Origin of the sequence: Mucilaginibacter sp. (genome assembly GCF_028288225.1) — a bacterium.
Taxonomy (GTDB): Bacteria; Bacteroidota; Bacteroidia; order Sphingobacteriales; family Sphingobacteriaceae; genus Mucilaginibacter.
This window is the reverse complement of the sequence record NZ_JAQBOC010000062.1, coordinates 115,343-171,425: the sequence shown is the minus strand read 5'-3', so window position 1 is coordinate 171,425 and position 56,083 is coordinate 115,343. Positions and strand designations below refer to the sequence as shown.

Below are 56,083 nucleotides of genomic sequence, written 5' to 3'. Positions count from 1 at the left end.
CGCTTACCTTGTTAACGCAGCGGCTTGTGTAGATTGTCATAGTAAAAGATATCATGGGGATATAATCCCTGGGACAGAGTTTGGCGGTGGAATGGAATTTAAACAGCAGGGAGGTGTTGTACATTCCGCAAATATCACACCAGATAAGCTAACCGGTATTGGATCATGGAGTAAAGATATATTCATTCAACGATTTAAAAGCTTTGAAGGTAAAGAAAAGCAAGCGGCTAAACTTAACCCCGGCGATCCACAAATACCAATGCCATGGTATTTGTATGCTGGAATGAAGGCTAACGATCTTGCAGCAATCTATGCTTATTTAAGAGCTGTTAAACCGATCAAAAATCAGGTTATTGCGTTTCAAAAATTGTGATTTGTTAACGCGCCTTGGCATGTGATTTTTCATACAATGAGGGGCTAATATCACTTAACTAGTTTGAAATACTTCCCGTTGCCATTTAAAAAATCTGCATTATTACGTTGTCAAATCAATTAAAAGTTGTAAATCTTCGATAAAATTATTGGAAATCGGAGCCCTTGAGACCACTAACCGGGTAAAAACTAAAAATACCCAAATATATAAATACCCTCTTTATAGCACATTAAGAGGGTTTTTTAATTAAAGCCACAAAGCAAAACAAAGGATAACAACCACAAGTTAACTTTACTTTATGAAACCGGGGTTCTTGAATTACTTGCCTCGAAGTTGCTAAATAATCCTTTTTTAGATATTACAGGATTGCATAAAGGTAGTAGAGAAGTTGTTTCAGTGTTGGATAAACTAACAAATCCCCGGTTAATTACCGATACGCTGAATACAAAACTTTAAGGTTTATTTGGCCAGGGCATAGTTATATTTCTTTAATGATGGAGTTGGGTGGAAATATTAATTTATTCGATGTAATGAGCTCATTTGGACACAACCATAGCTGAAAATTGGATATTTACCATTACTCAAAATGCCATAAAATGAACTTTGGAAAGAAATTGTTCCAAACAATTAGCTGTTTCTGAAGCCGCATTGCCCCTATTTAATTTTGACAGCATAAACACTTGGGAAGGGGCATATCAGGGGTATGGCTGGATAAACGAGCTGATCCTGTTTGTGAGTTGGCAAATTTGACTTAATTTTAATTATAGATCGGCATTGGTCTGACTAATTCCCGCATATCGTCAACATCTATTATAGTAACATCATTTTTTGACTTGTAATCATTAAATTCATACATTGCTGTTGCCACAGCTGTTGCAAATAGCCTCTTGTATACTGCATTTTTTGCTGCAGGCGTTTTGGCGCTGCTGAGAGAAATTGTTTTCTTTTTATCATCAACATAACTTGAATTGGAAAGCATAGTGGTTTCCAGAAATCTCACTTTCTTTTTGTCCTGATCTAAGAAGTAGCCCAAAAAGCAATGATCATGTGTTAACACAAGAATTGTATGAATCCCTATTTTTCTTAAAATGGATGCGAAAACAACAGTACCATCAACACAATTTGCCTGGCTTGTTTTTATCGAATTAGCAAATGTTCTGACCTCCTGACTGTTGATGTTGCCATTATTGCCTGTGGTTTTAGTAATGCTGCTGTACTGAAATCCCCTGTTATGCAATACCCTCCATATAGCTTCGACCTGCTTGTCAACATAGTCTTCGCCTCCCTGGTATCCGTCAATAGCATCTATTATTTTGGTATTTAAGGCTTCTTTCAATATTTTATCAATTTCGGGATGCTGCTCCTGGATATACCCGGTAAACAAAAACGTTAATGATTGGTCTTTATACTGTGTAATACAATCATCGATGCTTCTGACATAAATTGGTATTGTTTTTTCCTCTTTGTTTCCGTCGTCATCAAAAATTCTGAAATATACATTTATTGGGGCACTGCTAAACTGATTACCCAATGTTTCAAAATTCCAGGGTAAGTCAGGTTGTAAATCAACTTCGCGGTCAGCCTGCTGAAAAACAACAGTCCCGCTAACTTTGTCAAAATATTTTTTTTCAACACATTCTATTTCCCAATGAAGCGGAATATTAGACGATTTACTCATCAATCTAAATCCCAAAGGTCGGCTTATTGCCTCTAACATTGGTGTTAATTGCCCCTTATAGGTTGACATACATATAATACTTGACGGAAACAGTTGACCATCAAAATAAGAAACAGGTTCCCATAGGAAATTTGTAAATTTTCCGTTCTTAAATTTAGGCTCTGTAGCCTTACCTACCACGGGTACCGGGGCAACAGGAGGATTAGTTGTACCTGCATTACCTCTGGTTGCAGGATTACCTTTAACAACCGTAACATTCTTATTAAAATCTGCGGTGGTTCTTTTAGCGGCATTTACTAAATTGCCCACACCCCTGATTATATTGGCTCCCTCGTTAATAGTTTTGTTTAGTTTAGGTAAAAGTTGAGCTTTAACGCCTGCACATGTAAAAAACATACCTAATAAGGGCAAGAAACATATTTTGATCTCGTTAAAATACTTACTGCTCATATCCGTGATTACTTAATGGTCAGCTATATTAACACTATACTAAATTACGTAATAAAAAAATGAAAAAACCTATAAAAGCGTAAAGAAAATTTAATAAATAAAAAGGCTTTGATAATAAAGATTGCATCTTTTTGAAATGTAATTAATCAACATAATAATCGCTATCGCTCCTGTCATTTTTTGTTTTATCACTCCTTTAAATAAATCCGGATCGAATTGAACAAAAAATGTCACCCGCTTATCAGTTGGCAGCATTTTTGTTTTGCGGAGAGAGGGGGAATTCGAACCTCGATACACTTTTTGAGTAAAATTAGGACGAGACAGGATATACCGCAGATATTGACCACCTGATTAAACTACTGGCTTTTTGGTGGTCCCGACGAGAGTCGTTCTTTAGCTATAAAATTGACAGGTTTTACCTTTTTTGTGTCGGATTTGCGGTCGGATTTATCTGAAGTACTTTAAAAAGACTAATAATATGGCCTTTAAATAACTTTATGGTAACGATTAATAATTACTGGCTTTTCTGCGTTATGGGATCAGATATAATTGAATTTCAATGGTTTTTTCATGTGGTGAATAAACATCGCCCAAGCTAAAAATAGTGCCTACACAGGCCAAATTCCCCGATTTCTTTTAATTTATCAGCGTAGAAATACGCATTTTTTTTAATTTTAAAGTAAAAATACGCGGTATATTGAGAAATATATTTTCTAACTTTACTTAAAGATTAGGCCAATTAATCAAAGGGTAAATAAATACCTGGCAAAACGAATGCTCACTACCCCCTCCTCGTTTCGCTTTTTACAGATAATGAACTATTCACTTATTCATTCATATCCACTAAAAAGTAAAAAAAATGGAAACATTGGAAAAAGAACCCCCCAAAAAAGGAACCGCTGACATCAAAACATGTACTATCAAGGTTCTACCGCCGGAACTATGGGCATCAGCAGCAGATACAGCTATAAAAATTAACCCTGCTAATGCGCCGGCCATCAGTCAGTTGATGGCTGCAATGCCTAATGTGGTCATTCCGCCCGAACATCTGGCGCTACTTACAGCCAAATATTGGGGAGTAGGCGGTGTTAGCCTGACGGTTGGTTTCCTTGATAATCCTCCGGCTGATTTGCGCGCCCGCATCCTTTCACATATGAATGCATGGGGCGCATTTGGAAAGGTTACATTTTCAGAAACTACCGTAAATCCACAGGTAAGAATCAGCCGCACTGCGGGTGATGGCTATTGGTCATACCTCGGAACGGATGTATTAAGTATTACGGCTGATCAGCCAACCATGAACCTGGACAGTTTCAGCATGAACACTGCTGATTCTGAATTTTATCGCGTAATACGCCATGAAACAGGCCACACGCTCGGTTTTCCGCATGAACATTTACGCAGCGAGATAGTCAACGGGATCGATACGGAAAAAGCGATCGCCTATTTTATGAGCACACAAGGTTGGACCAGAGACCAGGTAATTGCCCAGGTATTAACACCTATACCACAATCAGCCCTTATAGCTACCGCGCAGGCCGATCCAAATTCCATTATGTGTTACTGGCTGCCAGCCCAGATCATGAAAAACGGGATAGCCATACCCGGCGGAACGGATATTGACACCCTTGATGGCCAGTTTGCAGGCCAGGTTTATCCCCGGTTAGTAAACCTGCATGCCCGCAGCACCACGCCTATTAGCGTTGTGGCTCGTTACCCGACACACCTTGATGTATTTGCGGTAGCCTCTGATGGCCGTACCATGAGTAATTGGTGGGATAACAATGGCGGCTGGGCGCCCTGGTTCCAGCTTGCAGGAGGTGTTGCGTCAGGCGGTGGTGCTGGTTCGCCTGTAACTTCTGTTGCAAGGGTTCCGGGACACTTGGACCTATTTACTGTTGGAACAGATAATAAAGTTTACAGCATGTATTGGGATCAGTCCAGTGGCTGGTCAAATTGGTTCACTATCGGAAATTTAACTTGCCGTCCGGGCTCAACAGTTAACGTGGTATGCCGTTATTCAGATCATCTTGATCTGTTTACTACGGGGTCCAACGGTGAAACAATGTCCACCTGGTGGGACGCCAACGGTGGATGGGCTAACTGGTTCCAGTTATCCGGAGGCGTAGCTGCCAACGGTGCAACTGTTACAGCGATCAGTCGTTTTACTGAACACCTGGATGTTTTCACCATAGGAACCGATAATAGGGTATACAGTTGCTGGTGGGATGCAAACGGTGGCTGGTCAAGTTGGTTTGCCGTGGGTAACCTGGTATGCCACCCTGATTCTTCAGTTAACGTGGTATCTCGTTTTACAGAGCACCTTGATCTGTTCACCACAGATTCAAATGGCGCTGTTATGTCTACCTGGTGGGATGGCAACGGCGGCTGGGGTAACTGGTTCCAGGTATCAGGGGGCGTAGCTTCGCCGGGATCGCAGGTTACCGCAATTTCCCGCAACCCTAATCACCTTGATGTATTTGTTACCGGAACGGACAACCGGGTATACAGTTGCTGGTGGGATGCCGCCGGCGGATGGTCCAGCTGGTTTAACGTATCCGGAGGTGTCACTATGACCGGGGGGCAAATAACAGCCATATCACGGCTTCCTCAACATATTGATCTCTTTACTGTAGGTACCGATGGTGTTGTTTATTCCACCTGGTGGGATGCAAACGGTGGCTGGGCCGGCTGGTTCCAGTTGTTGTAAACTGCACTACGATCATATTTAGAGCAGGCAAGCGGTTGGCTCACCCGGTCATCGCTACACTCAATCACCCTCTCTTCGCTGTGCGGAAAGAGGGTTTTTTGTCTCTTCGAATCAATATCCAAATTCTGATTTCTCCTGAAACGCCTGTTTCTCCTAAAAATTAACTCTATAACGTCGCTTTAATTTAGCTATTAATAGGCAAAATTCGCCGGATTGTCGATTTTAACATTTGTTAACATAGATCTTTTGAACTTTTGTATCAGAAAACAACGTTTGATATTTCAAAAAAGGACACCTGGGAGGTACAAACGATGACTATTAAATAAATACTTCAATCCGAAAGCAAGAGCTATGAACTCATTTTTTACGCATTAATCAATAAGTTTTTTATTTAAAATCAAACATGAATAATCGTATGAAAAGGATCAGCAATAATATATACCAGATCAGCTTAGGCTGGGTTAACGTTTTTGTGATAGAAGATAATGGCCTCACCCTGATCGATACCGGCCCCAAAGGAAGTGCAGGAAAAATTTTCAGCGCAATCGAGAATGGGGGTAAGAGCCCTTACGATATCAAACGGATCATCCTGACCCATGCGCATCCGGATCATGCCGGAAGTGCCGAAGAGATAAAGCGGATGTTAAGGGTTCCGGTAATGGCACACCGTGAGGATGCGAAGATCATGCGCTATGGCATTGCCTGCCGCAAAGAGATCTGCCTGACGCCCGGGCTAAAAAACTGGCTGATCTACGAGCTGGCCATCAAGCGCTCCGGCATCAATATCGAGCCGGTAAGTATAGACGAACAGTTAAATGACCATGACCTGCTGCCTTTGCTGGGCGGCATTCGCATAATCCACACACCAGGCCACACCAGGGGCCATATCTCCCTGCTGGCGGAAAACGAAGAGGTGCTGATCGCAGGCGACCTGTTGTCGAACACTACCGGGTTGGGACTGTGCATCATCTATGAAAATATGGCGGAGGGCATTAGCAGCATCCTGAAAGTAACGGACCTGGACTTTGATAAGATGGTCTTCGGGCATGGCAGGCCGATTTTGAAGGATGCCGGCAGCATCATGCGGCAGACCTTTGATAACTATGATTATGCACTCGTTTAAGCCGGACACCAAACATGAAAGTCACTCAAATTCTGAAGTACCGGGGCCGGGAACTTTATACCTTAGGTGTTAAACTCATCTTTATCTATGCGGAATACAGCGGGCCGACCTTGTTTACCTCTTTAATGAACCTTTGTATAGCAAAGGTTCTGGAATCGCTAAGAGCGAATCAAAGCACTTTACAATTGGCAGGGAAGAACGGCTTTATTTTATTTAAAATTACCCATGTTAGCGAAATTATTGTCCGGGCTCAAAATAAACCGGGTCAACTTATGGCCCCGGACCATAAAATAAAAAGCCTTACTAAAGGCTTTTACTAGTAAAGACGTTTTTCAAATGAACGTTTAAACAATGTGAATTGAACTTTTCAACAAGGCATTAGATTGTTATTTCTCCTTTCTTTGTACTTTAATTAAAGAAAGAAAACATGAAAACAATATTTATTACCGGAACCTCGAGCGGTTTGGGAAAAGCAGCTGTTCATTTATTTCACAGCAAAGGCTGGAATGTTATCGCCACTATGCGTAATCCTGATAAAGGCAAAGATTTTGACAACCTGAAACGGGTTACTGTTTTGCCGCTCGATATCACTAACCCTGCAGAAATCAAAAGCACAGCCGCTGCAGCAATAGCCCTTGGAGAGATAAATGTGGTGCTTAACAATGCAGCCTATGGCGCTATGGGCCCGCTGGAAAGTGTAACAGATGAGCAATTGCTGAAACAGTTTAATACTAATTTGCTTGGGGCTATACGGGTTACCCAGGCATTTGTACCTCATTTCAGAGAAAAGAAAAATGGTTTGTTTATCAATATTAGCTCAATTGCTGGTTTGGTCACTTTTCCGTTTGATAGCTTATACCACGCGGTAAAATGGGGATTGGAAGGCTGGACTGAGGGAATGAGTTATGAATTGGCAGCGTTTGGCGTCGGCATCAAAACAGTTGCGCCGGGATTTATCAGAACTGAATTTGGATCAAATATGGTGGTCACAACCGCCGAACCCTATAAAGAATTAATGGATCATTACCTGGGGGTTGTAGCAAGTATGATGGATGCTGACACCAGCGGTTCAACCGCCGAAGAAATTGCTGAGGTAATATATGAAGCAGCAACCGATGGCAAGGACCAGGTACATTATACGGCCGGTGCCGACTCGAAAGACATGCATGAACGACGTTTACAGATTGGTGCAGAAGCTTCAAGAAAAGAAATGTCAGCGATATTTTTAGGATAACCAGGAATTAAATTCCGGTTCAAAAAAGGGCTGATGCAATTTGTACATTAGCGCTGTTCCCGTATATTTGATCATATGGCTAATACCACCAATCCGCGTTTACCGCAAATCGTTTATTCCTGCGTTTCAAAAAGAATGGTGGAAGGTGAACTTTTTATCCGGCAGCATGTGGTTGACTATATTATTTCGGGCACCTCCGAAGTGCATTTTGGTGGCAAGTCCCATCGGTTTAAAGCGGGCGACTTTCGTTTTGCTATTAAGAACCGGTTGAGCAAGTTTGTGAAGCAGCCTCCGCAGGGCGGTGAATACCGCTCCATCTCTATCTGTATTGATCACGACACTTTGCTGGAATTAAAAGACCAATTCCGGCGCGGCATAACTGCTGCCGGTCACCATCACGATAATGTTTTTCTATTAAAGCCCAACCACCTTTTTAGGAATTACATCGATTCTCTTTTACCTTATCTTGAACATAGCCAGCACATGGATGGCGAATTAGTCAAGGTAAAAATAAAGGAAGCGGTACTGATTTTCCTGGATGTTAACCCGGAATTAAGGAATTTGCTGTTTGATTTCGGTGAGCCGGGCAAAATAGATCTCCAGGCTTATATGAATGAGCATTATCAATACAACGGCGACCTTCAGCACTTTGCGTATCTTACCGGCAGGAGCCTCTCGACCTTTAAGCGTGATTTTGAAAAAATATACCATACAACACCAAGCCGTTGGTTATTACAAAAAAGGCTTGAAGACGCGCATTATCTCTTAAAAGAAAAAAAGATCAGGGCCTCGGAAGTATACCTGGAGGTTGGGTTCAAGGATTACGCGCATTTCTTTGTAGCTTTTAAAAAGCTATTTGGTTTAGCGCCATCAATGGTGTAAATAAAAAACAAATGAGTCATAAGCGGTCAGATATAATCAAATAGTTTGAAACGCTTCCCGTTGCCCTTTTCAAAACTGGGCTTATCGAGTTAAAAAATCAACCCTCATTTCCTACAATCCTCTTTTTCCCGGTTCACTTAAATACCTCCGAACAGGAATATCATAAATCACCATCACCAAATACGCCACCCCAACCAAAATAATTACGCCTGTTAGTATGATAAAAGCCAGTTGGGCTGTTCCGGGCTTGTGACTGTTGTAATAGTTTCCAAAATAAGGGCTTCATACTTACGCAACCATCCTGATACTTGAAGGAGAACTAAGCCGTTACTCTTGCCAAACAATGAATATAAATTTATAGATTTGGCTATACCGTCCACCAAAAATATCACACATGTTAAAATCAATTTCTTTCTTCGCCATTTTTTTCCTGGCATTATTGCAGACCAGTGCGCAAACGCTAACAATGCCACCCGAAATAAAGCAAGCCTATGAAAAAGGCACCCGGGCGGAAAACGGCAAACCAGGCAAAAAATACTGGGAAAACCACGGGCGTTATAATATTTCGGTAAGCATGGCACCGCCAAATAAAACCATTAGTGGGGTTGAAGACATAACTTATTTTAATAACAGCCCGGATACGCTGCGCAGTTTGAATATGAAGCTGATTGTAAACGTTCACCGTGGAAGGACCCCAACCGCTGCTAATGCTGCTCTGGGGATAATGGTTGATGATATAAAGATAAATGGTGCCAAAGCCGACTGGGACAACGATAAAGGGATAACCACCAATCAAATGGTTGATTTAAAATCGCCATTGATGCCGCACGATTCGTTGAAAATGAACATCAAGTGGCATTATCAATTGTCTGCCGGGCGCGGGCGCGATGGTGCAATTGATTCTACAAGCTATTTCCTGGCTTATTTTTACCCAAGGGTATCGGTTTATGATGATTATAAAGGATGGGATGTGCAGCCGCATACCGGTGGGCTGGAGTTTTATAACGATTTTAATGATTATCAGCTGAGCGTAACCGTTCCCAAAAATTATCTGGTGTGGGCAACCGGAACTTTGCAAAACCCAGGCGAGGTTTTACAACCTGAGTTTGCTAAACGCCTGCAAACATCCATGACCAGCGATTCAACCATACATGTTGCCACCGCACAGGACTTGGCTAATAAAAACATCACCGCGCAAAATGCAACCAACACGTGGGAATGGACCTCAACAAATATTTCTGATGTGACCCTGGGTGTAAGCGACCACTACAACTGGGACGCAGCAAGCGTTATTGTTGACGACAAAGCTCAACGCCGCACCAGCATACAGGCGGCGTTCCCTGACAGCTCAAACGATTTCCACCAATATGTTAAATTTGCGCATAATTCTTTGGACTGGTTTTCGCATAACTTGCCGGGCATTCCTTACCCGTTCCCGAAAACTACGTCATTTCAGGGTTATGCCGACATGGAATACCCGATGATGGTGAATGATAGTCATGAAAAAGACCTGACTTTTGCCCAATTAGTGCAGGATCATGAGATAGCGCATACTTATTTTCCGTTTTATATGGGCACCAACGAAAGCCGCTACGCGTTTATGGATGAAGGCTGGGCAACAACCTTTGAATTATTGATAGGAACTGCTGAAAAAGGCAAAAAAGTAGCCGACGAGTTTTATAAGCAGTTCCGCGTTAACAGGTGGACGCATGGCCCGCACGAAAAGGAAATGCCGATAATTACGCCTTCGCCTGATGTAACTTTTGGTGGAGGGAATAATGCCTATGGCAAACCGTCATTAAGCTACCTAGCTTTGAAGGACATGCTGGGCGATGAGCTGTTTAAAAAGGCCCTGCATACCTATATGAACAACTGGAATGGCAAGCACCCTATCCCATGGGATTATTTTAACTCCATGAAAAGCGGATCGGGCAAAAAATTGGACTGGTTCTTTTATAACTGGTTTTATACGCCCTATTATATCGATCTGAACCTGGAAAAAGCGGAGAAAACCAGCAGCGGTTATACCTTATCGATAAAAAACATTGGCGGTTTTGCTGTTCCGTTTGATGCTATAGTAACCTGTGTCGATGGCACAACCGATAGTTTCCACCAAACCCCGATAGTTTGGGAAAAGGATCAGAAAGCTATTTCGGTAAAGATCAAGACCTCAAAAGATGTAAAATCAATAACGCTGGATGGTGGCATCTTTGTAGATGCGGATATGAAAAATAATACCTGGACGGCGAATTAAATATTGCACCCAATAAATAATGTCAGCAAAGCCTTTAGATGAAAACCTGAAGGCTTTGCTATTTTATAAATAGCCACCTTTATTTTAGATCAAACACCAATCATTTCAATAAGTAAGGCCAACCATATATCATTTTATGAACTTTAATATCAACCATATCCAGCATATAGGAATCCCTGTAACTGATTTAAACAGGTCAGAAATGTTTTATAAGAAACTGGGATTTGAAAATGTAATGGCATCCGGGTATGATTATAACGGCGGCAGGGGTAAAATGGCAATGATGCAAAGGGGAGAAATGATTATTGAAATTTACCAGCTCCCGGACACCGCCCTCGATGAAATAAAAAACCGGGCAAACGGCCATGTAGATCATGTGGCTTTTGATGTGGATGATATTGATTTAGCGTTCACCGAATTGAATAACGCCTCATTTCGCATCATTGAAGATGCGCCGGTTTTTCTCCCGTTTTGGAAAAACGGATGTAAATACTTTAATATTTTAGGTCCTGACGGCGAGCGGCTGGAGTTTAACCAGATCTTATAAAGAGCGCGTTCCTGATATCCTTTTTATTTCATCAACCTTCTTATCGATGTTAGATGCGCAAACAACACTGTGGGTACAATAAAACAAGGCAGCCATATAAACGGAAAATAAAACAGCGCAATATTGGGCTGATCGGACCCGAACTTTTGAAAAGGAAATGGTGCCGATAACACTGCCGTGATAACAACATTTGTCAGGAGTAGCAGACATGCGATATTCCAGGCTATTATTATCTTTCTGCTCAGCGCATTTTTAATGTACCCAAAATAGTAAATAAGAGGTGCGGTTAGTCCGCAAAGGATATCAAAGTTCCGGCCTTCAAAAGTAATTATTCCGGGCACAGCTTTATGCAGGTATAACCAATATAAAGTAAGCTCAACCGGGATCCTAACGATGTGAAGCAGGGTTAATGTTTTTACATCGAAGCCATCGGTAGTTAGCTTTCCTTTTTTTGTAAAAAATAATACAGTTATGAAGATAACCGGCGGCATCAGCAATAATGTAAACCTTGGCGGGGTTACATTAGTAACGGTATAAAATCCGGACAGGCTTACAACAGCCTGGAGCGCCAGCCACAGCATTGCGGCTATGATCACTGGTTTTGAATAGTTGGTGGCCTTGTACAACAGTGCGACAGTAAGAACCGTGGTGAGTACAAATACGATGCTGATATAAATTGGTACGTGTTCCATTTGTTTACTTTATAAAACAAAGGAACTGCAATAAACACAACGGCTTCTTGCCAAATGACAAGAAATAAGCGCTTTGATAATCGTTTTCTTTAACAACTCGCATGCTTCTGTCGCAGGCCTTCGATCGGCGCTATTGTATGTCACCCTTCGGGGCTGGGTGCTTGTGGTTCTAATATAATGCCAAAAGGCCTGAAAGGTCGTAATACGCCAGCGCAGGTCGAAGGCCTGCGGAATTAAACGGATGCCCGGGGTTACTATTTTCGCGCCAAATCCTTCCTGATCCTGCTTAACGATGTATCCGTAATACCAAGGTAAGAAGCAATATTTTTTAATGGGGCATGCTGAAAAATTTCAGGGCTGGTTTTTAACAGGTGTTGGTAGCGCTCTTCCGCAGTTTCAGTGATCAAGCTCAGCATCCGTGCTTTGAGTTCTGTAAAACCATTAACCAGCATCGCCCTGCCAAACTCACGGAATTCGGGCAGCGCGTGGAAAAGACTGTTCAACTGCTCATAAGTAATATACCAGCCTTCACAATCAGTAAGCGCCTGGATGTTTTCTTTTGAGCGGGTGCGATTGAAAAAGGAAGACACTTCAAATATAACCCTGCCAGGACAGTAAAAATTTGTGGTCACCTCGTTGCCCTCGGTATCATGCGCAAATGCCCGCAGGTAACCCTTTTCCATGAACAGGTACTCATTGCTGATCTTGCCTTCTGTAAGCAGGAACTGGTTTTTTGAAATGATCCTGCTGTTAAAATTATCAGCAATCGCTGTTCTTACCACAGTTGGGATATGATTTTCGTTCCGCAAAAATTCAATAAGTCTTTCTTTACTCATAATACAGCCTCAACAGGTACGAATATAAAGATATAAAAGAGTCTGGGTTTGTAGTTTGACCACTTGTGTTAAGTCAACAGTCTTTAGTCGTAAGTCTTAAAGACATTGCTATGTTTTCAAGATTACAGCAGGATTTTGATTTAACAAAATCAAGAGAGGAGTTGGGCTTTAATCCTAAAAAAACGGATCGGGCTGTAAAAGAGGCAATGCAATATTGATTTTTAAGTTGTTTTTTATACTATAAGGTTAATTATTAAGGTAAAAGCAATTGAGTGTCACTTTAAGCAGTTTACACATCAATTGGTTTGAAAATCTCCTGTCTTTAATGTAAATATAACGTAGATTGCTGGTAATTTAATTTTTCACAGCACGGGTAATTCCGCCGTAACTGTATTAATATGAGTAAAATCGCAATAATTATTGGTGCTGGTCCCGCCGGGTTAACTGCTGCATATGAGCTTGTTACTAAAACAGATATTAAGCCAATAATTATTGAAAAAACAAATGATATAGGGGGGCTTTCTAAAACCGTTGTTCACAATGGGAACAGGATGGATATTGGCGGGCATCGTTTTTTTTCAAAATCAGACCTGATAATGAAATGGTGGCAAAACATTTTGCCTTTACAGGGGTCTGAATCGAAGGATGATACTGTGGAAGATATTAATTATCACAACAGAAAGACAACAGTAAAACTTTCGGCAACCGGGCCAGATCCTGAAAAATCAGACGAGGTAATGCTGATCAGAAAAAGGCTGTCAAGGATCTTTTTTCTAAAAAAATTCTTTGATTACCCGATTACGCTGAACAGTAAAACAGTACAAAACCTTGGGGTGATCAGGATCATTAAAATTGCATTTACCTATTTATGGGTTAAAATATTCCGTGTAAAGAACATCAAAACGCTTGAAGACTTTTTTATAAGCAGGTTTGGTACAGAGCTTTATAAAACCTTTTTCAAAGATTATACTAAAAAAGTTTGGGGGATTCCCTGTAATGAAATTGCAGCTGGCTGGGGAGCCCAGCGGGTTAAAGAATTATCTGTTTCAAGAGCAATGCTCCATGCACTAAAATCAGTTTTCCTGAAGGATAAAACAATTGAGCAGAAACACACCGATACCAGCTTAATTGAACAGTTTTTGTATCCAAAGCTAGGGCCCGGCCAAATGTGGGAAACAGTGGCCCGGCTTGTTGAGGAAAAAGGAGCTGTAATTATTAAAAACAGTGATGTTATAGGTCTTGATATTTCTGAAAATAAGGTTTGTGAACTAAGCTATTTCGATCATACAGCCAATGCGAAAAATGTAATAAAAGGTGATTATTATTTTTCAACAATGCCTGTTAAAGACTTGGTTGCAGCAATGGGAGATAAGGTGCCTGAAACAGTTAAAAATGTTGCGCTGAACTTGCAATACCGGGATTTTATAACTGTTGGATTGCTGCTTAATAAACTTAAAATAAAAAACGAAACCAATATTGCTACTGCAGATGGGCTGGTACCTGACAACTGGATCTATATCCAGGAAAAAGATGTAAAGATCGGGCGACTGCAGATCTATAATAATTGGTCTCCTTATATGGTTGCAAGCCCTGGAAAAATTTGGATCGGCCTTGAGTACTTTTGTAATGAAGGCGATGAGCTATGGGAGATGAATGACCCTGATTTTATTCAATTTGCGATTGATGAGCTTCATCAAATTGATATTATTGACCGGGATGAAGTTATTGATAAAACGATAATCCGGATTCCCAAAACCTACCCGGCTTACTTTGGCTCTTATTCTGAATTTGGCGTAGTAAGTGATTTTACAAACCAATTGGAGAATTTGTTTTTAATTGGCCGCAACGGGATGCATAAATACAACAACCAGGATCATTCAATGCTTACCGCTATTACTGCTGTAAATAATATAATTACAGGCGAAAAATCAAAAAAGAATATCTGGGAAATAAATACCGAAGAGGATTTTCATGAGATAAAGAAAAACTGAACCGGTGTAAATTTTAAGCTCAGCCATTATTTTTTTGTCACCCGGTATACATAATAATCTTCACCTTGTATCACAGCCCCTTCAAAGCTTGCTAATTTATTGAAATGGTAGGCTGCGTTGTTGTTTACCTCATTATTACGGTTGGTGACAAGAATAAATTCTTTAAAGCTATTGATATACCGGGATGAAGAAATTTCGTCCATTAAAGATCTGCGCGGATAAGGAAGATATGCGCGTTTCCAAATACAAAAGCTGCCGTACTGATCAAAATCCAGGTATAAGATCTTTCTGCCTAAATAGGCACTGAGCGGCGGCCCCGCATTGTACCCGTCAAACGCCAGCGGCTGTGTATCTAAATGATTTTCCTTTAAATAACCGATGGTGTTTTTAGCCTGCGAAAAGGGCTGCTTATAATCCGCAGCGTACATATATACTCCGGTAAAAAGCTGATTAATAAGAATAAGATAGATAAATACCTGCGGACCCCATTTTTTTATAAAGCTCACATTGCGTTTTGGGAAAATGGTAACACCGTCATAGTAAGCCAGCCAAAGGGCTGCTATAAAAAAAATAAAAAACAGCCCAAAGTACCTGCTGCCCGCCAGGCCCGACATGGCAAAGAAAACAGTTAATAGCACTACCGGCGGGATATAAAATAACAGCGCCTTCCTGCTTTTATAAAGGAATAATAAGGTGGCTGTAAACAATAACAAAGCTAAAATTACAGTAACCGCATTGGACAGATGTTGTATGTATTGTTTATCCCAAAAGTATTGCTGGCGAAGCGGCGGAATAGTGATGTATCCCCTGGCGAAATTCATGATCCCGAAAGATAGATCATGAAGATTAAACCACGATAAGCCCGGCTTTACATTAACAATGCTATCAGCAGGAATTCGCCGTGATTGAAAAAAAGCACAGATCGACCCAAAAAGAAAAAAACAGGTAAAAACCGCGAACCGCCAATACAGCGCTTTTTTACCGATGGTGTAATACAGCAGGTAAACAAAAATGCCCACCGCCGCAAACACATAAAACAGGTGTGTGAAGCACATTAAAACAACAACGAAGCTGATGCTTATCATCCTTTTTGCAGGATTGGCCATTAAGATGCAGCAGATAAAAAGCAGGAGGATGCCCAATGCATAATTGCGGCTGATAAGGCTGTACACAAACAGAAAATAGCAGCCAAAAATTATCAGTGTTTTAACAGGAAGATTAAAAGGCGCGTACCTTAAAAAGATAAATACAGCGCTGTTAATAACCAGCAAATGAAACAGCTGCATATATACGGGCCGGGCAGAAATATAGTGCGTAATAAAAAAAAGGAACGTATTCCATAGGGTAACGTGACCCTCGTACAGCATGTTGTTAAAAACATCAATAATGGAATTGCTATCGCGGCCAATGGTTAATTGCTGGGCCTCTTCCAAAAATATTTCGTGATGAAACATCCCAACAAGCGAAATAATACAGTATAAAAGCATTATAGATAAAATATGCTTAAACGGTGTAGCCTGTAATTTTATCATGCTGTATGATCCATAGGTTTTGATAGTTAATCCAAATGTAAATAATTATTGACGAGTGTTTACCCCATTCCGGTTGTTTAAGAATACCTGCTAATCAATATGATGTTTTTTCGGTTTTTTATTATTTTAGACAAGCCAATTTCCTTATATGAACCTTTCTAAACCCTTAAGACACCGGGATCCAATCTATCGATATTTTACGCGGAATTATTATGCTGGTAATGGCGCTTGACCATTGTCGTGATTTTTTTCATTGACTGCCAGGATAAACTGACCGGATCTTTTCAATAACGGCATTTCCTAATTTAATGCTTAAGGAGGCATCGCCTCCTGGGCTTGAAATGATATGAGTAAAGTCAAAAAGGCAGGCAATAGTCCGGGGTTTGCAAGGAGCTTTTTTGAAAAAATATAGTGACGAAAATGCTTATTTTTTCACAGTAAATAACTTTAAAATAGCAAATTTTAGTCTCCGATTTGAACTTAACAAACAAAAAAATGCATATTTTAGTAAACCATGCAATCTCCAATCCCGAGGGGTTTTGGAGTTTAGTTAAAACCAACCCGGACATGCCCGAAGGTTTTAAAGTTGAAAGTTTAATGGCAGGTGCCGATCCGTCAATGGCTGCCTGTATTTGGAGTGCACCCAACGCTGATGCACTAAAAACGCACGTTGACGGAATGCTTAGTGGCCTCTGCAGCAACAGCTACATGCCTATTAATGACGAAAACTCTTTCGGCCTGCAATGATCAGCGTTTAAAAAAATGGCTTATGAAATCTTAGGGATTTCGTAAGCCATTTTTCCCCCTTGCAACCATACCGGTAAGATTAATGTTGAAAGCAACTTTCTTTAACCCCTCCCGGTTTATTTGATTTGGTTTTTTGTGGTGGCAGCCCTCTATTTCCCATGTAAATGGTACGCTAATTATAAAAGATCACATCAGCAATGGTGGCTGGCCTATTTATAGCATGTTTACAAAAAAATCAGGACAAACGGATGAGCGCAAGCGGGAAGATGTAATAGCTTCACATCTTCCCGTTTATATTTAATTGTGTTTTAATTTAAGTGGATGCTGCTGATCCCTTTCTCTAACGCGGTATCCTGTATCACCGGCAATGCTGATCCCTCTACCCTAAATACAGTGATATCGGTCAGTCCAATAAAGTTCAGTATGGTTTTTAAATAAGGCTCAACAAAGTCTAATGACTTCATGGGGCCATCTGAATAAATTCCCCCCGATGATACCGCTATATATACCTTTTTGTCCCTGATCAAACCCTCAGGACCATTTTCATCATACTTAAAAGTAATGCCTGCTCTAACAATGTGATCGATCCATGCTTTTAATGTGGAATGAATGCTAAAATTATAAATGGGTGCTCCAATCACAATAATATCGGCGTCCACTATTTCTTTTATCGCTTCTTCTGAATGTTTAATGGCTGCAATATTTTCAGGTGTTCTATTTTCGCCGGGTGTGAAAAAGGAGGTGAGATGAGCCTCTTCAAGATGTGGAAATTGTTTTTGTACAAGGTTGCTTTCTTTTACGGTACTGCCAGGATAAACTGACCGGATCTTTTCAATAACGGCATTCCCTAATTTAATGCTTAAAGAGGCGTCGCCTCTTGGGCTTGAAATAATATGAAGTATCTTTTTCATGGTTTTACTATTTTATTTGGACAAATTTATTTATATTTGGTTATAAAATATTAGTACTATACAAAAGGATAGTACTAATATTTTTATTAGTTTTCTATAAATCAACAAGTTATGAATATTGAAACCCCGGTTTCTGCACAGGAATGCACTGGTATGCTAACATCCATTGGTGATGCCCTTTATGTTATTGGCGGTAAATGGAAGTTGCGGGTAATTGTAGCATTAGGGCACGGCAATAAACGTTTTAATGAGATCCAGCGGGCGGTGGATGGTGTTTCTGCCCGTGTATTATCCAGCGAGTTAAAAGAGCTTGAGTTGAATGGTTTTGTAACAAGGGTTGTGCATACCCAAACTCCTGTTGTGGTAGAATATCAAATTACTGATTATGCAGCTACCCTGGGTAATGTGTTATCATCTTTAGCCGATTGGGGAACTATGCACCGGGAAAAACTCAGAAAAGAAAGGTAGGCCCGTTTCCTGGTGCTGATAATTATTACTTTCAGTAATTAAACAAAAAAAACAGGCCGAACTACAACGACCTGTTGTCTTTATTGTTATAATTTAAACTTTATACCGCCATTAGCTACAAAGCCATCCAGCGGTGCATAAATATCTTTAAATACCGGGTCGGTGATATTACCGGTATAAATGGAGCCAAACCTGGTTTGCCGGGTATCCGTTAAATTCTCAAAGTTGATAAACAGCGAAAATCGCTCCCATATTTTTTCAGCCATTAAACCTGCGGTCCAATAACCACGGCCGGTAGTGCCGTTATTTAAAGTCTGCGGACTAAAATAATAAGCCTCGGCACCAATTTTAAATTTACCTTCAACCTCATAAACCAGCACATTATTAACCCTGTTTTTTGATACCAAAGGATATGTGCTAATAGTAGTGTTAATGTGTTGCGTAACATCAGCTAAAGTATAACCTATAAACAGTTTAAAATTGCCATAAGTTAACTTCACATTCGTTTCTATGCCCTTGGTATTCAGGTCGCCCTGTGGCTGCAGGTATTGCAGGTCGCCGCTGGCTAATGAGGTAAGAATAATTGGGTTATTTATCCTCGTATAAAAAAATAGCTGGTTAATGCTGAAGATTACCTGATCATTAAACAGGCCGGTCCGGTAGTTGATATCATAACTGGTGCCATAGGAACGTTCCGCCTGGGTATTCGCCACATCTATGGGCAATACATTTCTGAATTCAATGCGTTCGGCATCTTCTGTAAATACATTAGGAGCTTTATATCCCAGGCCACCACCTAAGCGCATAGAGAAATGAGAGTTGGCTTTGTAAAGGCCGGAAATACGTGGCAGCACAAAAAAGCCGTACTCGTTATGATAATCGCCCCTTAATCCTGATTCTAAAATAAATTTATCCGTGGCATTCCAGGTATTTTGTACAAAGGCCCCAATGGTATTATAGTTATAACTGCGCAAGGGAAAACTGCTATTTTTATCTTCATTAAAATTATCTGTAAGATAATTTATGCCGGCCACCCAATCTGTCTTTTCGCTGTTACGGGCGTAGTTAGCTTCGCCGTAGGTAGAGATTTGTACACCTGAAAACCGGTAAGCAGGCAGGTTAATGCTGCGGTTAAAATAGTTGAGACTGTTTTTAAAAGTTAATTTTTCCTTATCATTTAATTTGTGGTCCAGTTCAACTTGTGTGCTATAACGGCTTGTTTTATTTCGCTCAAAATAAGAATGTTGCGCATTGCCATTACCTTCAAGGTATTGCATATCACCGCCAATCCTTTCCTCTGCGGTCAAATTGATACCGGCAATTAAGGTTGTGCGGTCATCCGGATAAAAAAATAGTTTGGGATTTAAAGTATAACGGTTAAATCCGGGAATGGCAGAAAGGCCAATACCTGCCGGATCATAAGGAGTACCGTGGTTATAAGCCGCATAAATAGTGGCGCCTGTCTTTTTAAATTTCTGTGAATAAAAGCCACTGGCATCCACACCTAACGCTGAAGTGCCATTTAAAATAAAATCAAGATGCTGTTCATCGGTTGGTGTTTTGGACACCAGGTTTACAAGCCCTGCAATGGCGCCGCCCCCGTACAGGGTAGAAGATGACCCTTTGATCACTTCCACCTGTTTCAGGTCAAGTGGTGCTATTTGTAATAATCCTAATCCGCCCGAAAAGCCGGAGTATAACGGAAAACCATCGCGAATGATCTGCGTGTATTTACCATCCAGTCCCTGTATGCGGATGCTGGAATTACCACTGGTAGCCGAAGTTTGCTGCGTTTGAATGCCGGTACTTTCCGCCAGCATCATGCGGATATCACCGGGTTTCATATTTCCTTTTTCGTCCAGTTCATCACCGGTAATCACTTCTACTCGGGTAGGGACATTGGCAATGGTGCGGCTGCCCCGGGTAGCGCTGATAACTACATTCTCCAATTCTTCGCCCCCGCCTTTACCGGATGGTTGTAACAGGATAAGCATAGGGCTTATTTGCGGCAAAGGAAAGGTTAGCGTGTCCAGTCGCGTTTCATACCCTATATAGCTGAATTTAACAACCTGATTACCATTAGGTATTTTGGATAGTATTACCAATCCCATCGTATCGGACGATGCACTAATAGTCGTACCTTGTATAAAAGCGGTAGCACCAACTAATGCTTCATTGGTTTTGCCATCCTTAATAATTGCTCTAAATGTATTTTGAGAATAAACTAAAGTAGTATATAAAAGTGCTGTCAAAAGCACAGTAAATTTTTTCATTACATAAATGATTTAAGTTAATACAGGAACATCAGCCATTATGGCCTAAAGCGTATTAACCTATTTGGGGTGGCTGCCAGATGGAAAGGGATACTTGCTGAACATATGGTTGCTGATAAACAACAAACATTTTTTCCGGAGTTTCAGCAATTGGCTTAAGATTAGGAGTAAAGGGCTTCGAGAGTATAAAACCCACGCAGGTGCCGCATGTAAAAAACGGGGAGCAGCCCTGGCACGCCTTTTCTTTTTGGGAAGATTTGCCAGCTAATTCTTTTTTAGCTGTAGCCTTAATCTGGCAGTCAGTATCTGTACAACACGGCATTGCAGAAAGCATGATGACATAAACAGATAGTATAAAGCAGAATAGTTTCACCTGGCAAAGATAATAGGATTCATTTAATAAACGCATTGGTTCCGGGCATCAACAATTTTATCAATATAGTAACAAATAACATTACTCACTTTGTTGCGCTTTGTGGTTATGTGAACTTGCAAATATCTGTGGCAGGATGTTGGTTTTTTTGATAAAGTTTTTTCAACTTTAAGGCTGTTTTTAATCCATACCTTTATCGAAGTTTTCGAGACAACAACGCCTGGCCTGCTGCCTCGTATTTAAAAATTAACCCAACCTTGAACATCGGAATCTTCACATACGGAACCCGTGGCGATGTACAGCCATACATTGCCCTGGCATTAGGCCTTATGGATCACGGGCACCAGGTAACCATAGCCGCTCCCGAAAATTTTAAAGAATTTGTTGAAGATTTTGACATTGCTTTTCATCCGCTTTATGGCAATGCAGAAGAAGGAATGAATTCGCCCGAAGGACAAAGCGTATTGCAAACAGAGAATACCATTAAGCTGATGAAGTATTTTTTTAAGGTGCTTCACGATATAAAAGTTCCGCTACGAAAAAGTTATATAGACGGAATTAGTAAGGTGGATTTTATTATAGCCAACTTAGCAACGCTGCCCATTACAAATGCAATTGCCGAAAAGCAAAACAAAAAAGTTGCGCTTACTTATTTTATGCCGCCGGTTGTTCCTACTGCTGAATTCCCACTGGGCGACTTTGACTTCTTAAATTTTCCATGGTACAATAAGCTCACCTATAAATTGGCACACGCCTTTTACTGGAAATTCGTGAAGGAAGAAACCAATGAGTTCAGGCAGGAATTGGGGCTGCCTGTATTAAAGGAAAACCTAATAGCTCACATAGGCAAACAGAAACCGCTTGACTTGTATTGCATCAGCCCAAGCCTGGTCCCCCAACCAAAAGATTGGGAAGAAAACAGTAAAATAACAGGCTTTTTAACTGTCCCTAATAAAAATAGAGAAGGCAACACGCTTGATAAAGTCCCCGCTGAATTAAATGACTGGTTAGCGCAGGGCGACAAGCCAATATATATGGGTTTTGGCAGTAATGGCGTTGGTAACACAGCAAAATTTATCAGCATATTAAACGACGTGTTAACAAAAACTAATGAACGGATCCTGTTTTGTACAGGTTGGTCCTTGTTTGAGAACCTGCCTGTTCACAAAAATTTATTCATTACCAAATATGTAAACCACGAATCGGTTTTACCTAAATGTAAAGCAGGGATCTTCCATGGCGGAGCCGGTACACTGGCAACTATGCTTCGAAACAATCTGCCGGTAATTATCATTTCATTTTATACCGATCAGCCAACATGGGGTAAAATAGTGGAGCGGATGAAACTGGGTGTTCACATTCCAGTCAAAAAGCTCAATGCAGATAAGCTGATCACGGCTTTAGAAAAAGTTCAAACAGAAGAAGTGAGGAACAATGTTGCTGCAATCGGGCGGCAGATCAGGAATGAGAACGGCCTTGAAAACGCGGTAAATGAAATTGAAAAGTACTTTAATACGCTTAGCTAGCTTATCTTTGCAAGTTCAATCCTCAATTACATGCCCACAAACGCACAACCTGTAGAAAAAGAAAACCTGCACCCGCGCAACCCGCACCGGGAGCGATATAACTTTAAACAGCTTTGCAAAAGCAGCCCGGCGTTGAGGGCATTTGTATCACGGAATCAATACGATGATGAGTCGATAGATTTTACTAATCCCGAAGCTGTTAAGGCTTTAAATAGTGCTTTGCTAAAACACTTTTATGGGGTGGAGGGATGGAATATCCCGGCAGGGTATCTTTGTCCGCCAATACCCGGACGGGCGGACTATATCCATTACATTGCTGATCTGCTGGCCGAAAATAATAATGGCGTTGTTCCCACAGGCAGCCGGGTAAAAATCCTGGATATTGGGACGGGCGCTAATTGCGTTTACCCGTTAATTGGCAGCAGCATATATGGCTGGCAATTTGTCGGCTCCGAAGTCGACCTGATCGCGCTTGCATCCGCAAAAAATATCGTCGCGTTAAATAAGCAGCTTAAGGATAAAATAGAGATTCGCCGTCAAACAAGTAAGACGAATATCTTTGATGGGATAATTAAGCCCGGCGAGCTGTTTGATGTAAGCATCTGCAACCCGCCTTTCCACTCATCCGCACTGGAAGCAAAGTCGGCAACCGACACAAAGTGGAAAAAGCTCGGGATCAACCCCAAACAAAATAATGCCCTCAATTTTGGCGGACAAAAAACCGAGCTGTGGTACCCCGGCGGCGAAGCTGCGTTTATTACCCGGATGATTGAGGAAAGTGCGCTGATACCGGATAGCTGCAAATGGTTTACAACGCTGGTTTCAAAAAAGGAGACACTGCCGGTAGTTTATAAAGCTTTAACCAAGGTTAAAGCGCTTGAAGTTAAAACCATTAATATGTCGCAGGGGCAAAAGATCAGCCGCGTTGTATGCTGGACGTTTTTGGGGTGATGAGAGAAAGGGAAGATAAGCGCTGGGATGGTAGTTAAAAATGGATAAATGATATTGCCTATATAGTATAGATAAAAACTGATTAGCAGTAGCCGGATGCGTCCTTAAAAAATATTTGATTAAAAGCGGTAAGCTTTAGCTGTTATACAATCAGCAAAGTAAAATACAACTTTAGTTCTATTTATCAAGCCTTCAACACCTCTATCCCTTTTTCTTTAAAAAGCGCAATATCAGCCCCATCATAATCAGTAATTATCGTGTTTATCAAATTTAATTCCGCAAATTTCAGATAGGATTCCTTTCCTATTTTACCAGCATCGCACAGGATATAAGTTTGCTTGCTGTTATTGGCCAGTGCTAATGTAATGGATGCTTCATTTTCACTTTGGGCAAACAGGCCGTTTATAGAGATTCCGTCAACTCCCAAAAATGCTTTTGTTGCCCGGTACTTGCTGATATGTCCTTCTGCCATTTTGCCGTGAATAGCTTGCCGGTCGCGGTCTACTTCTCCGCCGATTAAATTTATGGAGACCTGGCTGTTTTGTAATTCATAAACCACCGGTAAGGAATTGGTAATTACTTTGATCTTTTTATTCCGGATGAACTGGCATAACCTGTAAACGGTGCTGCCGCAATCCATAAAAATTATATTGCCATCGTGTATTTCATCCGCTGCCCGGCGACAGATAGCATCTTTGGCTTTTACATTTACTGCCGCTTTATTTTCAAATGCCTTTGCGCCCATTAAAGGGTCTATTATGGTAGCGCCGCCATGGGTACGATAAAGCATACCATCGGCGGCCATGCGGTTAAGGTCGCGCCTAACGGTTATCTCCGAAGTGCCTAACTCAACAGCAAGCTGGTGGATGTCGGCTTCGCCTGTTTGCTCAAGTATTTGAAGGATTTTTTGTTTTCTCTTTTGAAATACCATTAAAATTCCGTTATTTGATCAAAAATAATCAAAAGTTATCAATTATGAGCAACGTTAAAATACTGGATACCGAAATTCTTTCAGATAACTGGTACACTTTAAAAAAAATAACGTTTGAAATAGATCACAACGGTACCACTGTTAAGCATAATCGGGAGGCTTATGACAGGGGTAACGGCGCAACTATTCTGTTATACAATAGGGATACCAAATCTGTTGTTTTAACCCGCCAGTTTCGCATGCCAACCTATATAAATGGTAACGCCAGCGGATACCTTATTGAAGCATGTGCCGGTTTGCTTGATGCAGATAATGCTGAAGATTGTATCAGGCGCGAAACCGAAGAGGAAACAGGTTTTAAGGTAACTCACGTTGAGAAGATCTTTGAAGCCTATATGTCGCCCGGCTCGGTAACGGAGATCTTATATTTTTTTATCGCCGGATACACCAGGGAGATGAAGGTAACGGAAGGCGGAGGACTTAGCGAGGAAGAAGAAAATATTGAAGTACTGGAATTGCCTTTTAGCGTTGCTTTAGCAATGATAAAAAACGGCAAAATTAAGGACGCCAAAACCATTATGCTGCTGCAATATGCGGCATTAAATAAATTAATTGATGTATAAGCTTTCAGCTTACAAAGGTACCGCCCTATTCAAAAATCTTCAAATACCGCTCCACAGAAAATTCCATGGCAATTTTGGCTCCCTTTAAAATATAATGGCCAAAAGCGCCATACATAGCATCATATTGCTTGCCGCTTACAGCTGCACGGATCTGCAAAATCTCCTTTTTAGGCAGCGGGATCAAATTTGGGTAGCTGTACATAAATGAAACCGTTTTTTGACCGGCACTTACCTGGATGGTATCGCCAACCAGTAATACCCCATTATTTTGCGGACTATACAAAACGCATGCACCGGGAAAGTGCCCACCGCAGCAGATCAGTTGAATACCATCCCATAAATCAAACTCCCTGCCATCCCATAGTTGTATGTTGGCATCCTTTCGCGTCAGCCATTTTTCGTTCAATGCATTTACATATATGGGTACGCCGCCAAAGGCATTGCTCCAGTCGGTAATGGCAGAAAAAAAATGCGGGTGCGAAATGGCTATTGCCTTTATGCCGCCCAGGTTATTGATAGCTTCAATAGTTTCCGCATCAATGGCAGTAATGCAATCCCATAAAATATTGCCGTTTGGCGTTATCAATAAATGGGCCCTTTGTCCTATAGCAAAAACAGGTTGCGTATATATAGTATACAAACAGGGAGCAACCTGCTCAATTATATTTTTATGCCGATGGGCTAATTCATCAGCTGTTGTCCAGCTTTGACCGGCGGGGTTAACATATTGCCGGTCATCCTCACAAATAATACAATGAGCCGGCGGTGTTTCAGAAGGTTGGTACTGAACGCCGCATGTAGTGCAGATATAAGGAATTAATGCCATACTGACTTACGATTATTACCCTGGCTGATTTTTCAAAGCTATTATTTTACTTAGATAAAAGAAAACGCTAACTTAACCAGCAGTTACAAACCAACATCTGCCAAAATCAAACCTAATAATATATTCATGAAAACAGTATTGATATACACCATAATAGGCGTATTATTTACCTTAACAGCGTTCTCTCAAAAAAAAGCTGTAATCCACAAATCATTACCCGGAAATTCAATAGCACCGGTTGGTATTGTTAAAAACATTACCGATTCGGCTTTGCTCGATATTGTTCAGCGCCAAACCTTCAGGTATTTCTGGCACTTTGCACACCCGGTTAGCGGGCTTGCAAGGGAACGTGACAACACGGTAAAGGCTCAATATTACTGGGACTATATTAACGAGGCCGATGATGAGCCAAACTTAAGCAAGTCAACCTTTGGCCCTGAAGCCTGCGCTATTGGCGGTACCGGCATGGGGGTCTTATCAACCGTTGTTGCAGTTAACCGTGGATGGATAGGTAAGGATACTGCTTTAAACCGACTGATAAAAATTGTTGATTTTTTAATTAAAGCTGATTGTTATCACGGTATTTATCCGCACTTTATGAATGGCGTAACAGGTAAAACAATCCCATTTGGAAGGATTGATGATGGTGCTGATATTGTTGAAACCTCATACCTGATGATGGGCCTGCTTACTGCAAAAGCATATTTTAAAGGAAATAGCCTGCATGAAAGATATTTTCAGAAACGGGTACAACAAATGTGGGACGCCGCCGACTGGAACTGGCACAGCAATAATGGCAATAAAACCTTATACTGGCACTGGAGCCCCAATAATGATTTTGACATGAATTTTCCTGTCTTTGGCTATGACGAAGCGCTGATCACTTATATTGTTGCTGCCTCATCGCCAACGCATTCTATCTCAAAGGAATTATACGAAAATAGCTGGGTAAAAAGCACAAGCTGGAAAAATGGTAAATCGTATTTCGGGCATGTACTTCCGCTGGGTAATTTTGATATGGGCGGTCCGCTGTTTTTTGAGCAGTATACCTATATGGGGATTGACCCGGCTGGGCTGACAGATGATAATGGCATTGATTATGCCGAACAAACAAAAAATCATACGCTCATTAACCGCGCTTATTGCATTGAAAACCCAAAACATTACAAAGGCTATAGCGAAAAATGCTGGGGACTTACAGCCGGCGATAGCTTTAAGGGCTACGTAGCACATTGCCCGCAGGATGATCGCGGCGTGATCCAGCCTACGGCTGCGTTATCGTCATTCCCATATACACCGCATTACTCCATGCAGGCGCTCAAGCATTTTTATTATGACCTGGGCGATAAAATTTGGGGGCCGTATGGATTTGCCGATGGCTTTAGCGAAACGCATAACTGGTACGCCAAAACACACCTTGCTATTGACCAGGGTCCAATTGTAGTGATGATTGAAAATTACAGAAGCGGGCTGATATGGAAGCTGTTTATGAATAATCCCGATATTCAAAAAGGATTAAAAAAATTAGGGTTTAAAAGTAAGTGGATAAAGGAATAAAATTGGAGATTTAAGCTATTATAATTATTCCGAAATTTACGATATGGATTTGCAAATTATTAAAACCGACAAAGAGTATCAAAATTTATTGGAATGGATTGATAACCAATTTGATTTGGATATAGCTCCCGAAAGTAAAGCGGGCCAGCGTTTGCAAATTGCCTTATTACTTATCAAACAATATGAAGATCTGCATTACCCTATCCCTTCTCCCGATCCTATTGCAGTTGTAAAACTGAAAATGGATGAAAAAGGGCTTATGAATAAAGACTTAGTTAATTGGATAGGAAGTAAAGGATATGTATCTGCACTTCTTAGCGGAAAAAAGCCGCTTACGTTAAAAATCGCTAAAGTGCTCCATCACAAATTAGGTATCCCGGCTGCGGTATTGTTAACTTAAAGACCTTGCAAAGGACCAAAATACTATAAGTTAAGAAAGAACCGGCGCGATTCAAAGTTGGCAGAAGAAAAACAAGAAGGAAGTTTGTGGGCGCCAGGTGCAAATTTACTGCTTTGCATATCTAAGATCAGGCAAAAATGATTAAACAATTATATTTTCTATAGATATTTTGCATCTATGGCGAATTTCTAAAAATCAATAATTGTTTGCTTAATAGCACTTCTGAGCCCATCTGGTATAAAACAATGGTAAGAGACTTTTAAGCCTGGTATCATTTAAGCCAAATCTATAATCTCTTTTGCAAATTGTATCTTTTCCGTTATCTTTAGTGGATAAGCCTGCTAATGCAGATAACTCACGCTGCATCAGGCTTTTAATTTAAACTAAATTATAGCGCTTGCTAACCCTGATAATGTAATGCGTTTAAACCTTGTACTACTTTTTATGTTGATCGGCCTTACAGGATGGTCGCAGCGTATTATTCCCCGGTTTGAAACACTTGGCATAAATGACGGCCTGCCGCATAGTTCAGTTTATGGCGTTTACCAGGATAAAAAAGGCTTCATGTGGTTTGGAACGCCAGATGGTTTATGCCGTTATGACGGCAGCACACTGCAAACCTTCAGGTACCAGGCAAAAAACGATACAGATAATGTGAATAACTTTATCCGTTTCAGTTTTTTTGAAGATAAAAAAGGCAATATCTGGTACAGCAATGAAAGCGGTATTTATAAATGGAACGTACTTACTGAAGGGGTTGAAAGGATAAAAGTATTTGGAAAGGCAGAATTTGGGAATAGCGGTTTTCAATGTCTTTTTATGGACGAAAACGATACCCTGATATTGCTGAATGTAATAAAGGGTGTTTTTGAATTTAATACACTTACTTATAAATTAACGCTCTATCCTGTACCTTTCAAAATAGATTACGCGCGTATAATGTTTACTCAAATCAACGCCGACAAAGAGGGTAACGTGTGGCTAAGATTGCTGAGCAAAGATGACCCGTATATATTTTTTAACCGCAAAACCCACCTTTACTCTTACCAGTTTATAAAAGATCCGCCGCAAAGCATCTTTTTTGAAAAAGACCGCCATATACTGTCTTACGATGAAAGGCTCGTATTCCGTAATCTAAAAACAAAACGCGATACCATCATTAAGAAAACTATTAACGGGAAGCCGGTAAGGTTTTATTCCGTTCAAAATATGAAGGACGGCTATGGCAGGGAGTGGTTTACATCCCGTGGAAATGGCTTGTTTAATTATAATGAAAAAACCCGTCTTTTTGAAAATTATCACCATGATAATTCAAAGTTAAAATCACTTCCGTTTGATATTTCAACCTGTTTATATATTGACAGGGGTAATAATTTATGGATAGGTATTGATGGCGGTGGCGTGGCCCGGCTTGATCTGAAAGAGCCAAAATTTAACTTGTTCCCTTTGTCGGAAGGAGACTACCCTGTTTTAAAGGATTATTTTACCAAATGTTTTTTTGAAGATGATGCCGGCAATATATGGTTTGGCACCCATAACAGCGGTTTAAATATTTACAACCCGGTTACCGGAGCACTGCAAAACTTTCAGCATAAAGAAGGAGACAATACCACCCTGCCGGGTAATATCGTAAGCGCTTTTTTAAAAGACAGGGACGGTAATATGTGGGTGGGTAATAGCGGAGGTATCAGCCTGTTTGATGTAAAAAAACAAACTTTTAAAACCATTCCTATACAAAATCAGCCTAAAATATTTCCTAAACTGAATGTATTTGTTTTTAAGCTGATCCAATTAAAGGATGGAGACATTTTAGCCGCCACATTAATGGGGTTGATGAAAATAAAGAAGGACCCCGCAGGGAATTATACCGGGCACTACCTGGATGCAGATCCATATATGCAAAGCAATGTTGTTGATGTGGTTGAAATGCCCGATCGGTCAATTTATGCTGCTTTATCAGGTAACGGTTTGTATCATGCAAAACCAGTTGGTACAATGTATAAGCATTTTGAAACCTATTTACCTGGTATTGACCTGCGCAGTATCCGAAAGGATGAAAAAGATGCAGGCTGGTTTTGGATAGGCAGCGGCATGGGCCTCATCCATTTTAATACTGCTACTGGTAAATACCGGGTATGGGATGAGAAAAGTAAAATGCCGAATGCTTACGTGTACGGATCATTAGAAGATGAAAAACATAACTTATGGATCAGCACCAATAAAGGACTTTGTTATTTTAACCGTGCTGCTAATACATTCGAGAGCTACTCTTACCTGGATGGTTTGCAGAGTAATGAATTTAATACACAAGCGTTTTATAAAAGTAAAACCGGTAATTTTTATTTCGGAGGGATTAAAGGCTTCAATTGGTTTAAGCCCGTTAGCAGGGCGCAAATAACGTTAAAGCCATCTGCAGCCATTACACGCATTGAAATTAATGGCGAGGTATTTAAAAAAACCATCCCCCATTTTGTTAACCAGCAAATAACCGTTCCGTACAATAAAAACGACTTTAATATTCAATTTGCTGCTTTGGATTATACCCGGCCCGAGGCCAATAAAATTCAATACATTTTACAGGGTTGGGATAATAAGCCGGTAATTACTTATAACAGGTCGGTGCGTTATTCGCATTTGCTGCCGGGCAGTTATACATTTAAAATAAAGGTTGCAAATACATATGGGGTCTGGAGCAACGAAGAGCGGGTTTTTATTCATATAAAGGCGCCTTACTGGCGGCGCGCATGGTTTTATATAGTTGCTGGTCTGTTGCTGCTTGGTATCATTATTTATATTACCTACATGTTGTCGCAGGTGAAAATAAAGCGGCGCTTAAATGAGCTGGAAAAGATACAGGCGATAGATGCCGAGCGCAATCGTATAAGCCGCGATATGCATGATGAGATTGGCAGCGGCCTTACCCATATTGCTTTGCTAAGTGATCTCATCCAAACCCATCATGCGGCTGAATTGTCAATAAAAACGGATGTAAACAGTATTTCCGCAGCTGCAAGAAGACTGCTGGAAAGTATTAATGAAATCATATGGGCGCTTAACCCGCAGAATGATACTTTAGAAAGCTTGTTGGTTTACACCCGCGAGCAAATGCAGCAATATTTTGAGCCGTTTGAACTTCGCCTGCAAATTGATTTCCCCGATCCTGTACCCCTGATAAAGCTTACTAATGAGCAGCGACGCAACCTTTACCTGGTTACTAAAGAGGCATTGAACAATATAATGAAACATGCCAATGCCACCCTTGTTGAGCTTAGCTGTAATGTAAGACACGGACAAATCCATTTTACAGTAAAAGACAACGGCACAGGCTTGCCTGAAAAAACAGTGAAGGCATCATGCAATGGCTTAAAAAACATGCTTAAAAGAATGCAGGATATTGGCGGGGATATAAAATTTATAAATGATAATGAGGGACTTACGGTAAGTTATATCTTTACTGTAACGTAAAGCTGATACTACTTTTTTCACATTCCGGTACTCATAAATAAAAGTTATTTTCACAACTTATGACACCTATTGTAATTATAGAGGATGACGAAAAAATTCGCAATTACCTTTCGGCTTTGCTGGCAGGCTCGGGCGAGTTTAATTTGCGGGCATCCTTTGTAAGCGCTGAGGAAGCCATGAATTATTTTGAGTTCGGCCTGGGGGATGATATTGAGCTGGTACTTACAGATATTCAACTCCCGGCAAAATCAGGTATCGAGCTTATTGCGTGGCTAAAGCCTCGCCGTCCTGATATCCAATTGATGGTATTAAGTGTATATGATGATGCCGACCGTGTGTTTAAAGCCTTACAAGCAGGAGCCACAGGATATGTTTTAAAAAATACCCCTGCTACCAAACTTATAGATTCATTGATAGACTTGCGCAAAGGCGGCAGCCCCATGAGCAGCCAGATAGCCCGCAAGGTGGTAATGGCCTTTCAGCAGCAAACACCCTATGTTGATGCCAAAGAAATGCTTAGTGACCGCGAGAACGAAGTGCTGCTTTGGCTGAGCAAAGGCTTTAGCTACCAGGAAATTGCCGACCGCCTTTTTATATCTATTGACACCGTGCGCACCCATATCCGAAATACTTACGAGAAGCTGCATGTACGAAACAAAAAAGAGGCATTGCGTAAAACAGGCTACAGGTGAGGAAAGGAGAGTAGGATGTATGAGGCAAGAGTTAAGAAAGAGCGATTTATCGAAGGCTCCCATCCACTCGATCTTTTTAATCCTAACACTTGCATCCCTGTTCTTCTCTTGTATCTTGATTCCTGATGTCTTGACTCTTGATTTCTGACATCTTGGCTCTTAATTCAATTACTACTTATCTCATATTTTTTTTCTTCATAGTAAGAGTAGCTTTACTTCCTATAACCCTGATGTACCGCAGTAAGTAATACCGTTAAAGATATAGGACATTTAAAAATAACTTAAATTGTAGTTTCTGTTAGGGAGGAAATACATTAAGTAGCTGGCCTCAGGATGTAAGTCCGGGGCCTTTTTTTGTTTTTAGATGATCCACGGGTAAGAAAAAGTCAGTGCTTTTTGGAGACCCCATCACCTTTACAATAAACCTGGCTATAAGCCGTTCTATATTATATAGTTATCCGCTACATAGCGTACTCATCGCAGAATTCAAAGAATAGTCCATTTTTATCTCTCTGTTTTTTCCCGATCAATAGGCCATGCATTCATCATAAAAATTGATGAACACACGGAGACTATTACATTAATTTATTTTTATGATTATTCTCATCTTCTTTATTGCGCATTGGTTTTTGTCGTTGTTTTTTCAAACCTTTTTCCAGCATCGTTACGCGTCACATCGTATGTTTACCACTAGTAAAGGCTGGGAGCGGGTATTTTACTTAATGGCCTACCTTTTTGAAGGGACATCATTTTTAAACCCGCGTGCCTACGCTATAATGCACCGCGAGCACCATGCCTACAGCGATACCGAAAAGGACCCGCATTCACCGCATTTTTTCACAGATATTTATCAGCTGATGAAATCAACCATTGATACTTTTGGCGATCATGTGAAAAATACAAAAAACCCTGAAGCAAGGTTTGCAGGGCATTATCCTGAATGGCCATTAATAGACAGGATGGGCTCATCTATACTTTCAAGGCTGTTTTTCGCTACAGCCTATACTTGTTTTTACATCGCTTTTGCAACGCACTGGTGGATGTTTCTTTTGCTGCCCGTTCATTTCATGATGGGACCGATCCACGGTGCTATTGTAAATTGGTGCGGACATAAATATGGTTACACAAACTTTGATAACAAGGATAAATCGAAAAACACCACACCCTTCGATTTCCTGATGCTTGGTGAGCTGTTTCAGAACAATCACCATAAGCACCCCAACAGCGCCAACTTTGGCAAGCGATGGTTTGAAATTGATCCGGTTTACCCAGTTATGAAACTATTGCACTGGATACGGATAATTAAACTCCGTAAAGCATATTAATTATTCCAATAACTATATACTGATTCTGCTGTTAATTATGCACGAATCAGTATCAATTAACAAAAACAAAATAAGATGGAAAATCCAACCATAGAAAAACAAACCCGGATGTATTTGTTTGATTTGATGAATACCGCACTGGAAAATGGCTTTAAAGCGGACGATAGCTGGGAACTGATCCTGGGAACGGAAGCTCAAAAAGCAAGGATCCAAAAAGATTATTATCCCGCCGTTGCTACCAAGGTATTTCCTGAGATAGTATTACCGGTATTTTATACTATTAAATCACGGCTGAACCTGGCATTAAATAAGGAAGAACAAAGCCGTGATGTAAAAGCTATTTTAAAGGACAAGCTGAACTACGTAATTGCTTTTAATCCTAAGCGGCAACGCCGTTAATTGTAAAGCCTCCGCAGGGCTTACAGAAGTCCTGCGGAAACAAGGCGTTTTTACTCCACCACTTCATAAATAGTTACAGGCTTAGCTTTATTTTTCAGCGTAACCTCACCAATTTTTTCACATTTGAAGGATTCTTTAGCTTTGTGATACACCTCTTCGGTAATGATGATCTGCCCTGCTTTAGCGGCGGATTGCAGGCGCTGCGATAAATTTACGGCATCACCTATTACCGTATAGTCCAGTCGTTTCAATGATACCGAACCAATATTTCCGGATACCATTTCTCCCGAGTTTATCCCTATGGATACCGCCGGTTTGTATGAAACGTCACCCAGCTTTATTTCTTCCATGTTCTTTAACTGCTCCCTTACAACCAGTGCAACATCAATGGCCTTGTCAAGGTGATAATTGCCCCTGAAAACGGCCATTACCGCATCCCCCATAAACTTATCAACGTGTCCACCCTGGGCAATAATTTCCTTTACAATATTATCAAACAGGCCATTAAGCAAGGTTACTACCGTATTAGCCGGAACCTGCTCTGTAATGGCTGTAAAACCGCACACATCAATAAACATAACGGTAGCATCAACCAGCTCATTCTTCATCAGGCTGCCTTCAAATTCTTTATGATTCATAAAGTTGAGCACGTTCTCGTCAACATACATTTTCAGTATGTTGTTTTCTTTGATGGCCTTCATGGTCTCGTGCAGCTGCCTTACGTGGATAATGGTTTTTTCCATGGTAAGGTCAAGGTCCTCAAAATCAACAGGCTTACATACAAAATCAAATGCGCCGCGGTTCATCGCCGTGCGGATGTTTTGCATATCGCCATAGGCCGATACCACAACGGCCTTAACCATAGGGTTAGCCTCGGGTAACCGGCTGAGCAGGGTAAGCCCATCCATTACCGGCATATTTATATCGCTTAAAACGATATCCAGGTCAGGGTGTTCTTTTACCCTTTCAAGCGCTTCTTCGCCATTTTGAGCAAAAACAAATTCATAAACATTCTCCCGGATCTTACGGCGAAATTTTTGTTTCACCAGTAATTCCAAATCAGCTTCATCATCAACTACCAATATCTTGGCCATTACTCAGCAAATGTTTTAAGTTTTTCTTTTAATAAAATAAAATCAAGCGGCTTGGTTAAAAACTCGTCAGCTCCTTTTTCCATTGCCTGCCTGTGGTTTTCTTCATCGCCATAAGCGGTTATCATCATAACAACCGGCGGCGGTGGATCATTAAAATCTTCGCGGATGTGTGTAAGCAACTCTAAACCGCTCATGCCTGGCATATTAATATCTGATAATATCAGTACGATTTCTGAATGGGCATTATGTAAAACATTCAGAGCCTCCTCGCCCGAAAGCGCAAAAGAAAATTCAATTTCATTATTCTTTATCTCTTTGCGGAAGCGTTGTAAAAAAAGAGGTTGAACATCTGCCTCATCGTCAACTACTAATATTCTCATAGCTGTTAAATATAGGGATTAAAAATTTATACAGGAATTGTAATTGTGAACTCAGTGTAATTTCCTTCTTCGCTGTCAACTTCCAGCTTTCCGCCATGTACTTTTACTATAATATCATAAGTTAATGATAAGCCCAGCCCGGTTCCTTCGCCGGTTGGCTTGGTTGTAAAGAATGGCTGCATGATCTTGTCTTTAATTGTATCGGGTATGCCATTGCCATTGTCCTTCACTATAGCCACCCAGCCCCCTGAAGGGGGAGCGAAAGTAGTTATCGTAACAGTTGGTGTATAATTTTCGGTGGCTGTTTTCTTTTTTTGATTAACCGCATAAAATGCATTATTGAATAGGTTCAGCAACACTCTGCCAATATCCTGCTGTACCACATTGATTTTAGGCAGATCATCTGCAAAATCAGTTATTATTTCCGCGTTGAACGATTTATCTTTTGCTCTTAATCCATGATAGGAAAGTTTTAGAAATTCATCGGCCAATAAATTTATATTAGTTAATTGTCGCTCCCCCGTACTTGTTCTGCTATGCTGCAGCATGCCTTTAACAATAAAATCAGCGCGTTTGCCATGCTGGTTTATTTTCTGCTGATTCTCTTTAATATCATTCGCTATTGCTTTTACTTCTTCAAAATCACCTTTATCAAGCCCTAGCTGCATTTCATCAATCAACTCTATATTTACTTCCGAAAAATTATTAACAAAATTGAGCGGGTTTTGGATCTCGTGGGCTATGCCTGCCGTAAGTTCGCCCAATGAAGCCATTTTTTCGGATTGGATGAGCTGGGCTTGGGTTGATTTGAGATCAGTAAGCGTTCCCTCTAAAACTTTATTGGCTTTATGCTTCTGCCTGTTATTGCGGTAAAGTAGCAGGGCGATAATGAGGAAAACTCCCGAGCCGGCCAGCAGAGAATATGTTTTGACCATGGTTTGAGAGGCAACCCTTTCTTTTTGAAAGTCCTGGAATCGCATTTGTTCCTGGAAGGAAGCGTTTTGAAACTGGGCCAAACTCGCTACCCTGATTTTAAATATGCTGTCCTTGGCAGCTATGGTCATACCGGCGTACTTAAAAGCGCTATCTCGTTGCTGTCTTAACTTGTAGCTGTTATAAAGATTTTGATAAACTATACCAATATTGAGTTGCTGGCTCATGGATGGCCCTAAAGTTTTAAAGGTTTCGAGCGTTTTTTTTGCAAAATGAAGGCTTGAATCGCCCCCATTTTCGGACAGGTAAAGATCAGTGAGTTTTAGATAGTTTCGGGTTAAGGCTGATGTGTTTTTTTGTTCTGCCGACCATCGTACACCTTCATAAAAACACTCCTTTGCTTTGGCTTTGTCTCCTTTCCTAACTTGTATATCGCCTAAAACGCTCATGATGTAGCCGGTGTATCTTTTATACCCGGTTTTTACATCCAGAGCCCGTGCCTCGTTTGCAAAGGTTAACGCGGAGTCAATTTTATTGCGATCTGCATAATAGTTTCCTATGTTCATATCGGCAATCATCACGCGGAGTGGATTGTCTATTGAGTTCGCAATTCTCCTGGCTTCTTTAAAATGGAAGATTACCTGGTCTGTGTTCTGTGTGCGATCCATCAGTATCCCAAACATGTGGTGCACGAGGGATAGCATCAAAAGCCTGTTTTTCTCCGGAGTAGTTTGCCGTATTGTAAACCAACTGTTGCTTGCATTTTTTGGGTCCTGTGCAATGCCAAAGGCTTGTAGCAGGCACTTCAACGCTTCGGCGTAACGCCCCATGCCGGTCAACTGATAGCCTTTCATGGAAAGAGACCTTGCCATCAACAGCGGCTTCTTGTTCTTTTGGGCCAGGGATATGGCCCGGTCGGAATAATAAAGAGCACTGTCCCGGTTTATCTCTTCGAAATACAAATAAGCCTGGACAGTTGTGACATACCGTGCCGAATCGTCGTGCGCATTCCTGAACGCGGTGCGGATATTGCCGGGCAGTTGCTGCTGTGCCCGACTAAAAACAGGTATCAGCAATAGAAGCAATAATATTTTGGTGCAAGTTTTCATGCTATGCTAATTAATTGGCAATTGAATTATAAACTCCGATCCCTCACCCTCAACACTATTAACCTGTATGCTTCCTCCATGCCCCTTTACCACCATATCATAAGTTAATGATAAGCCCAGCCCGGTTCCTTCGCCGGTTGGCTTGGTTGTAAAGAAGGGCTGCATTATTTTGTCTTTAATTGCGTCCGGGATTCCATTGCCTTTGTCTCTCACCTTAATAATTACCTGCTCATTTTCGGCGGACGTACTCACTGAAACTTCCGGCTTATAATCTGCCCCTGCAGTTTTCTGTTTCTGACTAACAGCATAAAACGCATTGTTAAACAGGTTAAGCAATACCCGGCCAATATCCTGTGGTACAATATTTACCATTGGCAGCTTATCTGCAAAGTTCGTGTTTAGGTCTGCGTTAAAGCTTTTGTCTTTTGCCCGCAGGCCATGGTAGGCCAGCCTCAGGTATTCATCAGCCAAAACATTAATATCCGTTGGCTCCTGTGTATTGCTGCTGGCGCGGCTATGTTGCAACATGCCTTTTACGATGCCATCTGCACGTTTGCCATGATGGCGAATCTTTTCCAGGTTTTGTTTGATGTCGCCCGCAATAGACATTGCCTCATCTTTGTCCCCTTTTGAAAGCTCAAGTTCCATTTCATCAATCAACTCAATATTCACTTCCGAAAAATTATTGACAAAGTTCAGCGGGTTTTGGATCTCATGCGCTATACCTGCAGTAAGCTCACCTAACGAGGCCATTTTTTCCGACTGGATCAGTTGTTTTTGGGTGAGCTGCAGATCGGCCAAAGCTTTATTTGTTTGATCCCGTTGTTCTTCTATAATGTGTTTTTGCTTACTTAAAAGATTATTGGCTTTTTGTTTTTGGCGGTTATTTTTCAACAGCACAACAACTGTTAAAGCAATTATCCCCACTAAAATAAGTGCGCCGGTTAAAAAATAGCGCTGCATCTGTTTATCCTGGTTAAGGGTAGCTATCTGTGCCTGCTTTTTAGCAATATCATTATTGTATTGCAGCAAGTTAGTTTGATTGCTAACCTGCGTGTTTATCATACTATCACGATAGGTGATATACAAATTTTGATACTTATAAGCATTGGTAAAATCCTTTTTTAACGCGTAGGCATTGGCCAAAGCGCTAAAGTTATCGCGCATAAACTCAATGGTACCGGTTTGTTTACCTGCTTCTAATCCCTGCGTGGCGTAATATAATGCACTATCAAGGTTCCCTTTTTTAAGGTATGCTCGTGCAATTACCCCGTCTATCCACGAAACACCTTCTTTATCGCCAATTTTCGTTGCTGTTTTTAACGAGCTAAACCCATATTTAAATGCCATTGGCAAATTTGCTACCCTTACATATACATCGGCCAGGTTGCTTTCGTTAAGTTCAATATTGTAGGAGGTGGTAGTGCTGTTCAGTGCTTCCTCATATGCTTTAATTGCTTCCGGATAATTTCCCATCAAACGGTAGCGTTCGCCAATGGCATTTAAAAGATTGTTTTGCGTTACTTTATTGCCTACCTGTTTATTTACTTCCAGCGCTTTTTTATAGTAGTATAATGATTTCACATGTTCGCCCATGCCATTGTAAAGTGTGGCCAAAGCTGTCCAGGCTAAAGCTAAACAATCCAGGCAATTTGCATCTTCGGCAGTCTTGGCTGATTTAAGCGTCCACTCCATTCCTTTGGGGTAATCACTTAATGAATTTTGATACAAGCTTCCGACAGCCCGCTGGCAAGTTGAAAGAAATTTTTTATCAGGTAATGTTTGGGCAATACTTTCTGCTTTTAAAGTATAAGCAAGCGCTTGCTTATTTTCTGTAGTTTGTGCATATGCTTTACCTATTCTTAAATAGTAGAATGCTAAAAGAGTTTTATCTCCCGTTTTTTCTGCAATTGCAAAAGCCTGTTGTAAAAGCGACAATGCTTTTTGTTTTTCGCTTTTCAGGAACATCAAATCAACCAGGTTTATCAGGGCATAACCCTCACCTTTTATATAGCTTATTTTTTTAGAAATATCATATGCCTCGTTAGCGACTGTATCAAGCTTTCCGGCACTTAAACCCGGAATTTGCCCAAGCTCATTTAGCCGGTTAACCCGGAAGGTATCTGCCTGTGTGTGCTCCTTAAGCTGTTGTTGTAATTTTTTGGTTTGCTGATCTTGTCCATAAGCTTGCCGGATGCAGAGTAGTATAAAAAATGCAGGAATTATTTTTTTCATATATATACGACAAATACCATTGATAAGAAAACATATACCTCTTCTAACCCTCTGAATTAAAGGTTTTAATCAAGCATAATAAGCAAATGAAAAGTATGGAAATTTAATAACTATATCAATGGTTATTAAACAGGCAGCTGAATAATAAATTCAGTAAATTCACTATCCTTTGTAGCAATGTCTATTTTTCCCTGGTGCCCCTTTACTATTATATCGTAACTTAAAGATAAGCCCAGGCCTGTACCTTCGCCGGTTGGCTTTGTGGTAAAAAAAGGCTGCATAATTTTTTCCTTTATATCATCAGGTATACCTGTTCCGTTGTCTTTAACTTTTATCTCCAGCGTTTTACCTTTTGCTGTTGTACTAACTTCAACGGTTGGTTTAAAGTCTGCTCCCGCTGTTTTCTGTTTTTGCTGAACGGCATAAAAGGCGTTATTAAATAAATTCAATAAAACCCGGCCCACATCCTGTGGAACCATATTGGCCAAAGGTAAATTATCACCAAGGTTGGTAACCAGGTTGGCATTAAACGATTTATCCTTTGCTCTTAATCCATGATACGAAAGACGCAGGTATTCATCAGCCAGTTTGTTTATATCTGTTGGTTCTTTTGTGGTGCTGCTTGCCCGGCTATGCTGCAGCATCCCCTTAACAATGCCATCAGCCCGCCGGCCATGGTGGCGGATCTTTTCCAGGTTTTGTTTTATGTCGGCCGCAATGGCAATGGCTTCTTCTTTATCACCTTTATTTAACTCTTCCTCCATCTCATCAATAAGCTCCATGCTTACCTCCGAAAAGTTGTTTACAAAGTTCAACGGGTTCTGGATCTCGTGCGCTATCCCCGCAGTAAGCTCGCCCAATGAGGCCATCTTTTCTGACTGGATCAGCTGATCCTGGGTAGCTTTCAATTCCTCAACAATTTCCTGCAGGTTTTCTTTTTGTTTAACCAGCTCGGCGGTGCGCTCATTTACCAATGCTTCAAGCTCCGCTTTTCGTTCGGCGGCAATCCGCAGCTCCTCTTCCTGTTTATTTGAGTTTGCCCATTTGCCGAAGATCCAAACGAAGGCAGCCAGGGTTACCAGCTGAAAATAATTAGAATATTTTTCGTAAAAATCGGGGGCAATAAGCATGGTAAGTCCATTTATAAATCCAACGGCCACCAAAGGAAAATTTGCCTGTACATAAGCTTTTTGCGATTTAAAATCGGGTTCTTTATCTACGTAAAGTAGCAAGCCTAATAATATCGCGGCACCTAAAATATCAACGGCTTCATTTTCAAGGCTAAAAGCTATGGAAAAATAGAGAGCTATTATTACCCAGCTTGCTGTGTTTAGCAGTGTTTTCCACTTTGGGTATATAGGAGAGAATTTATATCGCTTTATTAAGCGTCGGATGAGTAAAAAAGCTGCCAGGAAATAAAAAAGAGTCATGCCTTAAAATTAAATTTTTACGAACTAAAGTTAAATATTAAAACCTATGCTTGCTAATGTTTGAAATTAGTACAAAACATTTAAATATATTAGCCGTCAAATTTTTCACAGAACATGCAATTTGAGCAGGCAGGAAATTATATTTTAAACAGGCTGAATAATGAACTGCCCGATCATCTCACATATCACAATGCCGACCATACAAAGGATGTTTACCAGGCTGCAAAACGTATTGGCGAAACTGAAGGTATTACCGGCGATGAACTTAAATTGCTGCTAACCGCTGCTTATTATCACGATTCAGGTTTTTTAATAATGGCTGAAGGCCATGAGGAAGAATCATGCCACATTGCAAGGGAAGCTTTGCCGGGGTATGGTTACACTATAGATGAGATAGAGAAGATCTGCGGGATGATAATGGCAACACGCTTACCCCAATCGCCCACAAATCACCTGGAACAAATTTTAGCCGATGCCGACCTGGAAAACCTGGGGCGCGATGATTTTTTTACCGTTTCACATAAGCTATTTCTCGAAAATTTGTTTTCTGGCAAGGTTGAAAACGAAAACGAATGGAACCTTCAGCAAATAGAATTTATAGAAAAGCATCAATATTTTACCAAAACCGCCATTAATTTGCGGCAAGCTAAAAAGGATGCTAACTTAGGACGAATTAAAGCACAGGTAAACTCTTAAATGAAAAACTTACAATTGCCTCATTGGCTACAGGATACCATTTATGTGATATGCGGTATTTTATTTTGCGGTTTTGCATTAAGGAGCTTTTTAGTTCCTAATAGTTTTTTTGATGGCGGGGTAACCGGTATCTCGTTACTGGTTCATGAGCTATATCATTTAAACATAGCTTATGTTATCATTATAGCCAATATCCCATTCATTATCATGGGGGCCTTCCAGGTTAATAAAACTTTTGCTATCCGTACTTTTGCTGCCGTTATTGGGTTGGGCTTGTGCCTGTTATATCTGCCTTATCCGCAAATAACATCTGATAAATTGCTGGTATCAATCTTTGGGGGGGTGTTTATGGGTATTGGGGTTGGGCTTGCCATAAGGGGCGGTTGTGCGCTGGATGGTATTGAAGTTTTGGCTTTATACACCGGCAAACGGATAAGCTTTACTATTAGTGAAATTATATTGGGCATTAACATTATCATTTTCCTTATAGCGGCTATTAAGCTGGGTTTACCAACTTCATTGTATTCAATATTAACCTATTACACGGCATCAAAAACCATCAGTTTTGTTATTGAGGGATTGGAGGAATACACCGGGGTAACCATAATTTCTGGTGAGAGCGAGCAAATTAAAAAGCAACTGGTAATGACCCTGGGCAGGGGCATAACTATTTACAAAGGCGAACGCGGGTTTTTAAAGGGCAGCTTTGATGTTAGCCAGCCGGTTGATATAATTTTTACCGTAGTAACCCGCCTTGAAGTAAGGCGCATGCGCAATCTTATCCAGGAAATTGATCCAAAAGCCTTTGTGTTTACCAGCACTATAAAAGAGGCTGCCGGTGGTGTTTTAAAGAAAAGGGCAAGACATTAATAACTTAAACGTCATGCCGAAACAAGTTCGGCATGACAGGTTAATTTATTTTGATTATTTACACAAGCTCTTTCGCAAAAAGCTCGTCCAAACGCGCGTGCGAGTCGTTTACTCCGCGCTCCATGCCTGCCTGCAGCATCCCATCCCTGTCAGTAACCGATTGAAAAACTGATTGCATTGTCAATCTTGTTCTGTTGCCGGGCAATGCTTCAAACCTGGCGGTTTCTAATGTTACATGTCCTGATTCCGGGAGCCCTTCAAATTCAAACGTCTGGATCACACGCTCAGGAGCTAAAACTTCGTGTACTACGCCATGAAAGCCATACTCGTTACCTGCAGGGTCAATATGTACATAGCGGTACGAGCCGCCTGCCTTAGGCTCAAACTTATCAAGTCGCATTTTAAGCTCACGCGGACCAAGCCATTGTACAATTAACTCGGGAGTTGTAAAAGCTTTAAAAACAATTTCACGCGGTGCCTCAAACTCGCGGGTAATAAAAATTTCCTGTTTGCCTGGTTCAGCTTTAATGCTGGTTTCATTTTTAGTTGCCATAATTTTATGTTTTTGGTTTGTTTGTTTTTTATCCGTAAGGTATCGCATATGCCCCCTATGTATCGTATCCATCGCCGCACACACCCTGCCTTACAATTGGGCGTATGCTATACGCCCCTACCTATTGTTTTGCCTCGTCATTTTTCATTTTATCTAACAAATCATCCATTCTGTCAAATTTCTCAGCCCATAACTGCCTGTATTTCTCTATCCAGTTTGATACCTCATTTAACTGCTGAAGGCTGGCTTCGCAATATCTTTCCCGGCCTTGCTTTTTAATATTGATCAACCCGCACTCCATCAAAATTTTAATATGCTGCGATATAGCCGGCCGGCTCACTTCAAACTTGTCGGCAATGGCATTTAAATTTAACGGGTTAAACGCTATTAGGTTTATTATTTCTCTGCGGGTTGGATCGGCTATTGCCTGGAAAACATCTCTTCTCATCGGTCTCAATTAATATGTAAGTAAACGCTTACAAATATATATGTAAGCATTCACTTACGCAATTATTTTTTAATTTATTTTTTGACAGACTGCCGATAGCTTTTAACCCGTCCTTACAAAATAAGCCGGGCCTATGGCTCTTTAAAAAATGGGTGTCGACAAATTATTCTGCTAACTGCAATTCAGAGCCATAGAGCAATGTCATTAAGCTAAGAGAACATTGACTATAACTAGCCGCATAACAATATCCAAATGCCCCACCTAAATCCTCCCGGGTAAGGGAGGACTTTAAAAAAGCGCGAAGCTAAAGTCTCCCTTACCGGGGGAGATTTAGAGGGGGCTATGAGGCTTTTGGAGAGAATCGCGTTTGTGTTTCTTCTTAATTTAATGACATTGTCCATCGCCTCGGCCCATATTGTAACAACGGATTTCGATCCAGTAAAATGAAAATGAGCTTTCTAACAAAATAGATTGAGCCTTTCAACAAAACTATCGCCTGCCTGCGGGGTTACCTTTGTATAAATAAAATTTAAAACGATGACAAAAATTTGGTTTATAACAGGCAGTTCCCGCGGATTAGGGCGCAGCCTTACAGAAGCAGTACTGGCAAGCGGTGACAAAGTTGTTGCCACAGCAAGAAATACTGATGCATTAAACGACCTGGTTGAAAAATACCAGGAACAGATCTATCCTGTAAAATTGGATGTTACCCAACACGATGAAATTTATACTGCAGTTGCAGATGCTGTTGCTCATTTTGGCAGGATTGATGTTTTGGTAAACAATGCAGGTTTTGGCATTATCGGCGCCGCTGAAGCGTTTACCGATGAACAGGTACGCAGCCAGTTGGAAACAAACTTGTATGCGCCAATTGAAGTTACCCGTGCGGTATTGCCTTATATGCGTAAACAGCGTTCGGGCCGGATCCTGCAGATCAGCTCAGTTGGCGGTCGTGTTGGTAATGCTGGATTGAGCATGTACCAGGCCGCCAAGTTTGGATTGGGTGGCTTTAGCGAAGCTCTTGCAAAAGAAGTTGCACCGCTGGGCATATTTGTTACCAGTGTTGAGCCAGGCGGTTTCAGTACCGACTGGGCCGGCGCATCAATGAGCTACGCCCCGAAGCTGGAAGGGTATGAAACTACAGTAAATCAACGTGCCGATTATTTTGCCAGCGGCAAGTTTGTACCAATGGGCGATCCGGACAAAGCTGCAAAAGCAATGGTTGATCTGGCTAACAACCCCGGGCCCCCGGTACATTTGGTATTAGGCAGCGAGGCCATAGGTATATTAAAACTGGCTGATGAAGCCCGCCGGGTCGAGCTTGAAAAATGGCTGCCCGTAAGCCTTTCAACTGATCATGACAAGGCAGACAATTTTTTGGATACAGCCGCAGGAAAAGCGATTTTGAATATAGAAAATGATGTGCGGATAGAAAAATGATATGCGAATGGGCAGATATGCAAATGTGCGGATGAAAAAAGAAAATGCCGCGGTGTTTTTCATTCGCACATCCGCACATCCAAAATCCGCACATTGTCTTCCCATTCGCACATCCGCACATCCAAAATCCGCACATTGTCTTCCCACTCGCACATCCGCACATCAGAAATTCGCACATTGTCTTCCCATCCGCACATTAAATCATAAATTTGACAATCATGCCCCTTTTAAAAGAAAAAACATCACCCAAAATACTATACACCTGCTATTCCCATACCAGCCGGGAGGGTGAGCAGTTTATTGCTGATCATGTGTTCGGCTATATCCTGTCGGGCAGCTCAGATATTTATGTGAACGGCAAAAATTATGTATTTAAGGAAGGCGATTTCAGGTTTATCCGTAAAAATCAGCTGGCAAAATTTGCCAAGCATCCTCCTAAAGACGGAGAGTTCAAAACCATATCTATTGTTATGGATAAAGAAACCTTACGCAGTGTAAGTGAAGAACTAAACCAGCACATGACCCAAACCTATACCGGTGAAAGTGCATTACTACTTCAACCAAATAACCTGTTCAGAAACTATATTGACTCTTTAAGTCCTTATATGCACGGCTCGGGCAATACCAATAAAATGCTGACGACCTTAAAGGTTAAAGAAGCTATAATGATACTATTGGAAACCAACCCCGAATTAAAGGACGTTTTGTTCGACTTTAGCGAACCCGGCAAAATTGACCTGGAAGCATATATGAACGAGCATTATAAATTTAATGTTGATATCAACCGTTTTGCTTATTTAACCGGCCGCAGTCTTGCAACTTTTAAGCGGGATTTTGAAAAGATCTTTAAAACGTCACCCAGCCGGTGGCTGCAGCATAAACGGCTTAACGATGCTTATTTCCTGATCAAAGAAAAAGGCTGGAAAACATCGGATGTTTATATGGAAGTTGGTTTTAAAGATTTCTCGCATTTTTCATTCGCCTTTAAAAAAGCTTACGGTGTTGCCCCGTCAAGGGTAAATTAACGAGCTATTTTTGATATTATATTTCCTTTTTCGTCCAAAATCCGGGGAATTTCATGCAAACTACAGATTGTGATTGTAATATTGTTACTATATACAAGCATCGCGTATTTGGCGCAACGCATTCTGTGTGGTAATCGCCAGGTATTTACAGTTTTATAAAACGCAGGTTTACATTATGGATAGGAAAGAGTTTTTATCATTGGTGGGTATTAGTGCATCCTCAGCATTAATAATGAGTTGTGTAGGGTGTTCAAAGGGTTCTGATAATCAAAGCAATCAATCATCTGTAAATGGTCCTACAGGAGTTGATTTTACTTTAGACCTTTCAGCATCAGCAAACGCCGCGTTATTAAGTAATGGCGGGTATTTAGCAACACAAGGCGTTTTAGTGGCAAAAACAAATGCCGGCGCATTTATTGCAGTGCAGCAATCATGTACACATGAAAATTATCCTTTGATGTATGAAGGAGCAAGTCAGCGGTTTTTTTGCAATAATCATGGCTCAGCATTTTCTGAGAAAGGAGTTGTTTTAAACTCCCCTGCAAATAGAAATCTTACCGTGTATAATACTTCAGTTACAGGAACAACGTTAAAGGTCTATTCTTAATAAAATAAAAAAAGAATTTCAAATGAAAATTTTAGCATTCATTATTATAGCGTTCATCTCAAATACCCCGTGGTTAGGCGATATTAATAAAGCGGAAACCCAGGCCCAACAAGAACATAAACTTATCCTGATCAACTTTTCAGGGTCAGACTGGTGCGGCCCTTGTATCCGCCTGCGCAAAGAGATCTTGGAATCATCAGAATTTCAAAATTTTGCATCAGATCATTTGGTTCTGGTGAGGGCAGATTTTCCGCGACAAAAGAAAAATCAACTTGATAAAGACCAGGTGAAACGTAATGAAGCATTAGCTGATAAATATAACCCGGATGGTAAATTCCCTTTTACTGTATTGATAGATGGAACCGGGAAGGTATTAAAAGAATGGGATGGCTTCCCTAATGAATCATCGGCGCAATTTGTTGAACAAATTAATCCCCTGTTAAGTGACAGCCATTGATATTACAGATATGCTTACTGTTTATCGCCGTGTTTTAAAGTTAATGGGCAACCGTTTTGAGATCAGCGTTGTTGGAGATAACCAGCATTTGGCCGAAGAACAGATTGATGCCGCCGTTGCCGAGATCAGCAGGATAGAAAAGCTGTTGACCACATTTAGCGATGATAGCCAAACAAACGAAATAAACCGGAATGCAGGCATTGAACCGGTAAAAGTTGACGAAGAGGTGTTTAACCTTATTGTGCGCTCATTAAAAATATCATCATTAACACAAGGCTCATTTGATATAACATATGGTTCAATTGATAAAAGCCTGTGGAATTTTGATGTTAACATGAAAACGCTGCCTGACGCTGAAACTGCCAAAAAATCGGTGAGCCTTATCAACTATCAAAATGTGATACTTGATCCTGAAAGAACCACCGTTTTTTTAAAAGAAAAAGGAATGCGAATTGGCTTTGGCGGAATAGGTAAAGGTTATGCTGCCGACAGGGCAAAATATATATTACAGCAGCTTGGCGTAAACAATGGTATAGTAAACGCAGCCGGGGACCTGGCAACCTGGGGTACACAACCCAACGGTAAGCCCTGGACAATAGCCATAGCAGCCCCTGATCAAAGCATGACTCCTTTTTCAACCCTTAACATTAGTAATATGGCTATAGCTACCTCGGGTAATTATGAAAAGTATGCCGTTATAAATGGTAAAAAGTACTCGCACACTATCGATCCAAAAACGGGTCTTCCTGTTGCGGGCATTAAAAGCGTGAGCATTATTTGCCCAAGTGCTGAATTGGCTGATGCCATGGCAACACCTGTAATGGTTATGGGCGTTAAAGTGGGCCTTGACCTTATTAATCAATTACCGCAAATGGCTTGCGTAATTATTGATGATTACAACCAGGTACACCGTACAAAAAATATCAACTTAAAAAACTAATATGATAAAGAAAAACACTATAGTGCTTTTTCTATTTAGCCTGGTAATTGTTTGCTCATTTGCTTCATGCAGTTCAGTTAAACAATATCAGAAGAATCGTTTAAACGATGCTGAAATGGAGCTTTCTGCACGTAAGGCACAAAAATTTGAACAAAGCTTTCAACTATACCGCGAAGGTGCGTCAGGCGCCAACGGCGGCAAAAGTGGCGGTGGCTGCGGTTGTAACTAATTTAAAAATCCCCTATTAAATGAGAAAAATATATTTAGGTGTATTGGCTTTGTATTTAGGTATATTATCATCCTATGCGCAAACAACACCCCCTGTTAAGGATAGTTCAAATTATCAGTCGCGTAAGCTTAAAGTTGATGAAATTAACTTTGTTTCGGCATATTATCATCAAAATGGTAATCACTCAGCGGTAACAGGAGGCATTGGCACTGAGAATTTAACTGATTTTGCTAACACGATTGATGTTCAGCTTTCAAAATTTAACAAAGCCGGCCGAAAAAATACACTCCTGTTTGAATTAGGCATTGATCATTATACATCTGCGTCTTCCGATAAAATTGATCCATACAGCATATCATCTGCCTCAAGGCAGGATACCAGGATTTATCCATCGTTAAACTGGACCCAATCAAACGAAAAAACTGGCAATGCATTCGGTTTCACAGGGTCCTACTCGCATGAATTTGATTACCAGTCATTTGGTGGCGGCTTTAACTTAACCCGGTTATCGGCCAATAAAAACACACAGTTTGATTTTAAAGCAAATGTGTTTTTGGATACATGGAAAGTTATCCTGCCCGTTGAATTACGACCGCCGGGTTATGGTTCAGGGTCGCATAAAGATGATAACAGACCCGTGGATAGTAAACCAAGAAACTCATTTAGCACAGCATTTTCAATTTCGCAAGTTATAAATACAAGGCTGCAGGCTTTATTTATCGTAGAGCCTTCTTATCAGCATGGGTTATTATCTACAGATTACCAGCGGGTTTATTTTAACGGAGATTTTGCAACCGGCGCCGGCCCCAATGGTGACATTTATAATGAACGGATTGAGAACCTGCCTGGCAGCCGCTATAAACTACCGATTGGCGTAAGGTTTAACTACTTTATTGACGACCATTTTATTGTCCGCACTTTTTACCGGTATTATATGGACAACTGGGGGATAAGGGCCAACACTGCCGAAGTTGAGGTGCCTGTTAAGTTTACTTCATTTGTTTCAGTAAGCCCGTTTTACAGGTATACCAGTCAACAAGGCACACGGTATTTTGCACCATACGGGCAGCATAACGTTACAGAAAAGTATTATACCAGTGATTATGACCTGTCTACCTTCAACAGCAACTTTGTTGGGCTTAATTTGAGGCTGGCGCCACCAAACGGCGTGTTTGGCTGGCAGCATTTAAATATGCTCGAGATCAGGTTTGGTCATTACATGCGTTCAACCGGACTAAATTCTAATATTGCTACCTTAAATTTAAAATTCAAATAAAGTCGTGATTAATATCAATAACCATACGTTGCAGTTTTATTAAAGCAACGTATGGTTACTGATCATTTACCGCCATTAATCATATCAGAAGTTATTCCCTTGCTATCTTTTCGTTCAGCTAAAAACACACCCCCCAGGTGTAATACAATAAATGAAAGTATCAGGTACATGGTGAATTGATGAATCTCCCTAATGGCATGTATTGCCTTAAGTGCTGGTACGTCATCCTCAAAAGCAAGACATAAACCGGTAGCGGCCATAGTGAATATAAAAAGATAAAATACGGCATAAAGTGTTTTAACCCAAAACTCATGCCTGGCTAATTCCCGGTTTCTTTTTGTAATATAATACTCCCTGTAAGCTATTTTAATTTTACGAATTAACTTTTGATCAGCTAGCTGAAAAAATTCTAACAGTATCCTGAATAGAACAAGCCCGGCCAAAACGTATCCGAAATAAGTATGTATCGCCCAAACTTTATCACTCAACTCGTGGGCAACAGATCTTGCCTGGTCATCAGTTACAGCTGCACCCGCGCCATGCAGCTGATCCTTTATAAATGCTGCATTATTCCCGGTATCAAGTAGCGTTGAATTAAGCAAAACGGTTAATAATGAACCTGTAATAACAATTGCGTTTAGCCAATGCCATAAACGTAATGATGCAGAATACTTTTTGTTTTGATTTGGATGCTCAATATCCTTTCGCTTAGGCTCCAGTACTACCATATGTTATATTATTAATTAGTATTTTAAATTGAATATCTGTTAACCCCTGTCCAACCCTTAAAATCTCCGGCCTAAAATAACTTTAAAAAGAGATCTGTCCGTAACCCCGGTTAATCCAAAACCATAACCGGCATTAAATTCCCAGTCTGGGCTAAAATTAAGGTCTGTTGCTATAAATATTTGATGTTCTTGTTGACGTATCAGATAGTAGTTAAAAAAAGGACCTGTGCTGCCATAATATTCCAATCCCAGGGCAACTACTTTTGAAACATCATAACTGCCTTTAATGTTTGGGGAAAAGATCAGGCCGAGGTGCTGGTCAGGTCCTTTAAAGCTTTGGTCTAAAGTTGGGTTTACTGAAATATACCAGCTCCCCCATTTTTTATCTATAATGGGCCTGATCTCCAAAGAGCTTGTATTAGCATCATATTGAGCCTTTTGAAAGCCAAATTCTAATGACAGGCTTACGCCAACCGGCCATTTCCAGCTTTCAGGTACAGCTACTCTGGGCCTGATATGCGAACCCACATACCCTGTTCGCCCATCATTACCTATAGTATTAAAAATATAAAAACCCGTTTCAAACCAGGGTGTCCAGCCATGTGTTATTTCAATAGTTTCATGAAAAACATGGTTGGTAGGTAAAACTCCATCTGCAATTGTCTTACTGCCATCAAAAGTAAAATTACTGTGCAATTCGAGCATTGTATGCCCTTTTTCTACAGTTTCTGATCCATAAACCTGGATCTCGTAGTTATCTTGTGCTTTTAACTTAACAGATAAGATTAAGCATATGCATATTGTGATGTAACATTTCGGCATTGTGATTTGTTAGTTGAATCTTATTTTAAAACTATATTATAAATCTGGAGTAAAATTGAAGTTGCAACCAGGTTTGCCAACTAAATATAGTGTAAATGCCCGGGTTTATACCAGGATGTTTCTTCAGCTTTACTTCAGAATCATTTAATAGCTTTAGTAAAAAAAGAAAATTGAAACTCCTGATAGTTGAAGATGAGCAAGGCCTGCGTGAAACAATAGAAAAATATTTCACCGAAGAAGGAAGTATTTGTGAAACATGTGGCAACCTGGAAACAGCGCTTCAAAAGATTGCTATTTACGAATATGATTGTATTGTATTGGATATTGGTTTACCAGATGGGGACGGGTTTACTATACTTGAGTATTTAAAATCAAATAACAAACAGGATTGTGTGCTGATTATTTCTGCACGAAACTCATTAGACGATAAAATAAGGGGGCTTAATATAGGTGCAGATGACTATATTACCAAGCCCTTTCACCTGGCCGAATTAAAAGCCCGCTTATTAGCTATTTTTCGCAGAAAAGCATTTGGCAGCACCAATGTCCTTAACTACAAGGAGATCAGTATTGATCTTTTAGGGCGGAATGTAAATGTTAATGAAAAGGCCATTGTTTTAACATGAAAAGAGTACGAAATGCTGCTTTACTTTATTGCCAACAAAGGTAAGGTAGTTTCGAAGAACGCTATTGCGGAACATCTTTGGGGTGATGAAATGGATATGCTGGATAGCTTTGATTTTATATATACTCATATTAAAAACCTGAGGAAAAAACTGGCAGATATAACCGGGAAGGATTTTTTTACTTCTATTTATGGCGTGGGTTACAAATTTATTTGATCATGAAATTAGCGGCACATTACAATAAAGCCAGTATTATTATTAGTGTCACCGTGTTATTAATATCAGGTATAATTTATTATATTATCATTAACCAGATTGCCAGGGAGCAACTTGACAGTAATTTATCAGAAGAAATAGCAGAAGTAATTGAATATGTAAACCTCAATCAACACCTGCCAAAACCGATTGATTTTGATGAGGACCAAACAACTTTTGTTAAAACAAACCTGGTTAAGTTTGATACTAAATTTTTTGATACGCCATACCTTAATCCCCGGGAGAAAAAAAATGAAAATGGCAGGGCCGTGGCCGCCCTGATCAAATTAAATGGCGAACGTTATATTGCAACTATTGTTGAATCACGGGAAAACACAGAATACCTTATTCAAATTATATTCATTATTACCTTACTATTAACCACGGTGTTGTTATCTGTCCTGATAATTACCAACAGGTATATTTTGAATGGGCTTTGGCGGCCTTTTTATTATATACTGCACCAGGTAAAAGAGTTTAACGTATCTGATAATAAAAAAATGGATATTATTCAAGCAAAGGCGGATGAGTTCACGGAGTTAGGAGATGCTGTTTCCAAAATGTCATCAAGGGTAACGGCAGATTATCATGGATTAAAAACTTTTACTGAAAATGCTTCACATGAAATAATGACGCCTTTAGCTGTTATTACTTCTAAATTGGATACACTGATACAGGATGAAACATTGAGATCTGATCAGTACGCCCAAATAACCGATATTTATTCGGCCACTAACAAACTTTCCCGGTTAAATCAGTCGCTCTTATTGCTTGTGAAAATTGATAATAATTTATTACATGATAACGAAAAGCTGAATATTAAATCCATCATCCTTGAAAAAATACAGCAATTCCAGGAACTGATTCAAAATAAAAACATTGAGTTGAACTATGCGCTTGATGAAGTTGAGGTCGCTGCAAACAAATATTTAACCGATGTTTTGATCAACAACCTTTTTAGTAATGCAATAAAGCATAATAAGGCCTTTGGACATATAAAAATAAGGTTGTCAGGCAATAAGCTGATATTTCAAAATTCCGGAGAAAGCCTCCCGCTTCAGCAAGCCACCGTTTTTACACGCTTTAATAAAGGAAGATCATCGGAGGGTACCGGCCTGGGGCTGGCAATTATGAAGAACATTTGTAACCAGCATAACTTTGCACTTAGTTATCAATATGTAAATGACCTGCATTCTTTTGAGATAAGTTTTGATTAGTTACAACCAAAAACAGGCCGATAGGCTAATGCCTGCAAACACATGGTAATAGCAGTTATTTTATCATAGCAAAATAGCAGGGTAAAATCTCAATTCCCAAATGATATAATAAACTTGGTTCCCTCATTTATCTTGCTTTTTATAGCTATGTGACCGCCAAGGCTTGTAATGTGGTTGTAAACTAAGTAAAGCCCTATTCCCTTGCTATCGGCATGATCATGAAACTTTTGGTTGAAGCCAAATATCCTGCCTTTTACTTTATCCATATCAAAGCCTATACCTTTATCAGCAAAAATTAATTGAGTTACGCCGCTAACTTTTTTGGTGTAAATGGAAATATCGGGAAAACTATCAGGTTTGGCATATTTTATTGAATTGGTGATTAAATTAAGAAATATGCTTTCCAGGTAAGCCTTATTAAATTTAACCCGTTCAATTGCCGAAAAATCAATATTTACCTCGGCTTTTGAACTTTTAATTAAGGATTGCAATGATTGCAGAGAGGCATTTAAACACTCATTTAAACTCAACTCTTCTATGTGTGCATTTAAACTGTTTTTTTGAATTAAAACGTCTACATAATTATTTAATGTTGTTTTTAAACTATCGGTAGTTATTTTAAGGATGTTAATAAATTCAAGTGTTTCCTCGTCCTGTATTTTTGAAACATCTAAAAGGCTAAAAACAGAGAGCAGATTACTTATCGGTGCACGCAAGTCGTGCGATGTCATATACGCAAGCTGCTTCAAATCGTTATTTAGCTGTGTAAGGTTTGTAAGCAGCAAATTGCGGTCTTCTTCAAGCTTCTTTTTGTGGGTGATGTTTTTAGCAATGGCGAAAACAACTTTCTCACTATCAACAGGCATCGATGTCCAGTGCAGCCATACAATTTCCCCGCTTTTTGTTACATAACGATTTTCAAAATGCAAAAGAGGAATGTCATTGATCAGCTTTTCCCGGTGCTGTGCTGTTATATGCTTATCTTCCTGGTAAATAAATTCGTGGATTGGTTTAGCAAGCAACTCTTCATTGGTGTAACCTAACAGTTTTGAAACGGCAGGATTTATCCGTTTAAAATACCCATCATATCCGGCAATACATAGCAGGTCAGGCGATAGGTCGAAGAATAGTTCAATATTATAGGTATTCTCTGAATTTTGCTTGTTCACTTTAATCGTCATCCTTTTTTAGAGTTGTTGTTCTTTTTAAAGTCATTTAGAAACAAAGAGAAAGATCAGAAAAATAGCATCAGCCATAGCAAAGCTTCTTCAACTATTAGTAATACGAGTATCTGCGCTTTAAAGATGCATTATTGCGATATGTTTTTTACTGCTTTCATTATCCTTGCAATGCTGAGTGCTCTTTTTGGAGCATTAGCTTACTGGGCAGGTCGACCAAAAATCTGTCATCCGTTGCAAATGAAGATCCCGCTTATCCTTATTATAGGGTCAAATATGGGGAATAATAAATTGTTTTAAACAGCGCAATATTTCATAACCTAAACATTAATCATTTCGTATAAAGCAATGGGTCGGTAAATTAATATAAAGTTCCAGCTAAAAAAGGGTAGCCCGGCAATGTTTTTAATACATGAAAAGAGTAATTATTGCTTTAACTTCAATAGTATTAGTTGCTACCGCAGCAATTGGTATTACGCACTATTATTCGGTAAAAATATTATCGGCCGGCAGGGCGTACACCAATTTTCAATCGCAATATTCAGCGGGCGAAAAAGATGCCACCCGGCATTTAATGAGCTATATCTATTCGCACGAGGAAACAGATTACCTGTTTTTTAAAAATGACATCAGTATCCCTAAAGGAGATAGCATTGCCCGCGAGGCATTATCAGCAGGAAAGGATATTAAAATAGCCCGCATAGGTTTTTTAATGGGGGGCAATCATCCTGATGATCTGCCTGAACTGATATGGTTTTTTAAAAAGTTTAAAAACGTGGATTTCTTTAAAGAAGCTATTCTTACATGGCAGCAGGCTGATATAATGGTGGCGAAGCTGGATGCAATAGGTTCACAGGCTTATAACAATATCCGTTCAGGTAAACCCATTGATAAAGAGGAACTCATCTTACAGATAAATACTATATCAGATAATTTGACCATTAAACAACAGAATTTTTCAGCTCTGCTTGGCACTACTTCACGGATGGTTGACCATTACGTTCTCATTGCCGATCTTTCGGTCTCAATCATTATCCTGGGATGTTCTGCATTGCTGGCCGGTATAATGCTCAGGAAGCTTCATACCTCAAAAAAGGTGATCATAGAACAAAATCTGTCGCTTAAAAATATGAACGAACGAATAAATAAGTTTGTTTATGGCGTTACGCATGATCTGCGCTCACCGCTGTCATCATTAACAGGCCTGGTTGCTGTGCTGGAACGTGAAAAGGACATCTCCAAAATTTCGGGCTATACTACAATGATGCGTGAAAGTATTCAATTACAGGATCAACACATTCAGGATGTTTTAAATACCATTAGTAACGATAGCAGAAAGGGTGCGGAGCTTTGTAATTTAGGTGAAATAGTAAATGATGTAATAAGCCAGAACAGTTTTTTTGCAGAAGGACAGAAAGTGAAATTTTTAAGTGAGCTGGAAGTATGGGAGCTTAAATGTAATGTTACTGATTTGAAAACGGTGTTTAATAACCTGATATCAAATGCTATTAAATATGCTGACTTTAACAAGCCTGAACAATGGATAAAAGTGCGGTCATACAGGAAAGATAAGCATTGTGTTATTGAAATTGAAGATAACGGCATAGGTATAAAACCTGAACAACGGGGCAGCATTTTTAATAAATTCTTTAAATCGGGCAGTAATAAAAAGAGCATGGGGCTTGGCTTATATTTTACCAAACAAGCTATTGAAGATATGAACGGGACGATAGCTGTACGATCATTATTAGGGGGCGGAACTTCGT

Annotated in this window: 55 protein-coding genes (1 of these 55 only partly in view); 35 read left to right on the top strand and 20 right to left on the bottom strand. The window is 40.3% G+C overall.

Features of this window, described 5'->3' with window-relative positions; translation table 11 throughout:
• A partial coding sequence (locus tag JWQ54_RS19690; protein ID WP_367187118.1) for a c-type cytochrome occupies positions 1-373 on the top strand: 373 nt, incomplete at its 5' end.
• A gap of 757 nt (positions 374-1,130) precedes the next feature.
• Here the strand turns inward: JWQ54_RS19690 and JWQ54_RS19685 are convergent.
• Entirely contained in the window at positions 1,131-2,501 is a 1,371-nt protein-coding gene (locus JWQ54_RS19685) for a hypothetical protein (protein ID WP_299588339.1), read from the bottom strand.
• Positions 2,502-3,360: 859 nt separating this feature from the next.
• On the opposite strand from JWQ54_RS19685, the gene JWQ54_RS19680 reads away from it, so the two are divergent.
• The 7 genes from JWQ54_RS19680 (at position 3,361) to JWQ54_RS19650 (ending at position 11,251) form a co-directional block, all read left to right on the top strand.
• Positions 3,361-5,211, top strand: coding sequence for a M12 family metallopeptidase (locus tag JWQ54_RS19680; RefSeq protein ID WP_299588336.1), 1,851 nt, complete (start codon positions 3,361-3,363; stop codon positions 5,209-5,211).
• Positions 5,212-5,614: 403 nt separating this feature from the next.
• Positions 5,615-6,334: an MBL fold metallo-hydrolase gene (locus tag JWQ54_RS19675; RefSeq protein WP_299588334.1), complete on the top strand. Its 720-nt coding sequence runs from the start codon at positions 5,615-5,617 to the stop codon at positions 6,332-6,334.
• Positions 6,335-6,348: 14 nt separating this feature from the next.
• Entirely contained in the window at positions 6,349-6,654 is a 306-nt protein-coding gene (locus JWQ54_RS19670; RefSeq protein ID WP_299588333.1) for a hypothetical protein, read from the top strand.
• A gap of 107 nt (positions 6,655-6,761) precedes the next feature.
• On the top strand, positions 6,762-7,568 hold the full coding sequence (locus tag JWQ54_RS19665) for an SDR family oxidoreductase (RefSeq protein ID WP_299588330.1): 807 nt from the start codon (positions 6,762-6,764) through the stop codon (positions 7,566-7,568).
• 75 nt (positions 7,569-7,643) lie between these two features.
• Entirely contained in the window at positions 7,644-8,450 is an 807-nt protein-coding gene (locus tag JWQ54_RS19660) for an AraC family transcriptional regulator (protein ID WP_299588328.1), read from the top strand.
• Positions 8,451-8,844: 394 nt separating this feature from the next.
• Positions 8,845-10,704: a M1 family metallopeptidase gene (locus tag JWQ54_RS19655; protein ID WP_299588326.1), complete on the top strand. Its 1,860-nt coding sequence runs from the start codon at positions 8,845-8,847 to the stop codon at positions 10,702-10,704.
• 136 nt (positions 10,705-10,840) lie between these two features.
• Entirely contained in the window at positions 10,841-11,251 is a 411-nt protein-coding gene (locus JWQ54_RS19650; RefSeq protein WP_299588325.1) for a VOC family protein, read from the top strand.
• 23 nt (positions 11,252-11,274) lie between these two features.
• Here JWQ54_RS19650 and JWQ54_RS19645 read toward each other — a convergent pair whose 3' ends face one another.
• A complete protein-coding gene (locus JWQ54_RS19645; RefSeq protein WP_299588322.1) occupies positions 11,275-11,943 on the bottom strand; it encodes a hypothetical protein in 669 nt (222 codons plus the stop codon).
• A 254-nt stretch (positions 11,944-12,197) separates the two neighbouring features.
• The gene (locus JWQ54_RS19640) at positions 12,198-12,779 is read right to left on the bottom strand and encodes a Crp/Fnr family transcriptional regulator (RefSeq protein WP_299588321.1); all 582 of its coding nucleotides are present in this window, start codon (positions 12,777-12,779) and stop codon (positions 12,198-12,200) included.
• Between the two features lie 398 nt (positions 12,780-13,177).
• On the opposite strand from JWQ54_RS19640, the gene JWQ54_RS19635 reads away from it, so the two are divergent.
• Complete coding sequence (locus JWQ54_RS19635) at positions 13,178-14,770, top strand: NAD(P)/FAD-dependent oxidoreductase (RefSeq protein WP_299588318.1); 1,593 nt, start codon at positions 13,178-13,180, stop codon at positions 14,768-14,770.
• A 26-nt stretch (positions 14,771-14,796) separates the two neighbouring features.
• Here JWQ54_RS19635 and JWQ54_RS19630 read toward each other — a convergent pair whose 3' ends face one another.
• Complete coding sequence (locus JWQ54_RS19630) at positions 14,797-16,302, bottom strand: hypothetical protein (RefSeq protein WP_299588316.1); 1,506 nt, start codon at positions 16,300-16,302, stop codon at positions 14,797-14,799.
• A 495-nt stretch (positions 16,303-16,797) separates the two neighbouring features.
• Between JWQ54_RS19630 and JWQ54_RS19625 the strand changes: the two genes are divergently transcribed.
• The gene (locus tag JWQ54_RS19625; RefSeq protein WP_299588314.1) at positions 16,798-17,049 is read left to right on the top strand and encodes a hypothetical protein; all 252 of its coding nucleotides are present in this window, start codon (positions 16,798-16,800) and stop codon (positions 17,047-17,049) included.
• A 133-nt stretch (positions 17,050-17,182) separates the two neighbouring features.
• Positions 17,183-17,350 (top strand): hypothetical protein, encoded by a 168-nt coding sequence (locus JWQ54_RS19620; RefSeq protein ID WP_299588312.1) that lies wholly within the window; start codon positions 17,183-17,185, stop codon positions 17,348-17,350.
• Between the two features lie 7 nt (positions 17,351-17,357).
• On the opposite strand, the gene JWQ54_RS19615 is transcribed toward JWQ54_RS19620, so the two are convergent.
• Entirely contained in the window at positions 17,358-17,960 is a 603-nt protein-coding gene (locus JWQ54_RS19615) for an NAD(P)H-dependent oxidoreductase (RefSeq protein ID WP_299588311.1), read from the bottom strand.
• 111 nt (positions 17,961-18,071) lie between these two features.
• Between JWQ54_RS19615 and JWQ54_RS19610 the strand changes: the two genes are divergently transcribed.
• Entirely contained in the window at positions 18,072-18,428 is a 357-nt protein-coding gene (locus JWQ54_RS19610; RefSeq protein WP_299588309.1) for a helix-turn-helix domain-containing protein, read from the top strand.
• Positions 18,429-18,514: 86 nt separating this feature from the next.
• On the opposite strand, the gene JWQ54_RS19605 is transcribed toward JWQ54_RS19610, so the two are convergent.
• Both JWQ54_RS19605 and JWQ54_RS19600 read right to left on the bottom strand, forming a co-directional pair.
• A complete protein-coding gene (locus JWQ54_RS19605; RefSeq protein ID WP_299588306.1) occupies positions 18,515-20,701 on the bottom strand; it encodes a TonB-dependent receptor in 2,187 nt (728 codons plus the stop codon).
• Positions 20,702-20,756: 55 nt separating this feature from the next.
• The gene (locus JWQ54_RS19600; protein WP_299588303.1) at positions 20,757-21,110 is read right to left on the bottom strand and encodes a hypothetical protein; all 354 of its coding nucleotides are present in this window, start codon (positions 21,108-21,110) and stop codon (positions 20,757-20,759) included.
• A gap of 221 nt (positions 21,111-21,331) precedes the next feature.
• On the opposite strand from JWQ54_RS19600, the gene JWQ54_RS19595 reads away from it, so the two are divergent.
• The gene (locus JWQ54_RS19595) at positions 21,332-22,600 is read left to right on the top strand and encodes a glycosyltransferase (RefSeq protein WP_299588300.1); all 1,269 of its coding nucleotides are present in this window, start codon (positions 21,332-21,334) and stop codon (positions 22,598-22,600) included.
• Positions 22,601-22,630: 30 nt separating this feature from the next.
• Positions 22,631-23,551: a 23S rRNA (adenine(1618)-N(6))-methyltransferase RlmF gene (rlmF, locus tag JWQ54_RS19590; protein ID WP_299588298.1), complete on the top strand. Its 921-nt coding sequence runs from the start codon at positions 22,631-22,633 to the stop codon at positions 23,549-23,551.
• Between the two features lie 184 nt (positions 23,552-23,735).
• On the opposite strand, the gene JWQ54_RS19585 is transcribed toward rlmF, so the two are convergent.
• Positions 23,736-24,482, bottom strand: a complete 747-nt coding sequence (locus tag JWQ54_RS19585; RefSeq protein WP_299588295.1) for a DeoR/GlpR family DNA-binding transcription regulator — start codon at positions 24,480-24,482, stop codon at positions 23,736-23,738.
• A gap of 44 nt (positions 24,483-24,526) precedes the next feature.
• On the opposite strand from JWQ54_RS19585, the gene nudK reads away from it, so the two are divergent.
• Entirely contained in the window at positions 24,527-25,105 is a 579-nt protein-coding gene (gene nudK, locus JWQ54_RS19580; protein WP_367187117.1) for a GDP-mannose pyrophosphatase NudK, read from the top strand.
• Positions 25,106-25,130: 25 nt separating this feature from the next.
• Here the strand turns inward: nudK and JWQ54_RS19575 are convergent, their stop codons facing one another.
• The gene (locus tag JWQ54_RS19575; protein WP_299588292.1) at positions 25,131-25,931 is read right to left on the bottom strand and encodes a hypothetical protein; all 801 of its coding nucleotides are present in this window, start codon (positions 25,929-25,931) and stop codon (positions 25,131-25,133) included.
• A 126-nt stretch (positions 25,932-26,057) separates the two neighbouring features.
• Here JWQ54_RS19575 and JWQ54_RS19570 point away from each other — a divergent pair, with 126 nt between their 5' ends.
• The 6 genes from JWQ54_RS19570 to JWQ54_RS19545 all read left to right on the top strand — a co-directional run bounded on the left by JWQ54_RS19570 (position 26,058) and on the right by JWQ54_RS19545 (position 33,769).
• Positions 26,058-27,488, top strand: coding sequence for a glucoamylase family protein (locus tag JWQ54_RS19570; RefSeq protein WP_299588289.1), 1,431 nt, complete (start codon positions 26,058-26,060; stop codon positions 27,486-27,488).
• Between the two features lie 43 nt (positions 27,489-27,531).
• Positions 27,532-27,888 (top strand): transcriptional regulator, encoded by a 357-nt coding sequence (locus tag JWQ54_RS19565; protein ID WP_299588287.1) that lies wholly within the window; start codon positions 27,532-27,534, stop codon positions 27,886-27,888.
• A 417-nt stretch (positions 27,889-28,305) separates the two neighbouring features.
• Positions 28,306-31,353 carry a two-component regulator propeller domain-containing protein gene (locus JWQ54_RS19560; RefSeq protein ID WP_299588284.1) on the top strand — a complete coding sequence of 1,016 codons (3,048 nt, stop codon included), beginning with the start codon at positions 28,306-28,308 and terminating at the stop codon, positions 31,351-31,353.
• A 59-nt stretch (positions 31,354-31,412) separates the two neighbouring features.
• Positions 31,413-32,045, top strand: a complete 633-nt coding sequence (locus JWQ54_RS19555) for a response regulator transcription factor (RefSeq protein WP_299588281.1) — start codon at positions 31,413-31,415, stop codon at positions 32,043-32,045.
• 593 nt (positions 32,046-32,638) lie between these two features.
• Complete coding sequence (locus JWQ54_RS19550) at positions 32,639-33,370, top strand: acyl-CoA desaturase (RefSeq protein ID WP_299588278.1); 732 nt, start codon at positions 32,639-32,641, stop codon at positions 33,368-33,370.
• Positions 33,371-33,445: 75 nt separating this feature from the next.
• Positions 33,446-33,769, top strand: a complete 324-nt coding sequence (locus JWQ54_RS19545; protein ID WP_299588276.1) for a hypothetical protein — start codon at positions 33,446-33,448, stop codon at positions 33,767-33,769.
• Positions 33,770-33,819: 50 nt separating this feature from the next.
• Here the strand turns inward: JWQ54_RS19545 and JWQ54_RS19540 are convergent, their stop codons facing one another.
• The 5 genes from JWQ54_RS19540 to JWQ54_RS19520 form a co-directional block, all read right to left on the bottom strand.
• A complete protein-coding gene (locus tag JWQ54_RS19540; protein ID WP_299588274.1) occupies positions 33,820-34,863 on the bottom strand; it encodes an adenylate/guanylate cyclase domain-containing protein in 1,044 nt (347 codons plus the stop codon).
• Positions 34,863-35,243 (bottom strand): response regulator, encoded by a 381-nt coding sequence (locus JWQ54_RS19535; protein ID WP_299588272.1) that lies wholly within the window; start codon positions 35,241-35,243, stop codon positions 34,863-34,865. Before JWQ54_RS19535 ends, JWQ54_RS19540 begins: the two co-directional genes overlap by 1 nt.
• Positions 35,244-35,269: 26 nt before the next feature.
• Positions 35,270-37,285, bottom strand: a complete 2,016-nt coding sequence (locus JWQ54_RS19530) for an ATP-binding protein (protein ID WP_299588271.1) — start codon at positions 37,283-37,285, stop codon at positions 35,270-35,272.
• Between the two features lie 6 nt (positions 37,286-37,291).
• Complete coding sequence (locus JWQ54_RS19525; RefSeq protein ID WP_299588269.1) at positions 37,292-39,520, bottom strand: tetratricopeptide repeat-containing sensor histidine kinase; 2,229 nt, start codon at positions 39,518-39,520, stop codon at positions 37,292-37,294.
• Positions 39,521-39,645: 125 nt separating this feature from the next.
• The gene (locus tag JWQ54_RS19520; RefSeq protein WP_299588267.1) at positions 39,646-40,950 is read right to left on the bottom strand and encodes an ATP-binding protein; all 1,305 of its coding nucleotides are present in this window, start codon (positions 40,948-40,950) and stop codon (positions 39,646-39,648) included.
• Between the two features lie 114 nt (positions 40,951-41,064).
• Between JWQ54_RS19520 and JWQ54_RS19515 the strand changes: the two genes are divergently transcribed.
• Both JWQ54_RS19515 and JWQ54_RS19510 read left to right on the top strand, forming a co-directional pair.
• Positions 41,065-41,646, top strand: coding sequence for an HD domain-containing protein (locus tag JWQ54_RS19515; RefSeq protein WP_299588264.1), 582 nt, complete (start codon positions 41,065-41,067; stop codon positions 41,644-41,646).
• Complete coding sequence (locus tag JWQ54_RS19510; RefSeq protein ID WP_299588262.1) at positions 41,647-42,516, top strand: YitT family protein; 870 nt, start codon at positions 41,647-41,649, stop codon at positions 42,514-42,516.
• Positions 42,517-42,574: 58 nt separating this feature from the next.
• Here JWQ54_RS19510 and JWQ54_RS19505 read toward each other — a convergent pair whose 3' ends face one another.
• Positions 42,575-43,069, bottom strand: coding sequence for an SRPBCC family protein (locus JWQ54_RS19505; RefSeq protein ID WP_299588259.1), 495 nt, complete (start codon positions 43,067-43,069; stop codon positions 42,575-42,577).
• Between JWQ54_RS19505 and JWQ54_RS29230 the strand changes: the two genes are divergently transcribed.
• A complete protein-coding gene (locus tag JWQ54_RS29230) occupies positions 43,044-43,226 on the top strand; it encodes a hypothetical protein (RefSeq protein WP_367187116.1) in 183 nt (60 codons plus the stop codon). The genes JWQ54_RS19505 and JWQ54_RS29230 overlap by 26 nt on opposite strands.
• On the opposite strand, the gene JWQ54_RS19500 is transcribed toward JWQ54_RS29230, so the two are convergent.
• Positions 43,191-43,517: a helix-turn-helix transcriptional regulator gene (locus JWQ54_RS19500; RefSeq protein ID WP_299588256.1), complete on the bottom strand. Its 327-nt coding sequence runs from the start codon at positions 43,515-43,517 to the stop codon at positions 43,191-43,193. The genes JWQ54_RS29230 and JWQ54_RS19500 overlap by 36 nt on opposite strands.
• A gap of 537 nt (positions 43,518-44,054) precedes the next feature.
• Here JWQ54_RS19500 and JWQ54_RS19495 point away from each other — a divergent pair.
• The gene (locus tag JWQ54_RS19495) at positions 44,055-44,957 is read left to right on the top strand and encodes an oxidoreductase (RefSeq protein ID WP_299588255.1); all 903 of its coding nucleotides are present in this window, start codon (positions 44,055-44,057) and stop codon (positions 44,955-44,957) included.
• A gap of 59 nt (positions 44,958-45,016) precedes the next feature.
• On the opposite strand, the gene JWQ54_RS19490 is transcribed toward JWQ54_RS19495, so the two are convergent.
• Positions 45,017-45,154, bottom strand: a complete 138-nt coding sequence (locus JWQ54_RS19490) for a hypothetical protein (protein ID WP_299588253.1) — start codon at positions 45,152-45,154, stop codon at positions 45,017-45,019.
• A gap of 21 nt (positions 45,155-45,175) precedes the next feature.
• Between JWQ54_RS19490 and JWQ54_RS19485 the strand changes: the two genes are divergently transcribed.
• The 6 genes from JWQ54_RS19485 to JWQ54_RS19460 all read left to right on the top strand — a co-directional run bounded on the left by JWQ54_RS19485 (position 45,176) and on the right by JWQ54_RS19460 (position 49,491).
• Complete coding sequence (locus JWQ54_RS19485; protein WP_299588250.1) at positions 45,176-45,982, top strand: AraC family transcriptional regulator; 807 nt, start codon at positions 45,176-45,178, stop codon at positions 45,980-45,982.
• 175 nt (positions 45,983-46,157) lie between these two features.
• The gene (locus JWQ54_RS19480) at positions 46,158-46,589 is read left to right on the top strand and encodes a ubiquinol-cytochrome c reductase iron-sulfur subunit (RefSeq protein WP_299588248.1); all 432 of its coding nucleotides are present in this window, start codon (positions 46,158-46,160) and stop codon (positions 46,587-46,589) included.
• A gap of 22 nt (positions 46,590-46,611) precedes the next feature.
• On the top strand, positions 46,612-47,046 hold the full coding sequence (locus tag JWQ54_RS19475; RefSeq protein WP_299588246.1) for a thioredoxin family protein: 435 nt from the start codon (positions 46,612-46,614) through the stop codon (positions 47,044-47,046).
• A 43-nt stretch (positions 47,047-47,089) separates the two neighbouring features.
• Positions 47,090-47,986, top strand: coding sequence for an FAD:protein FMN transferase (locus JWQ54_RS19470; RefSeq protein WP_299588352.1), 897 nt, complete (start codon positions 47,090-47,092; stop codon positions 47,984-47,986).
• Position 47,987: 1 nt separating this feature from the next.
• Entirely contained in the window at positions 47,988-48,215 is a 228-nt protein-coding gene (locus JWQ54_RS19465) for a DUF4266 domain-containing protein (RefSeq protein WP_299588243.1), read from the top strand.
• A 19-nt stretch (positions 48,216-48,234) separates the two neighbouring features.
• Positions 48,235-49,491, top strand: coding sequence for a DUF3570 domain-containing protein (locus JWQ54_RS19460; protein ID WP_299588205.1), 1,257 nt, complete (start codon positions 48,235-48,237; stop codon positions 49,489-49,491).
• A 62-nt stretch (positions 49,492-49,553) separates the two neighbouring features.
• On the opposite strand, the gene JWQ54_RS19455 is transcribed toward JWQ54_RS19460, so the two are convergent.
• A complete protein-coding gene (locus tag JWQ54_RS19455) occupies positions 49,554-50,219 on the bottom strand; it encodes a cytochrome b/b6 domain-containing protein (protein ID WP_299588203.1) in 666 nt (221 codons plus the stop codon).
• Positions 50,220-50,276: 57 nt separating this feature from the next.
• Complete coding sequence (locus JWQ54_RS19450; RefSeq protein WP_299588201.1) at positions 50,277-51,041, bottom strand: hypothetical protein; 765 nt, start codon at positions 51,039-51,041, stop codon at positions 50,277-50,279.
• 95 nt (positions 51,042-51,136) lie between these two features.
• On the opposite strand from JWQ54_RS19450, the gene JWQ54_RS29225 reads away from it, so the two are divergent.
• Genes JWQ54_RS29225 through JWQ54_RS19440 form a run of 3 tightly spaced genes read left to right on the top strand, consistent with a single transcriptional unit; the run spans position 51,137 to position 53,139 of the window.
• On the top strand, positions 51,137-51,667 hold the full coding sequence (locus JWQ54_RS29225; RefSeq protein WP_367187115.1) for a response regulator transcription factor: 531 nt from the start codon (positions 51,137-51,139) through the stop codon (positions 51,665-51,667).
• Positions 51,668-51,679: 12 nt separating this feature from the next.
• On the top strand, positions 51,680-51,883 hold the full coding sequence (locus tag JWQ54_RS29220; protein WP_367187114.1) for a helix-turn-helix domain-containing protein: 204 nt from the start codon (positions 51,680-51,682) through the stop codon (positions 51,881-51,883).
• A 2-nt stretch (positions 51,884-51,885) separates the two neighbouring features.
• Positions 51,886-53,139, top strand: a complete 1,254-nt coding sequence (locus tag JWQ54_RS19440; RefSeq protein WP_299588200.1) for a HAMP domain-containing sensor histidine kinase — start codon at positions 51,886-51,888, stop codon at positions 53,137-53,139.
• 89 nt (positions 53,140-53,228) lie between these two features.
• Here JWQ54_RS19440 and JWQ54_RS19435 read toward each other — a convergent pair whose 3' ends face one another.
• The gene (locus tag JWQ54_RS19435; RefSeq protein ID WP_299588198.1) at positions 53,229-54,320 is read right to left on the bottom strand and encodes a PAS domain-containing sensor histidine kinase; all 1,092 of its coding nucleotides are present in this window, start codon (positions 54,318-54,320) and stop codon (positions 53,229-53,231) included.
• Between the two features lie 409 nt (positions 54,321-54,729).
• Here JWQ54_RS19435 and JWQ54_RS19430 point away from each other — a divergent pair, with 409 nt between their 5' ends.
• Positions 54,730-56,083 carry the 5' portion of a HAMP domain-containing sensor histidine kinase gene (locus tag JWQ54_RS19430; protein ID WP_299588196.1) on the top strand. 23 nt of this gene lie beyond the right edge of the window, so only the first 1,354 of its 1,377 coding nucleotides appear in the window; its start codon is at positions 54,730-54,732; its stop codon lies beyond the right edge, outside the window.

Excerpts from the sequence above, each read along its gene's own strand:
- JWQ54_RS19685 (WP_299588339.1), bottom strand. The coding sequence starts at position 2,501 with ATGAGCAGTAAGTATTTTAACGAGATCAAAATATGTTTCTTGCCCTTA.
- JWQ54_RS19680 (WP_299588336.1), top strand. The coding sequence starts at position 3,361 with ATGGAAACATTGGAAAAAGAACCCCCCAAAAAAGGAACCGCTGACATC.
- JWQ54_RS19675 (WP_299588334.1), top strand. The coding sequence starts at position 5,615 with ATGAATAATCGTATGAAAAGGATCAGCAATAATATATACCAGATCAGC.
- JWQ54_RS19670 (WP_299588333.1), top strand. The coding sequence starts at position 6,349 with ATGAAAGTCACTCAAATTCTGAAGTACCGGGGCCGGGAACTTTATACC.
- JWQ54_RS19665 (WP_299588330.1), top strand. The coding sequence starts at position 6,762 with ATGAAAACAATATTTATTACCGGAACCTCGAGCGGTTTGGGAAAAGCA.
- JWQ54_RS19660 (WP_299588328.1), top strand. The coding sequence starts at position 7,644 with ATGGCTAATACCACCAATCCGCGTTTACCGCAAATCGTTTATTCCTGC.
- JWQ54_RS19655 (WP_299588326.1), top strand. The coding sequence starts at position 8,845 with ATGTTAAAATCAATTTCTTTCTTCGCCATTTTTTTCCTGGCATTATTG.
- JWQ54_RS19650 (WP_299588325.1), top strand. The coding sequence starts at position 10,841 with ATGAACTTTAATATCAACCATATCCAGCATATAGGAATCCCTGTAACT.
- JWQ54_RS19645 (WP_299588322.1), bottom strand. The coding sequence starts at position 11,943 with ATGGAACACGTACCAATTTATATCAGCATCGTATTTGTACTCACCACG.
- JWQ54_RS19640 (WP_299588321.1), bottom strand. The coding sequence starts at position 12,779 with ATGAGTAAAGAAAGACTTATTGAATTTTTGCGGAACGAAAATCATATC.
- JWQ54_RS19635 (WP_299588318.1), top strand. The coding sequence starts at position 13,178 with ATGAGTAAAATCGCAATAATTATTGGTGCTGGTCCCGCCGGGTTAACT.
- JWQ54_RS19630 (WP_299588316.1), bottom strand. The coding sequence starts at position 16,302 with ATGATAAAATTACAGGCTACACCGTTTAAGCATATTTTATCTATAATG.
- JWQ54_RS19625 (WP_299588314.1), top strand. The coding sequence starts at position 16,798 with ATGCATATTTTAGTAAACCATGCAATCTCCAATCCCGAGGGGTTTTGG.
- JWQ54_RS19615 (WP_299588311.1), bottom strand. The coding sequence starts at position 17,960 with ATGAAAAAGATACTTCATATTATTTCAAGCCCAAGAGGCGACGCCTCT.
- JWQ54_RS19610 (WP_299588309.1), top strand. The coding sequence starts at position 18,072 with ATGAATATTGAAACCCCGGTTTCTGCACAGGAATGCACTGGTATGCTA.
- JWQ54_RS19605 (WP_299588306.1), bottom strand. The coding sequence starts at position 20,701 with ATGAAAAAATTTACTGTGCTTTTGACAGCACTTTTATATACTACTTTA.
- JWQ54_RS19600 (WP_299588303.1), bottom strand. The coding sequence starts at position 21,110 with ATGCGTTTATTAAATGAATCCTATTATCTTTGCCAGGTGAAACTATTC.
- rlmF (WP_299588298.1), top strand. The coding sequence starts at position 22,631 with ATGCCCACAAACGCACAACCTGTAGAAAAAGAAAACCTGCACCCGCGC.
- JWQ54_RS19585 (WP_299588295.1), bottom strand. The coding sequence starts at position 24,482 with ATGGTATTTCAAAAGAGAAAACAAAAAATCCTTCAAATACTTGAGCAA.
- nudK (WP_367187117.1), top strand. The coding sequence starts at position 24,527 with ATGAGCAACGTTAAAATACTGGATACCGAAATTCTTTCAGATAACTGG.
- JWQ54_RS19575 (WP_299588292.1), bottom strand. The coding sequence starts at position 25,931 with ATGGCATTAATTCCTTATATCTGCACTACATGCGGCGTTCAGTACCAA.
- JWQ54_RS19570 (WP_299588289.1), top strand. The coding sequence starts at position 26,058 with ATGAAAACAGTATTGATATACACCATAATAGGCGTATTATTTACCTTA.
- JWQ54_RS19565 (WP_299588287.1), top strand. The coding sequence starts at position 27,532 with ATGGATTTGCAAATTATTAAAACCGACAAAGAGTATCAAAATTTATTG.
- JWQ54_RS19560 (WP_299588284.1), top strand. The coding sequence starts at position 28,306 with ATGCGTTTAAACCTTGTACTACTTTTTATGTTGATCGGCCTTACAGGA.
- JWQ54_RS19555 (WP_299588281.1), top strand. The coding sequence starts at position 31,413 with ATGACACCTATTGTAATTATAGAGGATGACGAAAAAATTCGCAATTAC.
- JWQ54_RS19550 (WP_299588278.1), top strand. The coding sequence starts at position 32,639 with ATGATTATTCTCATCTTCTTTATTGCGCATTGGTTTTTGTCGTTGTTT.
- JWQ54_RS19545 (WP_299588276.1), top strand. The coding sequence starts at position 33,446 with ATGGAAAATCCAACCATAGAAAAACAAACCCGGATGTATTTGTTTGAT.
- JWQ54_RS19540 (WP_299588274.1), bottom strand. The coding sequence starts at position 34,863 with ATGGCCAAGATATTGGTAGTTGATGATGAAGCTGATTTGGAATTACTG.
- JWQ54_RS19535 (WP_299588272.1), bottom strand. The coding sequence starts at position 35,243 with ATGAGAATATTAGTAGTTGACGATGAGGCAGATGTTCAACCTCTTTTT.
- JWQ54_RS19530 (WP_299588271.1), bottom strand. The coding sequence starts at position 37,285 with ATGAAAACTTGCACCAAAATATTATTGCTTCTATTGCTGATACCTGTT.
- JWQ54_RS19525 (WP_299588269.1), bottom strand. The coding sequence starts at position 39,520 with ATGAAAAAAATAATTCCTGCATTTTTTATACTACTCTGCATCCGGCAA.
- JWQ54_RS19520 (WP_299588267.1), bottom strand. The coding sequence starts at position 40,950 with ATGACTCTTTTTTATTTCCTGGCAGCTTTTTTACTCATCCGACGCTTA.
- JWQ54_RS19515 (WP_299588264.1), top strand. The coding sequence starts at position 41,065 with ATGCAATTTGAGCAGGCAGGAAATTATATTTTAAACAGGCTGAATAAT.
- JWQ54_RS19510 (WP_299588262.1), top strand. The coding sequence starts at position 41,647 with ATGAAAAACTTACAATTGCCTCATTGGCTACAGGATACCATTTATGTG.
- JWQ54_RS29230 (WP_367187116.1), top strand. The coding sequence starts at position 43,044 with ATGCTGGTTTCATTTTTAGTTGCCATAATTTTATGTTTTTGGTTTGTT.
- JWQ54_RS19505 (WP_299588259.1), bottom strand. The coding sequence starts at position 43,069 with ATGGCAACTAAAAATGAAACCAGCATTAAAGCTGAACCAGGCAAACAG.
- JWQ54_RS19500 (WP_299588256.1), bottom strand. The coding sequence starts at position 43,517 with ATGAGAAGAGATGTTTTCCAGGCAATAGCCGATCCAACCCGCAGAGAA.
- JWQ54_RS19495 (WP_299588255.1), top strand. The coding sequence starts at position 44,055 with ATGACAAAAATTTGGTTTATAACAGGCAGTTCCCGCGGATTAGGGCGC.
- JWQ54_RS19490 (WP_299588253.1), bottom strand. The coding sequence starts at position 45,154 with ATGTGCGGATGGGAAGACAATGTGCGAATTTCTGATGTGCGGATGTGC.
- JWQ54_RS19485 (WP_299588250.1), top strand. The coding sequence starts at position 45,176 with ATGCCCCTTTTAAAAGAAAAAACATCACCCAAAATACTATACACCTGC.
- JWQ54_RS19480 (WP_299588248.1), top strand. The coding sequence starts at position 46,158 with ATGGATAGGAAAGAGTTTTTATCATTGGTGGGTATTAGTGCATCCTCA.
- JWQ54_RS19475 (WP_299588246.1), top strand. The coding sequence starts at position 46,612 with ATGAAAATTTTAGCATTCATTATTATAGCGTTCATCTCAAATACCCCG.
- JWQ54_RS19470 (WP_299588352.1), top strand. The coding sequence starts at position 47,090 with ATGGGCAACCGTTTTGAGATCAGCGTTGTTGGAGATAACCAGCATTTG.
- JWQ54_RS19465 (WP_299588243.1), top strand. The coding sequence starts at position 47,988 with ATGATAAAGAAAAACACTATAGTGCTTTTTCTATTTAGCCTGGTAATT.
- JWQ54_RS19460 (WP_299588205.1), top strand. The coding sequence starts at position 48,235 with ATGAGAAAAATATATTTAGGTGTATTGGCTTTGTATTTAGGTATATTA.
- JWQ54_RS19455 (WP_299588203.1), bottom strand. The coding sequence starts at position 50,219 with ATGGTAGTACTGGAGCCTAAGCGAAAGGATATTGAGCATCCAAATCAA.
- JWQ54_RS19450 (WP_299588201.1), bottom strand. The coding sequence starts at position 51,041 with ATGCCGAAATGTTACATCACAATATGCATATGCTTAATCTTATCTGTT.
- JWQ54_RS29225 (WP_367187115.1), top strand. The coding sequence starts at position 51,137 with ATGCCCGGGTTTATACCAGGATGTTTCTTCAGCTTTACTTCAGAATCA.
- JWQ54_RS29220 (WP_367187114.1), top strand. The coding sequence starts at position 51,680 with ATGCTGCTTTACTTTATTGCCAACAAAGGTAAGGTAGTTTCGAAGAAC.
- JWQ54_RS19440 (WP_299588200.1), top strand. The coding sequence starts at position 51,886 with ATGAAATTAGCGGCACATTACAATAAAGCCAGTATTATTATTAGTGTC.
- JWQ54_RS19435 (WP_299588198.1), bottom strand. The coding sequence starts at position 54,320 with ATGACGATTAAAGTGAACAAGCAAAATTCAGAGAATACCTATAATATT.